The sequence below is a fragment of the Bradyrhizobium sp. NP1 genome, assembly GCF_030378205.1.
Classification (GTDB): domain Bacteria; phylum Pseudomonadota; class Alphaproteobacteria; order Rhizobiales; family Xanthobacteraceae; genus Bradyrhizobium.
Map to the genome: position 1 here is coordinate 1446869 of NZ_CP127385.1, position 56246 is coordinate 1503114.

Sequence of the window (56246 nt, forward strand, 5' to 3'; positions counted from 1 at the left end):
TACGCCTGAAGCCGCGGTGCTACGTTTGCGCGCCAACAAAAACATCCTGGCGGGAGGAATAAACTGATGAAGCATGTGTCGATACTCGCGGCGGGCCTTCTGGTCGGCGTTGCCGCATTCCAATATGCGACCACGGCGTCCGGCCAGAGCGACGGCTGGATCACGCTGCTCGACGCCAGCAACAAGGGCGACTGGAGCGAGGTCGGCAAGGCCAATTGGCAGATGAAGGACGGCGCGCTGGTGGCCGACAAGCTCGACGGCAAGGACCTCGCCTATCTTGTCACCAAAAATTCATACAAGGATTTCCAGATCAGGGCGGAGTTCTGGGTCGACGAGGAGGCCAACAGCGGCGTCTTCATCCGTTGCGACCAGTCCGACAAGATCGACGCCAAGATCTGCTATGAGGTGAACATCTTCGACAAGCGCCCGGATCCGACCTATGGCACCGGCGCGATCGTCGATGTCGCCAAGGTCGATCCGATGCCCAAGGCGGCCGGCAAGTGGAACACCTATGAGATCACGGCCAAGGGTCCGCATCTGACCATCGTGCTCAACGGGCAGAAGACCGCCGAGGTGGATGATTCAAAGCATCTCAGCGGGCCGTTCGCGCTGCAATACGGCTCCGGCGTGGTCAAATTCCGCAAGGTGCAGATCAAGCCGCTCTAGGCGCGCCTGCGGCTGCGGGCGCCGCTTGCGGCGTCCGCGTTCGGCGGGCAGCGGTCGATGCCCGGGCCCGCGCGGTGGAGATCGCCGCCCGCAAAAGAAGAGTCAGCTCTGCCTGGTCGGATCGGTGACCGAGGGAGGGCTCTCGTTGAACAGCAGATAGAGCGCGCGCGGATTGGTGGTCAGATAGCGCCAGAACAGCCGGCGCGGCTCCAGCCAGATGCGCCAGGCCCATTCGAGGCCGGCGTCCTGCAGCAATCGCGGCGCCCGGGCGCGGCTGCCCGAGAGGAAGTTGAACAGCCCGCCCGAGGTCTTGATCACCCCGACATTGCCGAGCTTCGAGGCGAACTCCTCGACGAAGGCCTGCTCGTAGGGAACGCCAAGCGCGACCCACAGGCAATCCGGCGCCAGGGCGTTGATCTCGTCGACCTTGGCGCGCAGTGCATCGCCGCGCAGATAGCCATGGGAATGTCCGACGATCCGCAAGGTCGGATGCCGCTTCTGCACGTTGGCAACGGCGACGGCGTTTTCCGCCTCAGAAGCGCCGAACATGTAGAAGGTGAGCCCCGCCGCCGCGGCCTTGCGGGCGACGATATCGAACAGGTCGGTGGTGGCGACGCGCTCCGGCAACGGCGTCGGCGACTTGAAGCGCGAGACGGTGACGAGCGGCTGGCCGTCGGCATTGATGAGGTCGGCCGAGCGGAACAGCCGCTCGGTCATCGGCTCGGTCGAGCAGCGCGCCAGCACCTCGCCATTGGCCGAGGTCAAATAGAGCGGCCGGCCGATCCGGCGATGCGGAAACGCCATCTCGATCATGAAATTCGCGGTCTGCTCGATATCGAGCACGGCAAGGCGCAGGCCGCCGAGCGTGATCCGGCGGATGTCGGCGGTTGCGGCTCTTCCGAGCGGGTTGATGCGGCGCTCAAGCATATCGTCGATCCCGTTGCGGCGCCGCAGCCGGCGCGCTGAGTTCGTTGAGGATGACGCCGGCGAGCTTGTGCTGGGCGTCACCCAGTGCTGTGATGATGTCTTCCATGCTGTCGTTGATGTCGAGATCGACCGGCAACACGGCAATGATGCCGTCGGCCGCCTCGATCAAGTGCCGGTCGGAGGCGCTCCAGGGCAGCGCCGGACCGTCAAGCACCACGAGATCGTAACCGTCGGCGGAGCGCGCCTGCGCCAGCGCCTTGTCGATCGGTTCGGCGGCGCGGCTGCTCTTGGCCAAGGGCAGGATGGAGATGCCGTTCTCGGTCCTGATCGCGGCCGCCGCCCTGTTGCCGATCGAGAGCCAGCCGAGCCGGCTCGGCTCGGGCTTGCCGAGACGGGCGGCCTTGTTCGAGAGCTGGCGCGCTTGCGGGTCGGCATCGATGATCAGCACCCGCGCCTTGTCGCGCGCGGCGGCGAGCGCGAAGTTGAGCGCGGCGATGCTGCGTGCCTCGCCGCTGCCGGCGCCGATCACGGCGATCACGGGCATGGCGTTGCCGGGCGCGCGGCGCGCCACCGCGGCGCGGATGTCGCGCAAGGCATTGAGCAGCGTCGTCAGCGGAAAGCCCGGACGCAGCGTCGGCCAGCCCAGGCGCGAGACGTCGGCGCTGCCGCCGATCATCAGAATGCTGCCAAGCGTGCGGATCACGTCGGATTCCTGCAAACGGGCAATCAGCGGCTTTTCCACCGCAGCCACCGGCGGCCGCGATGCCCGGTCGGCCGGTTGCTTCGCCGCTGAAGCGGGGGATGTCGTTTCGCTCTGCCTGGGCTGCGGCCGTTCCGTCTCCGGCGACAGCCGATCGGCGGCGACGAACCAGGCCGCGCTGGCAAGTCCGCCGAGCAGGAAGCCGATCATGGCGATCAGGCTCATCGCCGGCGGGAATGAGCGCCGCTGCGGCACATTGGCTTCGCTGGTGATGCGCGCGGCGGACGTATTCAGGCTCTCTTGTTCCTCGGTCTCGCGGGAGCGCTTGAGAAACGCCTGGTAGACGTCGCGATTGGCTTCGACGTCGCGTTCGAGCTCGCGCAGGCGGACCGAGGCCTGGCCGAGCTGAAGGCTCTGCCGCTTCTGCGCGTCCAGCGCCCGGCCGAGCGATGCCTCGAAGTCGCGGGCGCGCGTGAGGTCGTTCTTCGCCGACTGCGCGACGCGGTCGAGCTCCTCGTTGATGGTCCGGCGCAGGTCCTCGACCTGCTTCTCGGTCTGGCGCAGCGCAGGATGCAGCGGCCCGAGCTCGGCGGCCAGCTCCGCATAGCGCTTGCGCGTCTCAGCATATTGCGCCCGCAGGTTGGCGATGGTCGGCGATTGCAGGGCCTCGGGGATGGCGCCGACGTCGGTCGCGGCGCGGCGGCTCGCCTCGATCTGGTCGTAGCGCGCCTGGGCGTCGAGTGTCTGCGCCCGCGCCGCGGCGAGCCGCTGGTTGGAGGCGGAAAGCTGCTGGTCGCTGATCAGCGTATCCTGGGTGCCGACGAAATTGTTCTGCGCCTTGTAGGTGGCAAGCGCAGTCTCGGCGTTGCGCAGCCGTTCCTTCAGTTCCTTCAGCCGCGAAGAGAGATCGGTCGTGGCGCGCCGCGCGGCAGTCGCCTGGGTGTTCTTGGATTCCGCGAGGTAGGCGCTGGCGATGGCGTTGGCGAGCCGCGCCGCCTTTTCCGGCTCGCGTGCCCACACCTCGACGTCGACCACGAAGCTGCGGTCGGTCTTGCGGATGGTGATGTGACGGTTCAGCAGCTCGAGCGCGGTCATCTGCGCGAGCTTGGCGCTACCGGCCGAGTGCAGCTCGATGCCGAACAGACCGAGCAGCGACGCCAGGGGGCCCTTCGACTCCCCGCCAAACTCCGGGTCCTTGTCGAGGCCGTTCTGCTCGATCACCTGGAGCAGCACCACGTTCGAGGTGATCAGCCGCGACTGGCTTTCCACCACCATGGCGAGGCCCGACACGTCCTGCGTGCGCGGGGTGAGCTCGCGCTCGACGAGCTGCAGTTCGCGCGGATCGACATAGAGCTGCGCGGACGCGGTATAGCGCGGCGTCAGGCTCTTGCCGATGGCAACCGCAGCACAAGTGCAGATCACCGCGGCGAGGAGGATGGCTTTCCTGCGTTGCCACAGCAATCCGCTGAGCTCGAACACGCTGAAGGCGGCGGGGGACCGCCCAGCTATCCGCCCCTCGGGCCTGGCCTGATCCGCGCCCTGATCCCTGAGCTGATCCTTCGCCTGATCCTTCGCCTGATCCTTCGCCTGATCCTTGGGCTGATCGTTCGCCTGATCCTTGGTCTGATCCTTGGCCGGATCCTTGGCCTGATTTATCGGCTGGTCATAGACAAGCATGGTCCCCAGCTTCCGTTCGAACTGCCCGCATCGGCTGAGGGGGTACGCTTCGGGCAACGCCCCGCGCACGAATGGTCCGCGCAACACCAACGCAACAGGAAAAATTAACCATACGCATTGAGGGACTATTCACCCAAATGGCAAAGAAAGCGTTTAAGCGGCGTCCACTCGCGGCGCTGTGCAAAAACGGGATCGGCGAGGCAGCATCTGTCTCGCGGCAGGACCCCGCGATTGCGGCCCGTCGCCCGTCGGCACCGAGCGCCGCGCCCGATCGCCGGCAAATGGCCGGCGATTGCGCCCGTGCGGTACCCGGAAGAACTGCTCTGCTACTCACGCGTCTCATTGCGCACCTCACGCAGCAAGTTCGGTGCCGAAGCGCAACTGGCGAACGCGCGGCGTTTACGTTTGATTCACGCTTGGTTAATGCGCGGTGTATTAGAGTTAACTCGATGAGCGATCGCGTCGGCGTTGCCGAGAGCCAGCCAGTTCTCTAGATCGTCCATCGAAACCGGCGCGCTTGGCCGCGCTTCTCGCGGAGCCGATCAGGATTCGCCGGGCTGGCGCGGCGGTCGGATAGCCGGCAAAGAACATCGCGAATGCGAGCCTCGATGGACAGTTCTGACTTCAGCGTGAAACCGCCGCGTGTCGCAGTCGCGATGACGCGGTCACTTGGCCGATCGATCGAGGCGGTGGTCTGCGTGCCGACGTTTCGGCGGCCGCAACATCTTGAGCTCACATTGCAGTCGCTCGCGCAGCAGCGGACCACGCGGCGCTTCGCCGTCGTCGTCGTCGAGAACGACGCGGTGGCACGGGAAGGAGCGGGGGTCGCTGCGGCTTTTCTTGACCAGAGCGGGCTCGCCGGGCTCTGCCTGATCGAGCCGCGCCAGGGCAACTGCCACGCGATCAACGCCGCCTTCGAAGCGGCGCGCGAGGCATTCCCCGAAGCTTCGCATTTTCTCATGATCGACGACGACGAGATCGCTTCCGCCGATTGGCTGGAGCGAATGGTGCGCGCCGCCGAAGCCACGGGGGCCGAGGTCGTCGGCGGACCCGTTGTGCCGCGCTTTACCGACGACGCGCGGCCGGAACTGCAAGGTCATCCTGCGTTTCATCCGGCCTACGCGGTGAGCGGGCCGGTGCCGCTGATCTATGGATCCGGCAACTGCCTTATCGCGCGGCGGGTATTCGAGCGGCTGGATGAGCCGGCATTCGACTTGCGCTTCAATTTCCTCGGCGGCGGCGATCTTGATTTCTTCACGCGGTGCCGCAGGAGCGGCATTCGCTTCTATTGGGAAGCGGCTGCGACGATAACCGAAACCGTGCCGGCGAGCCGTGTCCGGTCGGACTGGCTGGCGCTGCGCGGATTGCGGATAGGCGCCATCAACTATCTGGTCGAGTTCAAGGCGGCGCGGACCGTCTGGTTGCGCGCGAGATTGCTGGCCAAGATGCTGGCGCTGTTCCCGCTCTCGCTGTTTCGCGCCGTCAGGCTCTATTTCAAGCAGCGCCAGCCGCTCATCGCCCTGCATCCGATCATCATCGCCGTCGGCGGCGCGCTGGCGTCGGTCGGAATCGAGCCGCAACCCTACAAAGCCGCCAAGGGCAGCTCTTGAGTCAGTTGTTCGATGCGCCGGGGGTTCAAGCCGTTGTCGGTGGATTGCGCCGGCAGCAGGTGATGGATGTGACGCGGGGTGCGGCGTTCGTCGGCGCTTTCCTGCTGGCCTGGGTCTCGCTCCATCCGTTCCCCGATCTCAGCGACAAGCACTGGGGCGATGTAACCCTGGGCAGCGAGACGCTGACCTACGCGGCATTCGGCTGCCTCGCCGTGCTGATGGCCGCACTGGTGATCCGCGACAACATGCCGGGGCTGAAGACGCTGGCCTCGCCCGGCTATTTGCTGTTCGGCGGCTGGATTGTCGTGACAGTGCTGACCTCGCTCGATCCGGGCACCTCGCTGCGGCGATTTGTGCTGACGGCCTGTGCGCTCGTGGTGGCTGCGGCCATGCCGTTACTGCCGAAGGACGAAGGCGAGCTGGCGCGCTGGATCGCCGTTGCCACGCTCGGGCTGCTGGCGATCTGCTATCTCGGCCTCCTGCTGGTTCCGAATTTGTCGATTCATCTGGCAACCGACGGCCAGGAGCCGGCGCTGGCCGGAGACTGGCGCGGGTCGTTCGGCCACAAGAACTCCGCCTCGGCGGTCATGGCGATGGTGCTGTTCCTTGGCATCTATGTTCTGCGTTCCGGCGCGTGGCTGTCCGGCATCACGATCGTCGCGCTTACGGCGCTGTTTCTTTGCGGAGCCGGCGGCAAGAGCTCGCTGGTGCTGTCCTTTGCCGTGCTGGTGGTGACGTCGGTGACGATGGTGGTGCGGGCGTTCTGGCTTCGCGCCCTGGCGATGCTGACGCCGTTGCTGCTGCTCAACCTGCTGAGCATAGGCACCGTGATCGATGACAGTCTCGCCGGCCTCACCAGGATGCTGCCGCTGGACACGAGCTTCACGGGTCGCACGGAGATCTGGAGCTTTGCACTAAGCGCGGCGCAGCTGCGGCCGTGGACGGGGTATGGCTTCGCCGCGTTCTGGGGAGGTCCGTGGATCAGGAGCCAGCCTGACGGCGCGGAGTGGTTCGCGACCGCCTCCGACAGCCATAATGGCTATCTGGACATCGCGCTGGCGATGGGGCTGCCAGGGCTCGTGCTGCTGGTCGTGGTGCTCGTCATTGCGCCGCTGCGGGATTTTCACGCCGCCGATAACAATGGCAACCGCGGACCGCTGGCGATGGCTTTTCAGCAGATCTGGCTGTTCGGAATCTACGCGGCGTCGATGGGGGGCTTCTTCCTCGATCGCCATGATCCGGTTTGGTTTACTTTCATGGTTGCGGTATTCGGCCTGCATTATCTGGCGCGATTTCGCCTGCGGTCCTGAGCCGCACGTTAGCCATAGCTGGCAAACGAAGGGGCCCGATGGGCGGTTTCGCCCTTTTTGGCACCTCTTTTGCCAGAACTGCACGGAGGAGCCGGATCGTCATCTCATATCGGGATGGCGTCGGGGAAATTGCGGTCCCGCCTCGGGCGGGCATTGAGCATTAAAGTCTATCGAGCGACGAACATCGTGTCTTGAGCCAGCTTTCAACCATATCGCAGGCCGGCGTCATCGTCGACGGATTGCGCCGTCAGCAGGTGATGAACGTGGTGCGTGGCGCCACCTTTGTCGGCGCCCTGCTGCTCGCCTGGATATCGCTGCATCCGTTCACGGATCTCAGCAATGTGCTGCTCAGCGAACTGACCAATGGCAACGAGACGCTGACCTACGCCGCGTTCGGCGCGCTCGCTTTCCTGATGGTGGCGCTGGTGGCGCGCCAAAGCGTGCCGGCGTTCGCAAGCCTGCTTTCGCCTGCCTATCTGCTGTTCGGCGGCTGGATCGTGGCGACCGTGGCGCTGTCGCTCGAGCCGGACACCTCGTTCCGCCGTTTCGCGCTGACGGCATGCGTCGTCACGGTGGCTGCGACGCTGCTGCTGCTGCCGAAATCGAAGAGCCAGTTGATTCGATGGTTCAGCATCGCGACATTGATGCTGCTTGCCGTCTGCTATCTCGGCGTTCTGCTCGTGCCACATCTGTCGATGCACCTGGCGACCGACGCCCAGGAGCCGGCGCTCGCGGGCAGCTGGCGCGGTTCGTTCGGCCACAAGAACATGGCGGCGGCCGTGATCGCCATGGTGCTGTTCCTCGGCATCTATGTCCTCCGCTCCGGCGCGCTTCTGTCGGGCGGCGCCATCGTCGCGCTGTCATCGGTGTTCCTGCTGTTTTCCGCGGGCAAGAGCTCGCTGATGCTGAGCATGGGCGTGATCTTGCTGAGCTCGCTTGCGGCGGTCGTCGGTTCGTTCTGGCTGCGCGCGATCATGTTGCTGTCGCCGATGGTGCTGCTCAATCTGCTCACGCTCGGCACTGTCGTCAGCGAGCACCTCGCCGCCATCGCGCGGCTGCTGCCGCTGGACACGAGCTTCACCGGCCGCACCGACATCTGGACCTTTGGCCTGCAGGCGGCGCAGCTCCGGCTTTTCACCGGCTACGGTTTTGCCGCCTTCTGGGGCAGCAGCTCGGTCAAGAACCTGCCCGAAGGCATGGAGTGGGCGGCAACGGCCGCGCACAGTCACAACGGCTATCTCGATACCACGCTTGCCATGGGCCTGCCCGGGCTGGCGCTGCTCGTGGCCGTGCTGGTGTTCGCGCCGCTGCGAAATTTTCACGAAGCCGAGCGCCGCGGCAATGGCGGCCCGCTCGCAATGGCGTTCCTGCAGATCTGGCTGTTCGGAATCTACCTGTCGTCGCTGGAGAGCTTCTTCTTCGATCGCGACGATCCGATCTGGATCACCTTCCTGGTCGCGGTGTTCGGCCTGCACTATCTGGCGCGCTTCCGCGTCAGGGAGTGAGCAGTGCCCGGATCGCTTCCGCGGTGTCACGCCACCAGCCGGCGAAGTCGAAGGGAATCCGCGCGGGCGTCGATTTCACCGCGGCGAGTATGGCATCCGCATAGGCCTCGTCGCCGGCGCCGCGCGCCACCAGCACGATCGCGCCGCGCGCGATCAGCTCGCGAAAGCGCGGATGGTGAGCAAGCTCGCCGGCATCGGCCGGCGCGGTGACGACGACCGGCCGGCCGGACTGTGCCCCGGTGAGGACGCTCGATCGGCGCGCGGTGAGGCCCTCGTCAAGCGGATAGCAGAACGCGTCGATCTCGCCGAACAGGCCGAACAGCTCGGCGTCGGACGCGACGAAGCCCGTGACCATGACGTCATCGGCGACCCCGAGCTCCGCGGCGCGCGCATGAAACTCTTCCTCGACACGGTCCATGCCGCGGATGAAGGACCCGACATAGACCATCAGGGGATTGGCGCCGCGCTGCTTCAATTGCGCGCAGATGCGAAGCAGTGCGTTGGGCTGCTTCGCGGGATAGATCGAACCGAAATGACCGACCAGCAGCCGGCCTTCCTTCCTTGCTGCAGCGAGGCGGCGGCGCAGGTCGGAGTCGGCGGTCGTGGCGGGCGCATCGATGTTCGGCGGCAGCGGTGCCATCACGCACCTTTCGGCGGTCCAGCCGATCACGGAATCACACGCGAGTTCCTGGCGCACCAGCGGCGAGAACATCACGATGTGGTTTGCCAGCAGCAGCGCCGGGACGTAGGTGATGCGCCGCAGCCAGTGCAGCGAAGCCCATTCGTGCAGGACCAGGATGGCGCGTCGCCGCCGCAGCCGCGCAAATGCGAGCGCGACCAGAGGACGCAGGATCACGCGCTTCCAGGCGACGATCGGGAAATTGCAGACCACGTTGTCCGCCGAATTTGTCGCGCGCCATATTGCCGCGATCGAGCCCTCGGTCCGTGTCAAGGTTAACGACGTGGTCTCGCCGGGCGCGAGCTTCTCGAGCGCCTCGCCGAGCCGCAGCGTGAACTGGCCGACCCCGCACTGCATCTGCGGCCCGGCGCCGAGCAGCAGCGTCCGAAAGGCGGGATGTTTTGGCATTTCGCGAGCGGCCGGCATGTTCTCTGGGAATTCCCGACCAGCCATACATCGCGGACATTAGCTTCCGGTAAGCGGCGCATGCGTGCCGGGCATTGATCTTGCCAGACAGAAGACATCGGGCCGCTCGCCGTCTCATATCGAGACAGGATCGGGCACGCACGATCGCGTTCGTAACAAGCAAGGAACCTGCACCGATAAGGAAGTGTTCAAACCGGGACGCTACGACCGCTAGGCCCGGATGGACGGCTTTTCGCAAGCAGGCGGGTGGAAGTTGGTCGAGATGGCGGTATTGGAAGTCGGGCGGCCGAGCGGGCATGCAGTGTCAGGTGCCTCCCGGTTGCGTGTCGAGTTCATGCGCGACTGGAAGCAGGCAGCCGCGCGCTGGAGCGCGGTGGACCAAGGTACCGTATTCCAGAGCAGGCTCTGGCTCGATGCCTGGTACGGGGCGTTCGACGATGTCTCGCCGCTGATTGCGATCGTCTCGGAGCAGATCACCGGCCGTGATGTCGCGCTGGTGCCGCTGGTTCGTCGCGTGCAGGGCGGCATCCGGGTCGTGGAGTTCGCCGACCTCGACCTCACGGATTACAACGCACCGCTTCTCGGCCCCGGCGCCTCCGATGATCCGGCGGAGGCGGAGGCGGTGAACCGGGCGCTGCTCGCGGCGCTGCGCCAGCTGCCCGAGGGCGCGGACCTGCTGCGCATGAGGAAGATGCCGGCCACGCTTGGCGGCCGTCCAAATCCGCTGGTGTCGCTCGGGCGGACCGGCTCATGCTCGTTGAACGGCAACCTCATCGAGGTCGACGATTTCGATGCCTACCGCGCCTCGATCAAGCGGATGCAGCTTCCGCGAAGCTGGCGCGTCTTCAGCCGGTATCCCGGCGCACAATTCCGCCTGCTGACCGATGCTGATGAGGCGCTGGGGCTGCTCGATACCATGGATCATCAGCAGCAGTCGCGCATGCAATGTCTCGGGCTGCACTTCAACCTGAACCAGGGCGCGCGCGCCAGATTCTATCGCGATCTCGTCAGGTCCGGCATCGGGCAGGGCTATGCCGTCGTCTCGGAGCTGCGCTGCGACGAGGCGATCGTGGCGACGGTGTTCGGCATCAGGCGGGCCAAGACGTTCGTCTTCCTGCGGATCAGCAATGCCGGCCGGCGCTGGTCGCACTGCTCGCCGAGCCGTCTCATCATCGAGCGGACGATGGCCGCCCTGCACGGCCAGGGCGTGCGCGAATTCGATCTCAGTGTCGGCAATTATGCGTTCAAGCGGCGCTTCGGGGCGACGCCGCTCCCCCTGACGGACGTCAGCATCGCGCTCGGCTGGCGGGGCCTGCCCCTTGTGCTCCGCGATCGCTCCGCACAGCGGCTGCGGCGTCATCCCTGGCTTGCCGAAAAGGTCGGGCGTGCACTCGGAAGGCTGTCCCATGATCAGGAGTAACATCGCTGCGCCATCGGGCGCCGAGGGCAAAGCGCATTTCCGCGTGCTGGACGGCTGGCGCGGGATCGCCGCATTGCTGGTCGCGCTGTTTCATCTCAATCTGCTCAGCCCGCTTTATTCGCTGGATTTTGTCCGCAATGCTTTCCTGTTCGTCGATTTCTTTTTTGTGCTGAGCGGATTTGTCATCACCCACAGCTATGTCGACCGGCTCGGCACCGCTGATGGCGTTCGCTCCTTTGCCATCCGGCGCTTCGGCCGCCTGTGGCCGCTGCATGTGGTCGTGCTGACCGCTTTCGTGCTGGCCGAAAGCGCCAAGGCCGTGCTCGCCGCCCGCGGCGCGTCGTTCTATGCCCAGCCTTTTGCCGGCGCCAACCTGCCGTCCACGATCCCGCTCAACCTCGCGTTCTTGCAGCCGTTCGGGTTTACCCACGAACTGACCTGGAATCCGCCGAGCTGGAGCATCGGCGCCGAGTTCTGGACGTACCTTGTCTTCGCAGCCGTGATCTTCATCTCGCGGAGCTGGCTGGCGCGGTATCGCTTCGCGGCCGAAGGCCTTGCGGCGTTGCTGTTGGTCCTGAGCTTCATGACACTGATCCTGTTCTCGGCGCATGGCATCGATGCAACCTTCGATCTCGGATTTGTCCGCTGCCTGTACGGCTTCCTGGTCGGGCATTTCTGCTACCGGCTCTGGCAAGTCTGTCCGCGCGACATCTTCGCAAGCCCCTTGATCGAGGTCGCGGCCGTGATCCTCGCGTTTGGCTATGTCGCCACGGCCGGCCGCGGCGTCCATTCGTTCGTCGCACCGCTCGTCTTTGCCATGGTGGTGCTGGTCTTCGCGTTCGAGGCAGGGCCGGTTTCGAAGCTGATGTCGAACCGCGTCAACGACTGGCTCGGCCGGATTTCCTATTCGATCTATATGTGGCAGGCCTTCATCATCTTCAATTTCGTCGACCGCCCGGTTTCGATCATCGAAAAGCTGACCGGTCGCGCGCTCACCACGACGGACGGTGCGGTTTCAGCGCTTGGCGGCGAGGCCGGCAAGCTGATCGTGCTCGGCGGCCATTGGCTGCCGCTGCTGGCGACGATGGCCTTCGTCTGTGTGCTGGTCGCCGTGGCAAGCGTCAGCTATGTCGTGATCGAAAAGCCCGGCCAGGCGCTGTTCGCGCGCTCTGCGGCGTCGCGCGGCGGTCCGGCCAAGGCCGTCGTCATCGCGCCCAAGCTACCCGCGTAAGGGTTTCGGTCAGCAGCGCGTCGGTGCGGTGGATCGACGGGTCGAACGGCACGCGGCTGGTGCGCTGATATTTCCAGTTGCTGCCGATCTCGCGGAAATGCCGGAAGGAGAACTCGCGGCTCGTGGGCAGCCGGGACGGCAGCCACGACGCGATCGAATGCACATGCCATTGCACGTGGGCCGGGCATTTGCTCGGCACGACGGTCCATTTCGGCTGACAGCGGTTCATGTCGCGCCAGCCACGGCGCCATGAGAACCGCTGATCCGGCGGCATCAGAACCGAGAAATCGCGGTGCCGCGGCAGACGGTCCGCGACGTCGGGTCCGGCGGGCTCGTTCACGCCGATGATCCAGCGGCCATGATAGCGCACGAAACCGAATGCCGACTGCTCGGCCGCCTCGAACACCGAGCGGCCGGCCTTCGAGATCACGAACTCATCGACGTCGGAATTCATCGCAGCTCTCGCGTCCTGCAGGAAGCACCAGCGCGCATGCTCCCAGGCGCCGAGCTGGCAGAAGTCGGAATCCCAATGCTCCCAGCTGTTGGCGCCCTGCGGGCCGTATTTGAACGGCCATTCCACGACCGCCGATCGTTCGATGCCGGAGACGGTCTGTAGCGCCGCGCTCAACGTAGCGCCGTCATAGGCGGTCGATCCGTTATCATAGATCAGCACGGCATCGGCGCCATGGATGTCGCGGTTGAAGCGAACCCAGTCCAGGATCCATTCGATCGGGTTGTCCTTGGACATCGTGAAGATGACACGGCGGTCGCGGAAGATCGCGCGATCATCAGGCGCGGCGCGAATCGTGAAATCACCGAGCGGGCCGGTGGCGCGAATATCCATGCCTTCGGCGCTGCCGCGGAGCCAGATCTGGGCGTGGCGGTCGAACGGCCTGATCTCGGCGTTCAGCCGTCGCGAGCCCTGATGGAATTCCGTCCGCGCGATCTCGTCGGCAAGATTGAAGAACGGCGGCGCGAACAGGACGGTCTGCGCGACACCGATGTCGACGGCCTCGTAGACCAGCGTGGTATCGTCGAACTGGCGATCGAAATCGGGACCGCGGAAGGCGAGGGGACGCGTGGCTTCGCGCCGCGCCGCGCTGAAATCAGCAAGCGAGACGGCGCTGGCCCGGCGGACGATATGGTGCCGGCCGACGGCGAGATTATTCTTCGGGACGAACAACATCTGCTCGCTCAATACGCTCGGTCCTGATCATCCATCGCTACACTGCAGGCTTGGACAGAGCGAGGCGGCGCGCGAGGCGCGGACCGAGCACCGCTTTCCGGATGCCGACGATATCAAGTGCAAACGCGGCGAGGAGATAGGTGGCCGAGCCGCAGGCAACGAGAATGCAGAACGTCAGGAGGCTCTCGGGCAGCAGCTTCTTCAGGATGGCCAGCACCAGCGCCATCGCGGCGGTGGCAAGGCCGATACGCAGCGCATGCATCAGATTGAAGGGAAGCGGGAATGCCCGGCGCGCCAGCAGCCAGCCGAAGCCGACCCCGAACAGTTCGGTGATCACCAGCGCGCAAGCCGCGCCGTCGAGGCCATAGCGATCGATCAGGAGCGGCATCGTGGCGAGGTTCACCAGCAGCATGCCGGTGCCCTGCAACGCGATCATGAACGGCCGCTTGGCGAGGTGAAAGCTGACATGGACATAGGACTGCGTGATCGACTGGAACAGCCAGGCGAACACGAGAATGGGCAGGATCTGGGCGGCGGTCTCGCGGAATTCGCTGCCAAGCACGATATCGGCGACGAAATTGGCGGTCAGCGCGAAGCCGACCACGGCCGGCAGGATCGCAGCCAGCAGGATCTCGAAGCTCGTTTCCAGATGGCGGCGGGTGTCCTCGATGCCGCCGCGGGCAAAGGCGCGCACGGCGAGCGGAATGGTGGCCGAGGCGATGCTGGTCGAGGGGATCAGGATGATCTGCCGGACCAGGTCGGCGGACGCGCCATAGTGGCCGGCCGCGGCGTCGCCCATCAGGTGAAACACCAGCATGCGGTCGAGCGCGGCGTGGATCGCGAAGATGAAGCCGGAAATCGTGAGCGGCACGCCGAATTGCGCGAACCGCAGCAGCTCCGTGAAATCGATCGGCGCGCGCGGCTTGCGCCAGATCACCAGCGCGAAGACGGTCGCGGTGACGAAATAGGCCACCGCCGCCATGGCGAGCTGGCCGAGCCCGCCGCCGCCGAGCAAGGCCGAGATCAGACACAGCGCGAAGGCAAGGCAGGCCCGCACGATCGAGGCCGCCATGAAGGAGAGGCTCTGCAGCCGTGCCTTCTGCAGCTCCTGCCCGATCTCGAACAGGCCGAGGCCGAGTGCGAAGCCGATCGCGGCGAGCGTACGCTCCGATGGCACCGCGGTCGTCATTGTCGCAACGACAAAGGCGATCGGCGCGGCCAGCACCGAGATCAGATAGGCGAGCAGCACCGTCTTCCTGACGTCGACGGTGCCGCCTTCCGACTGAAAGCGCAGCGCGGACACCCGCACCCAGGTGAACAGCACGGCTGACACCACGCCGGCGGTGCTGAGACCGACGACGTAGACGCCGTACTCCTCCGGCGAAAGCAGCCGCGTGAAGCAGATCGCGCTCAACAGGCCGATGGCCGCCGACACGATGCTGGCAATGGAATATTGGAGGGTCTGTTGCAGCACGTTCGTCAGATTCCGGGCACGGTGCAGAACTGCGCGATCGTCTGCATCAGCGGTTTTGGCGCATAGTTTTCGTCGAGCGGCAGCGGCCGGTTCTTCAGGCCGTCGGCGCGCTTAAAATAGGTCGGAACCCAGGTGTATTTGTCGGTGATGCCCCAGGTGAGCACGCTGTCCAGCGAAGCGCCGTCGCTCAGCGCGGCCAATAGCGTCTGCGCGCGCTGCGCGGCCTGCCGGTCGCGTTCGGCGCTGTCGGCGGGCAGCTTGTTGTCGATGACGTCGAGCTCGGTGATCGCGATCTTCAGACCCAGCGCCTTCATCTCGGCGGCGAATTGCTGCAGGCCCTCGACGTCGATGGTGAGGTTGCCGCGCAGATGGGCCTGCAGGCCGACGCCGTGGACGGGAACGTTGCGGTCGAGCAGGAAGCGAATGAGCGCGGTCAGGGCCTTGCGGCGGCTGCGGAAGCGCGCGCCTGTATACTCGACGTCATATTCGTTGATGAACAGCTTGGCGGCGGGATCGGCCGCGTGCGCCGCTTCGAAGGCCATCGCGAGGTGATCGATGCCGATCGCGCGCTGCCAGATCGTCGGCCTGAGATCGTCGAAGGCGGCGGCATCGTCTGCCAGCGGCTCGTTGACCACGATCCAGGAATCGATGCGCGATCGATAGCGCGAAACCACGGTGTCGATGTGTTTCAGAAGCTCGTCCTGCGCCAGCGAAAGGCTGGTCAGGCTCTCTGTCCATGACGGCATGACGCCGTACCAGACCAGCGTGTGGCCGCGCAGCCGCAGACCGCTGTTCATGGCGAAGGCCGCGACGCGGTCGGCGGCCGCAAAATCGAAAGTCGCGCGGTCGGGCCGCAGATCGTTCCAGATCAGCCCGCCCTCGGGCACGACGATGCTGCAATATTTGCGGATCGCGTTCGCATAATCGGCGTCGGACTCGAGCAAGGGCGGCCTGACCGCCGCGCCGAAGCCGACCGGGTCGTTAACGCGCGCAACAAGGGGCGCGGGCGCAAACAGGCCCGATAGCGCGGCGAGACCGCAAGCTCCGCCCTTCAATGTGTCGCGTCGAGACAGCATGGTGAACCTCTCCGCCGGTTCAGCAACGATCGTGCCACCCGGCTGCACGCGCCCGCAGCGATGAAACGCGTGTCGAGATACGGTTTTAGGCCGCAATCACCAATGATGCGCTAATCGGATCGATCATGATCGGAGGGAGGAGGAATCCGTGCGGATTCGAGACAGGGCGCCGGCAGGTCGGGGCGGGAATCCAATTAGGGTTAATGAGACCTTGGCGCGTATCGCCCGCGAATGCGACCGGCGCGTCCGCGAGAAATGGGAGGGGGCTTCAGGAAAGTTACGGCAGGCGAGCAAAATGGAGATAGCCGCGATCCGCGGCCGATCACGCTTCGTCACGCCGGCTTCACGAAGCCGTGCATTCGGGGCAGCGCATCGCGCCGCGCGAGGCGCGATAGAGGCTGCGGCAGTACCAGCGCCGTGCCATCGCCTGCAGCGGGCGACGGACCAACTGGGCCATAAAGAGCATTTCGACCATGGCGACGTCCTTGCGAGGGGTGTGGATATCCTTGCGGGATACCCGATAGATGGGGCGGCATCGCGCCAGGAGAATGCCGCCCGCATCGCATCAGCCATGCAGTTTCTTGGCGGTTTCCGCGACTGTGCGGCCCTGATAGCGCGCGCCGGCAAGCTCGTTGGCGCTGGGCTGGCGGCTGCCGTCGCCGCCGGTGATCGTGGTTGCACCATAGGGCGCGCCGCCGGTCACTTCGTCGAGCTTCATCTGGCCGGCAAAGCCGTAGTTCAGCCCGACGACAACCATGCCGAAATGCAGGAGATTGGTGATGATGGAGAACAGCGTGGTCTCCTGGCCGCCGTGCTGGGTTGCGGTCGAGGTGAAGGCGCCGCCGACCTTGCCGTGCAGCGCGCCCTTCATCCAAAGGCCGCCGGCCTGGTCGAGGAAGTTCGCCATCTGCGAGGACATGCGGCCGAAGCGCGTGCCGGTGCCGATGATGATTGCATCGTAATTGGTGAGATCATCGATCTTGGCGACGGGCGCTGCCTGATCCAGCTTGTAGTACGACGCCTTGGCGACCTCGGGCGGAACGAGCTCGGGCACGCGCTTGATGTCGACCGTGGCGCCGGCTTCGCGGGCGCCCTCGGCGACGGCATTGGCCATCGCCTCGATATGGCCATAGGCGGAATAGTAGAGCACGAGCACTTTTGTCATGATGTTTCTCCGTGAGGTTTCGATGACGGCTGGGGTGAGAGGGCCAGTCGTGACCGGATATTCCCGGCCACGCTTGGTTTGGCGTTGGATTGAAGATAGGAGGCGCTAGGCCGCGTCGACCAGCACCAGCTCGGAATCCTCCAGCGCGGTGATGGTGAGGTTTTGCTCGTTCTGGATCGCAGCGCCGTCGCGGGCATTGACCTTGACGCCGTTGACCTCGATCGATCCCGTTGCCGGCACCAGATAGAGGTGACGCGACCTTGTCGGTGCATATTGCGCGCTCTCGCCGGCCTTCAGCGTGGTGGCGAGCACCCGCGCATCGGCGCGGATCGGCAGCGCTTCCTCGTCTTCAGCAAAGCCGCTCGCGAGCGTCACCAGCTTGCCCGAACGATCGGATTTCGGGAACGGCTTGGCACCCCAGGTCGGCTGTCCGCCTTTCGTGGTTGGCTCGATCCAGATCTGGAAGATCCGGGTCTTGATCGGCTCCAGATTGTATTCGGCGTGGCGGATGCCGCTGCCTGCGCTCATCACCTGCACGTCGCCGGCTTCGGTCCGCCCCTTGTTGCCGAGACTGTCCTGATGCGTGATGGCGCCTTCGCGCACATAGGTGATGATTTCCATGTTGGCGTGCGGATGCGCCGGAAAGCCCGTGTTCGGCGCGATCTCGTCGTCGTTCCACACGCGCAGCGAGCCATGGCCCGTGTTGTCGGGGTCATGGTAGCTTGCGAAGGAGAAATGGTGCTTGGCCTTGAGCCAGCCGTGGTCGGCGCTGCCGAGCTTCGCGAAAGGTCTGAGTTCGATCACTGGATTATTCCTCTTATTGAATGATTGATTGCGTCAGGCGCCGAAACCGCCATCGACATTGAGCACCGTGCCGGTCACGAAGGAGGCCTCGGGGCTTGCCAGGAACAAGACGCCGGCCGCGACTTCCTCCGGCCTGCCGAAGCGCTGCAACGCGTGCTGCTTGCGCTGGGTTTCGGCGAAATCGCCGCCGTCCTTTGGATTCATGTCGGTATCGATCGAGCCCGGCTGCACTACGTTGACGGTGATGCCGCGCGGACCGAGGTCGCGCGCCGCGCCCTTGCTGTAGCCGACGATCGCGGCCTTGGTGGCGGCGTAGTCGGCAAGGCCCGGGAATGACGCGCGTGTCGCGATGCCGGAGCCGACGGTGACGATGCGGCCGCCTTCACCCATCAGCTTTGATGCGGCGCGGATCGCCGTGACGACGCCGTGAACATTGATCGCCTCCTGACGCGCGAAGGCCGCGATGTCGGACTTGGGATCGTCGATCGGGCCGCCGATGGCCACGCCCGCGTTGTTGACGAGGATGTCGAGCCGTCCAAAATCCTTGGCGACCTTGTTGACGAGCTGCTCGACGTCCTCCGGCGAAGCCTGGTCGGTCTTGTAGGCGCGGGCGTCGACGCCCTTGGCTTTCAACTCCGCAACCACCGCGTTTGCCTTGTCGGGGGAGGCGACATAGCTGATCGCGACACTGGCGCCTTCCTGGGCGAGCGCCCGGGCGCTGGCTGCACCGATGCCGCGCGAACCGCCGGTGACGAGCGCAACCCTGCCTGCGAGTTTCTTGGTCATTGGATTCCTCCATTGCCTTGGTTGTTGCCTTGGCTGTCGATCAGCTTGTGAATAAGACCGCCGGTCTGGTATATAAATAGAAACTATTGAAACTCATTGTTTCTGAAAGAGAGTTCAGGATGGCCAAGCTTCCGGACTTCGAAGCGCTCGCGATTTTTGCAAAAGTCGTGGAATTACGGTCGTTTGCGGCGGCAGCCAGCGAGCTTGCGCTGTCCAAGGCCACCGTCTCCAAGGCGGTGAGCCGGCTGGAGGAACGGCTCGGGACGCGGCTGTTCAACCGCACCTCGCGGCGGCTCGCGCTGACCGATGCCGGGCAGAAACTGTCCGAGCGTGCAGGCCGCCTGCTGGCCGACGGAGAGGCGGCGGAGAACGAGGCGCTGGCGCAGTCGGTGGTGCCGCGCGGGCTGGTGCGGCTGGCGGTGCCGATGACGTTCGGGGTGCGCGAGCTGGCGCCGCTCTTGCCGGAATTTCTGCAAGCCTATCCGGAAGTCTCCGTCGACCTGCATTTGAGCGATGCGATCGTCGACCTGATCGGGGAAGGTTTTGATGCGGGCCTGCGGATAGCGCGGCTGCCGGATTCCTCGCTGATCGCGCGCAGGCTCTGTCCGATGCCGCGCTACACAGTGGCCGCACCGTCCTATCTGAAGAAGTACGGGCGGCCGACGCATCCGATGCACCTCGCCGAGCACCGCTGCTTCGGCTACGCCTATCTGTCGGGCGGCGGCGTCTGGCACTACACCAATGCGAGCGGCGAGCAGGTCAGCGTGCGGCCGGACGGGCAACTGCGCGTCAACAATGGCGAGGCGGTGATGCCGGCGCTGCTCGCCGGCCTCGGGATCGCCGACCTGCCGGAATTCATCGTCGGCGACGCGATCGCTTCCGGAGAGGTCGAGGTGATCCTCAAGGGCTGGACGCAGCCGGAGGCTGCGGTGCATCTCGTCACCCCGCCCGGCGGCCCGCGGCCCGCACGCGTCGAGGTGCTGGCGGATTTTCTCGCCAGCCACTTCGCCAGGGGGCAGAAGAAGTAGGGTGGGCAAAGCGCAGCGTGCCCACCGATCACTCTCCAAACGATCCCGCAATATCCTTCATGTCTCCGCCCCAATCGGACTCCAGCAAGCCGCGTTCAACAAAACGATGAAAGCTGCTGTGAGGCCAATCCGCAACGCGCGTCACATGTCCGTGCTTCACGGGATTAAAGTGGATGTAGCCGACGTGACGCTCGAGATCGGCTTGATCGCGAATTGCGTGCGCCCAATAGCGACGCTGCCAGATTCCCTTTTCGCGTTTGGAAACCTTGCTTTGTGATCTCGGCTTCGCGTCGACTCCGCGGGAAAACCCGCTCTTGATGAGGTTCCAACGGGTGGCGAAGTCCCGGTCATCTTCAGGCAATGCCCACAGAGCGTGAATGTGATCAGGCAAAATACAGACGGCAATCGTCTCAAAAGGACGTCGTTCTTGAACGGTCCGGTAAGCCTGTCTTAGGCGATCGATTTCCTCGATTAGCAAATTGCTCGAACGATCGGCAAGCGCAACGGTGAAAAAGAACAACCCGCCTTTCACATTGGCACGTCGATAGTTCGGCATGATTTCTTGATAGTATGCCAAGCCCATGGTGGGCACGCTTCGCTTTGCCCACCCTACGATACGGATTTGTTTGTCAAACAGCCAAAAGACACGCGGCTACGTTCCCGCGGCGCGAAACGCCCGAGCGTTGCAAGGACCACCCTCGATATGAGGGCGCAGGGAATGCCGGGTGCGAGCCGCACCCGCAGCCTCGCGTGCAGTAAAGAAAAGCACACGAGTTAGTCACCACAGGTACAGCCGGACATCCCGGCATTCCCCGCGCGATTGGTTTTAACGGTTTCCTTCGTGCTCTCCCCGGTGACCGGGCTTTCTTGCCACCGTCGTCCGCGAGAGCTTGCCTCTCGCGAACTTGGCATCAGCGTCGGGATGCCAGGACCACACGACTTCGCCGTCCGCGAGCCTGCGCATTCGTCTCGTGCGCCGATCGCGTCCATCGCATCCCGCACCCAACGTTCGTGACGATGCGCAACGCCCCTCGGATCGAGGCGGGACGCGCGGATTGAAGCCACTGATTTGCCCGACAAACCAAGCGGAATATTTTTCGCTTAAGGACTGGACGACCCAAATCAGCTTGAGTCCACTCGCGAATTTCGATTTTGCGCGCAGGCGATTTGACCCGGATCACGCCGGCGAGCTGGTGTCATTTGGGATGGAACCGACCGCCCGGACGACAATTCGCATGGGTCAGGATCGTTGACCTCAGCGTGTCCGTGCGGCAACAACGAGCAGAGAAAGTCGCGCCGCGCCAATTTTCGCCACATCTACGGCGCTTCGCCCGACAAACGTGGCTGCAAGTGGTGCGCGCCAGGCCTCATCCGTTTGAGAGCCTCGCGCGGTGGGAGTGGTGACTGCGACGAGAGACAGCAATGGGACGCAGGGGGCGAGCGTGGTGAACCGGGGACGTCGCGCTTCGCGGATCGGACCGGCAGGGCCGCGTCCGATTCCAGGTTCTTCCAGAAAGGTTGTCAAAATGCGTTTCGCCAGCCGGTTTGCCGTTGCGGCAACAGCCGCGTTCATTTTCGCAACGATGGGCGCGCCCGCCGAAGCGGCGTCGGGGAGTTGCGGGAAGGCAGCCGAGCTCTCGGTGCTGCCCTCGCCGTTCGCGCCCTGGAAGGGGGTGCCGCTGCGCGTCATGATCGTCACCGAGAAGCCGCTCGAGGGCGTGATGTCGCTGGTCGCACCCGATGGAAGCGTCGCCGTCAAATCATCCGACCGGCACGGCGGTGGGCCATATTCCTGGTTCGCCGAGGTCGCCGAGCCGACCGCGGGCACGTGGCACGCTACTCTGGCGCTCGACCACCCGACGGCCGATTGCAGCACGATCACCCGCGATATCTCGGTAAGCGCGCGCAAGCCCGACCCTGTGTCTATTCCGCCCGGTCGATTCTGGCAGGTGCGCAATAGCTGGGATCGCGAGACGGAATCGCTGTTTGCCGCGTGGATCGAAAAGCTGTTCGACGCACCGCCTGACCAGGATCTGTCCTGGAAGGCCTGGCATGAAGTCCTGCGCGATCAATCGCGCAATTTCCTGTTCAACTATCTCGGTCGCGGCGAAGACAATGCGAAGACCGGCCTTCGCCCTGACTGCGCCGATTTCGCGTACTTCCTGCGCGCCTATTTTGCCTACAAGATCGGGCTGCCATTCGGCTACTCGAATTGCTCGCGCGGCATCGGCGGCAAGGCTCCGAAGTGCTACCAGTGGTTCGACATGGAGCATCCCGAGGCCACGCGTCCGCCGCCGCCACCCGAGCAGGAAGTCGCCCCCGTTGCGGTCGCCGACGCCATGCCGCCTGCGCAGACGCCGGGGCTTCTGCACCTGTTTGGCCGGCCACAGTCGGCCGAGACGCCGCCGGTCATGCCGCCTGCGGCTCCGGCGAAACCGAAGCCAAAGCCGCCGACAAATTTCAGCGAATATCTCCGGGACGTTGGCGACGTCGTGCACACCGGCGCCGTGCGGGTCGCCGCCAGCGACGAGAACACCGATTTCTACACTGTCCCGCTGACGCAGGATGCGCTGCGCCCGGGCACGGTGTACGCCGACCCCTACGGCCATGTGCTGATGCTCGTGCACCGCGTGCCGGAGCTGAACGGCAAGCCGGGCGTCTTCCTCGCGGTCGATGCCGAGCCCGACGGGTCGATCACACGAAAGCGTTTCTGGCGCGGCAATTTCCTGTTCGTGCACGATCCTGCGCTCGGCAGCCCGGGCTTCAAGCACTTCCGGCCGATCGTGCGCGACAAGGGCGCTTCGCTGCGGCGGCTGGCCAATGCCGAAATCGCCGGCAATCCGCAGTACGCCGATTTTTCGCTCGATCAGTCACAGATGAGTGCCGAGGACTTTTACGATCGCATGGATGACGTGATGTCGCCAGAGCCTCTTGATCCCGTCAAAGCGATGACGGACGCGATCGCCAGTCTGAACGAACAGGTGAAGACGCGGGTCACCTCGATCGAAAACGGGCGGAAATATCAGGAAAAGCAGGCCGGCGAAGTGGCTATGCCCAACGGCCCCTCGATCTTCGAGACGACGGGAGCCTGGGAGGATTACTCCACACCGGCGCGTGATTTCCGTCTGTTGATCGCGATCGACGTCGTGCGGGGATTTCCCGATCGCGTCGCACGGCGGGCAGCGCGCTATGCGATGCCGAGCGGCAAGAGCATCGAGGACGTGAAAGGCGAGTTGCAGGGGGTGCTTGCCTCCGAGCTCGGCTCGCGAAAAATATCCTACACGCGCAGCGATGGCTCGCAGTGGACGCTTTCGCTCAAGGAGGTCATCGACCGGGCAACGTCGTTCGAGATGGCCTATAACCCGAACGACTGCGTCGAGATCAGGTGGGGCGCGGCGGAAGGTAGCGAAGAGGCATCGACGTGCAAGCGGCATGCGTCGCAGGCGCAGCGCGCGAAGATGTCGTCGGAGTACCGCGGCTGGTTCCGTGAGCGGCACTGGCCGACACACACCTGAAATCGCGACGGCGCTGAACTGCGGACGATGCAGGGCACATCAAGGCCAGCTTCTTTCGCAGCGCGCGCAGCCAAAAAAAGCCCCGCAGACATGCGGGGCTTTTTTCGTTAGTTGTAGCCACTGGTACCGGCCGACGAGCCGCCGAATTCGGATGAGCCGGTCCCGCTCAATGTGGTCGGACCATCCGGATCGCCGTTCGGATTGCCGTAGTTCGGACGCAAAGCACCTGAGCTGGTCAGCGGCACACCCCTGTGCAGCATGACATGGGTCCTGACGCCGGGCTCATGACGAACCGTATTTGCAAGCGCGAGCGTGCCAGGGAGCATGAGCGCAGAGGCCAGTGCTATTGTCGCGAGTTTCATTTGAGTCCTTCTTGTCATGAAGATGGTTGTGTCGTCCTTGTTCTGTAGATAAGGGACAACCGCATCGTATGCTCGCGCTTAAAGAAGTTTTTAGTGGAGCGGTCGCCGCGTTCACAGCTCGCAGAGCTTCAACCAGCGGGCGCTGCGCGAAGCCACTGCAGTCATCGGCGATTGCCGGCCGCGCTCACGCCGGTCGGGGCAAATCGGCCCTAACGCTCGGGCAGTCCGAGTTCGACCTCGATCTTGATCAGCCGTTCGCTCGCGGCGAGAAAAACCGGACTGGCATTGCGGGTCGGCAGCGAGACGTTTTGCGCCGTCGAGCCGGGCCGCAGCTCCAGCGCCTTTGCCATCACCGCCCTGGCTTCCTCGTGACGGCCGAGGAGCTGATAGGCCACCGCCAGCAGCATGTGGGTGCGTCCGGTCCCCGGCGTGATCGCGAGCGACCGTTCGAGCCACGGCACGGCCTCTTCGTTACGCTCCATCAGCATGCAGGCCAGTCCCGCCCCGAGCAGCCAGGTCCAGCGTGAGAATTGCGGCGTTCCGAATTCATCGGCCTGCTTGAATGTCGCCAGCGCTTCCTCGAAGCGTCCCTGCAGGATCTGCGTCAGGCCGAGGTTGAACAGCGCGGTCCCGTCCCACGGGTCGAAGCTCAGCGTCCGCGCGCAGGCCACGAGGCTTTCGGCAAGCTGGTTGGTCGCGGTGAGCAGGCGGCAATAGGCGCCGAGTGCCGGAACATAAGTCGGTTTCGCCCGCAGCGCCCGCTCGAGCATCGCACGGGCGTCGCGCTCGGTCGTGGCGGCATTGGCGGGATCGTACCAGACTGTCTGGATGCCGCGCATGAGATGCGCCGCAAGCGCGATCTCGAGGTCGACATTGTCGGGGTCGGCCGCGAGCGCCGTTTCCAGCATGGTCTGCGCGGCGCGATACCGCTCCGGCGTGGTCTGGTTGATCACGGCCATGGCCTGCTCGATCACCACCCTGGCGTTGCCGGCAGGCAGGGCGTCATCGCCTCCGCTTCGCATCAGCGCATTCGCATTGAGCAGCGCGTTGACCCGAAGCGCCAGCGAATGGCCGATGCCTGCGGCGAGCCGGGACTGCTGAAGCGCCGGATCGCCGTCCTCCGTGCCGACGGAGACGGACGTGGTCCAGCGCACCTCGCCTGTCGCGGCCGAGGTCATGCGCGCCTGCGCTTCCCATGATTTTGCGCCTTTCACCAATTCGGCGCTGACCACGAAGTCGGCAGGTGCGTTGCGCATCCCTCGCGGCGACGTCGACGTCGCGACGGCGGGGGGCGCCACGACGCGGATGCCGTCGATCCCGGCGAGCCCATTGGTGAGGCGCAGCGTGACGCTCGCCGCCATCTCGGCCGATTCCGGGTCGCCGCCGCTGGCGGCGATCGGAACCACCATGATGGCGGGCGGCTTTCGCGCGAAGATCGGATCGGGCCCGAAGACGGGTGTGGCGACCGCAAGACCGATGAGCGCACCAACGCCTGCGATGCCGAGCCCGGCGATAGCTGCGAAAATCGTCCGCCGGCCGGTGCTGAATGGAGACAGTCTCCCGACAGGCGCGGCCTTCGTCTCCGCTGCCGCACCCGCAGCGGCTTCGCCGGCCGATGCAACGGCGGCAGGCTCGCGCGTCACGTCCGCGTCGAACAGATAGCCGCGGCCCGATACCGCGCGGATCAATTCGCGCCGATCATCGCCTAGCGCTGCGCGAATCTCGCGGATGCACTGAAACAGGCTGTCTTCGCTGACGTGGACATTCGGCCAGATTGCCTCGATCAGCTCCTGCTTGCTGACGATGCGCCGGGCGTTGCCCGCGAGCATGAGCAGCATGTCGAAGGATTTCGGCCGCAGCCTGATCGGTTGGCCATGGCGGCCGCGCAGCTCGGCGCGCTGCGAATCGATCTCATGGCCGGCAAAACGAAGCACGCTGCCCCCGGGTCTTTGGCGCTCGGTGCGGACCGCGGGAGGGATAGCAGCAACCGGTCCGATTGCAAGACGCGGCGCGCATTGCGGGCCGATCGAATCGCCCACCCCGCGGCGGGTCCGACATGCTTTTTTGCGGATGCGAAGGCGCCGTGCGCGCGATTTGGCGTCTCTTCAGGCATTTGGAGGCATTCTGAGGGCGGATTTCAGAAAAACTTCAGAATCCTTGGGCCGGCCCGTCAGGACTCCGGCCGCCGCTCCATGAGAGATTCAGCGTGAGAGATTCAGTCGCAGGGGCGGCGCCGCTTCCCGAGGAGGCGGCCTCGGCCTGGCGGTAGCGGATTGCGGAGATCGGACGTGAACCTTCTGGGAACGCGGCGGGCTGTGCTGCTGACGGTATTCGGCCTCACGGTGATCCCGTGAACAGGCTTGCTCCCCGGCTGGTGTGGCCCTCCGAAATCGGCCGTTCGGCGACCGACGACAGCCCGCGCATCGCCGCCTCGCTGCCGCTGATCGGCCTCGCCGATGGCAACCAGCTTCGCCTGAGAGGATTGTTCGGGCTGACCCGGGCCCAGGCGCGGCTGGCGCTGCTGCTGTTCGACGGCAAGAGCGTGAAGGAGGCTGCGGCCGATCTCGGCATCACCGAGGGCAGCGCGCGGCAATATCTGAAGCAGGTGTTTCGCAAGACCGGCGCCAGGCGTCAGGCCGATCTGGTCCGCATCATGATCCGGGCGCTGCCTGAGCTGAACTGACGCAAGCGCTCCAATCATGCCAGCGTGACGCCGCGTGCGCCTTTGCCCAGCCGGCAAAATTCGTCATGATCTCTCCAAACAAGCGCTGGGGAGAGAAACTGCCGATGCATCGCCGTCAATTCCTGCAAGCCGCCGCCAGCCTGCCATTCGCGCCGGCGGTCCTTTCCAGCGCCGCGCTCGCGCAGGCCGCCTATCCCAACCGCAACATCACCATGATCGTGCCGTTTCCGGCCGGAGGCCAGGCGGACCTTGCGGCGCGGCCGGTGGCGCTCGCGCTCGAACGCGTCCTCGGCAAGCCGGTGATCGTGGACAACCGCGCTGGCGGCGCCGGCGGCTCGATCGGCAATGCACAGGCCGCGCGCGCGGAAGCGGACGGCTACACGCTCCTGATGACGCTGTCCTCGCTGGCGGTGCTGCCCGAGGCCGACCGCCTGTTCGATCGCCCCGTGGCCTACGAGGTCTCGCAATTCTCTCCGATTGCCCGCGTGCTGGCCGACCCGACGCTGCTCGCCGTGCCGGCTTCCGCGCCATGGAAGACGCTGAAGGACTTCGTCGAGGATGCCAAGGCGCGGCCCGGACAGATTCCCTACGGCTCCTCCGGTCCCTACGGCACGCTGCACATCGCGATGGAGATGTTTGCCGCCAGCGCCGGCATCAAGCTCCTGCACGTGCCGTTCCGCGGCGCCGGCCCCGCGCTCACTGCGCTGTTGTCAGGCACCGTGCAGGCGCTGGCCTCGGCACCCGGCACGCTGAAGCAGCAGGTCGACGACGGCAAGATGCGCGTGCTCGCCAATTGGGGCGCCGAGCGCATCGCGAGCTTCCCCGACCTGCCGACCTTCCGGGAGCTCGGCTACAAGGATGTCGAGTTCTACATCTGGGCCGGGCTGTTCGGGCAGAGCGCGCTGCCTGCGCCGGTGATGACGCGGCTGCGCGAGGCGATGGCGCAGGCGGTGAAGGCGCCGGAGGTGACGAAGACGTTCGAGACCGCGGGCAGCCCCGTCGCCTATCTCGACGCGCCGGAATTCTCGGCCTTCGTCACTGAGGACAGCGCGCGCCTGATCGCGGCGGTGAAGAAGATCGGCAAGGTCGAATAGGGGAACTTCACGTTTTCTTGTCCGGTGCGAACCTTCCGGCGTCGCATTCATTTGCGAGCGTGAACCGGCAGCGCGGGGGAACTCAATCGAACGAAGGAAAGGAACCGCCATGCGAGCGCGCCGGATTGCATTTTGTCTTGTCGTCGCAACAAGCGCGGTCGGCGCGACAGGGAGTGCAGCGTCAGCGGAAGAATATCGCGGCACATGGGAACAGCAGATGGCCTGCACGCCCGATGTGTGGCGGTTTTGCGCATCGCAGATTCCCAATGTCGACGGCATTGTCGCCTGCCTCAGGCAGAACACGCCGCAGCTCTCGAGCAGCTGCCGCGCGGTGTTCGAGTCCAATGCCAGCGCGCAGGCCCAGCAGCAGCCTCAGCCTCAGCCGCCAGGGCAGCCGCGCGGCCGGGTCGCGTCACCGCAGCCGATGGCGCCGCCGGCGCCACCGCCGCAATCGCGAACCTACTAGGCGCGATGATGCCGGCCGCTTACACCGCGGTCGGCATCTTCCAGCCGCCGAAGCTCTTCTCCAGATGCGCTGTCAGCGCCAGCGCGACGTCCTCGCGCCACGGGCGCGCCGCGACCTGCACGTTGAGCGGCAGCCCCTCGGGCGAGGTGCCGATGCGCACCGTTGCCGACGGCCATCCCGTGAGGTTGTACATCGCGGCGTAGCCGAGCCCCTTGCGGTAGGTTTCCTCGAAGCTCGTGCCGTGGGCCATCGCCGGATAGGGCGCAACCGGCGACAGCACCGCGTCGTAGTTTTCCAGAAAGCGCAGCATCGCGTTGCGATAGAGGTCCCAGCGCACGAAGGCGGCGAGCGCCTCGGTGGTGCTGGCCATCGCGGGCGCGACGAAATAGGTCAGCGCCTGCTCGAACAAGGGCGAGATCTGATCGCTGCCGATGCTCTTGAGGAACGCGCGGGTGCCGACGCCGCCATCGCCGCGGCTCATGTCGTAATAGACGGTGAAGGCCTTCTCCGCATCCGGCGGCCGCTTCTCCTCGACCTTGACGCCGGCGTCGGCGAACGCCCTGGCGGAATCGCGGACCGCGGCCGCGATCTCCCTGGTCGGGCTCGCGGCACCGTCGTCGTCGAACCAGGCGACGCGCAAGCCGTTCAGCGTCACGGTTTTCGGATCGAGCAGCGGCATGCCGACGATGGAATTGTCGCGGAAGTCGGGCCCGGAGATGATCGGCAGCGCCAGCGCGAGGTCCTCGACGCGGCGCGCGATCAGGCTGACGTGAAACACCGAGGCGCGGGCGCCCAATGGCAGCGGAAACTGCCCGGTGCGCGGCACCCGGCCGGAGGTCGGCTTGATCGCGGCAAGCCCGCAGAAATGCGCGGGGATGCGGATGCTGCCGCCGGCGTCGGTGCCGAGCCCGAGCGGCGAGCCGCAGGCGGCGACGATCGCGGCCTCGCCGCCGCTCGAGCCGCCCGGCGTGCGTGCAAGATCGTAAGGGTTGTTGGTGCGGCCATAGACGAGGTTGTCGCTCTCGATCGCACCCGCAAGCTCCGGCACGTTGGTCTTGCCGAGGAAGATCGCGCCCGCCGCGCGCAGCCGCGCCACCGCGGTGGCGTCGGCCTTCGGCACGTAATTGGCGCGGCCCTTGGTGCCGCCGGTGCAGATCACGCCTGATGTTTCCAGCGTGTCCTTGATCGTCATCGGCACGCCGTGGAGCGGGCCCTTGATCTCGCCGCGGGCGAGCGCTGCATCGGCTTCGTCGGCTTCCTTGCGCGCGATCTCCGCCGTCAGCTGCACGATCGCGTTGAGCTTGGGGTTGACCTGGGCGATGCGGTCGAGATGCGCCTCGACCACGGCCTTCGAGGTGAGCTGTTTGGTGCGGATCGCGGTGGCGAGCTCGCTTGCGGAGGCGAGGATGATCGGAGGCGGCTTTCCTTCCGCGGCCCGCGCGGAGGTCGTGAGGAAATTCGGCCCGGTCGCGGCCGCGGCGCCGGCCAGCGCGACCGAGCCCAGGAAGTCGCGGCGTGCAATCTTGTCGCTCATTGGAAATCCAATCGTGATGCTGAGGGGGAAGGAGGGGACCCCGATGATCGCGATTTCCGTCAGGCAGGCAAATGTTACCTCTTGCCGCGCGGCGCCGGTCACTCAGATGTGAAGCTCTTGCGGATCGGCGGGCGCAACCGCGGCCTGGCAGACGTCGACCCATTCGGCCGCGGTCAATTCAGCCAGGCGCTGCGGCGCAATTCGGACTGCGCTGTGCGTCGAGCCTGCGGCCGGCAGCACCACGTCGAAGGCTTTCAACGAGACATCGCAATAAATCGGCAGCGGCGTCTTCAGCCCGAACGGGCAGACGCCGCCCACCTCATGGCCGGTGATATCGGCGACCTCGTCGAGGCCGAGCATCTTCGGCTTTCCCCCGAAGGCCGCCTTCACCTTCTTGTTGTCCATGCGCGCGGTGCCGCTCGCGACGATCAGGACCACGCGCTCGCCGACCCGCAAGGAGAGTGTTTTCGCGATGCGCGCAGGCTCGACGCCGAAGGATTCGGCGGCAAGCGCCACCGTTGCCGAGCTCGTCGGCGATTCCATCACTGTGATGTCGGGGGCTTTCTCGGCGAAGAACTTCTTGACGGATTCAAGGCTCATAGGTGGCAACGACTTCCGGTAATTCCGACAGCGAACGGATGCGATGGTCGGGCGCGACGCCGAGCTCGTCCATCTGCGTCCTGATCGCCTTGAACATGGTCAGCGGCGCAATTGCAACCGTTTCCACGCAGGCGAGCGCCATCGCCTGCGGCGTCACCCGCTCGATCCAGGCGACGTTGAACCCGAATGCCTTGGCGCCGCAGGCGTCCCACGGGTTGGAGGACACGAACAGCACCTCGGAGGGGCGGATGCCGAGCTTCTCCTCGACCAGCAGATAGGCTTCCGGCGCGGGCTTGAAGACCTTGTTGGCATCGACGCTGATCGTCGCATCGAGCACGGCGTCGAGGCCCGAGTTCTTCACCAGCGCGTCGAGCATGTCCGGGCTGCCGTTGGAGAGAATCGCGAGCTTGTGGCCCTTCAGCGCGGCAAGCGCCGCCGTCGCGTCCGGATAGAGATCGAGATGAAGGTATTTGTCCATGATGCGCGCGAAGGCGGCACCGTCATGGTCAAGCGCGAGGATGCGCAAGGTGTAGGCGAGCGAATCCCGCGTCACGGCGGAAAAATCCTCATAGCGGCGCATCAGCGAACGCAGCCAGGAATATTCGAGCTGCTTGATGCGCCAGGCCTGCGTGATCATCTCGCCGTAGCCTGGAAAGGTCTCCTCGGTGATTTCGGCGACCGACTGCACATCGTAGAGCGTGCCATAGGCATCGAAGACAACGGCTTTGATGGTCATTTGTCCGGCCCCTTGACGAGTGCGCTGGCGCCGATGGTCGAATACAGGAATTCGCGCAGCGCGTCGACCGACCGCGCCGACGCGGCGGGGTTGAATTCGAGGTGATGGCCGAAATAGTCGAGGCCACCGGCGAAAGCGGGCACGTCGAATTCATGATGCGCGCCGGAATAGACGACGAGGCTGATCGGCACGCCTTCGCCGGGCGATCGCGCGATGCCCCAATCGTCCCTGCCTTCGACCAGGTTGCGGCATTCGGCGGCGAGCGTCCAGTCGTCGCGTGCGCCGATCAGGATCAGCGTGCGCACGGTCATGTCGTCCTTGAAGCCGAGGCAGGGCGGGTAGAAGGCGATAGCCGCGCGGAACTTGTGGCGCGCGGTCGCCTCGAGGATGCCGCGCTCGACCGAGGTCAGCGCGAGCCAGCCGCCTTGCGCGAAGCCGAGCACCGCGACGCGGTTCGGATCGACGGAGGGGTCCCGCACCAGGAAATCAAGCGCGCGGTAGGCGTCGAAGGCAAGCGCGGTCGGCGCGCCGCTGGTGCAGGTGTTGTCGAGGCCGCGCGGCGTGAAGCTGTCGACGGTGAGCGTCACATAGCCCCACGACGCGATGCGGCTGCCCCAGCGCGCGTCGAGCCGCGCGCCGTTGCCGTCGCAGCCATGCAGCAGCACCACCGCAGGTGCCGGGCCGCCGCCCTGGCTCCGGCGCATATAGCCCTGCAGCGGCGGCCGGCCCGCGAGCGGGCTTTCGAATGCGACCAGCGAAGGCGCAAGCGCAGGGGGCGCCGCGCCAGCGGGAAGCGCGGCGACGGCAGCAAGCAGCAACGCGAGCGACCTTGCGGCTGACATGGCGGACACCGTTTTGGGTCCAGGCTCGGCTCGAAGCCTACATCCGCCAGATGCCCTCGCGCCACCTCAGATGCCGAGCAATCTCCTTGCGTTCGCCTTCAGCACCTTGGGGCGGATCTCGTCGCGGATCTCGAGCCTGGCGAAGTCGGCCAGCCAGCGGTCCGGCGTGATCACGGGCCAGTCCGAGCCGAACAGCATCTTGTCCTGCAGGATCGAGTTGACGTAGCGCACCAGGATCGGCGGGAAATATTTCGGCGACCAGCCGGACAGGTCGATGTAGACGTTCGGCTTATGGGTCGCGACCGACAGCGCCTCCTCCTGCCAGGGGAAGGAGGGGTGCGCGAGGATGATCTTGAGGTCCGGGAAATCCGCCGCGACGTCGTCCATGTACATCGGGTTGGAATATTTCAGGCGCATTCCCATGCCGCCGGGCATGCCCGAGCCGACGCCGGTCTGTCCGGTGTGGAACAGCGCGATCGCGCCGCCGTCATTGATCGCTTCGTAAAGCGGGTAGGCCATGCGGTCGTTCGGATAGAAGCCCTGCATGGTCGGATGGAACTTGAACCCCCTGACGCCGAACTCCGCGATCAGCCTTTTCGCCTCGCGTACGCCGAGCTTGCCTTTGTGCGGATCGATCGAGACGAAGGGGATCAGCACGTCGAGATGGTCGGAGGCCGCTTCCAGCATCTCGTCATTGTTGTAGCGGCGAAACCCGGTCTCGCGCTCGGCGTCGACAGGGAAGATCACGGCGGCGATGTTCTTGGCGCGATAATAGGCCGCGGTCTCCGGCACCGTCGGAGGGTGCTTGTTCGGCGACTTGAAATAGTCCGCCATCCTGGCCTGGAAGTCGTCATAGCCGTCGTCGGCATGAAGGCCGCAGGGTTCCTCGGCATGGGTGTGGATGTCGATCGCGACGACCGCGTCGATGTCGGGCAGCTTCAGTCTGGCCATGGTTCGCCTCCCGGCGCGATTTCTGGGGTTTGGCAAATTGATTATATCATATAACAAATTTCGCAAGCGTGCGGCCGCCTTGCGCGTCGATGCCGGCGCTCAGGCGATGCGGGCGAGCAGCGTGAACTCGCGCTGGCCGTAGTCCGCCAGCGTGTCGGCGGCGCAGCCCAATTCGCTCGCCAAAAAGCCGGTCCACGGCTCCGGCAGGGTCCGGTAGAGCGCCTGCTCGGCCGACGGCTCATCATCCAGCGGCAGCATGAAGTTGACGGCGAAGCCGCGCCGGCTCTTGGCGCGCAGGTCGGCCAGGATCGACCGGACATAGGCCTCCCATGGCGCGACCGGCCAATCCAGCTTGACGTTGAACACGCCGCTTGCAACCGAATAGTCGGCGATATCAGGGCATTGCGAGCCCACGGAAAACGTCGCCGCAGGCTTGTGCGCCCATTTGGCGCGCGCGGCCTCGATCATCTCGGGCGAGATGTCGATGCCGTGATAGCGCACGGTGAGGTCCGGGTGGCGGAAGTCGAAATATTCCAGCAGGGCGCCATAGCCGCAGCCGAAATCATTGAGGCTGAAAGGCCTGCGGAGATCGCAGACCTTCACGAGCTGCGCGAAGCGGAGATATTGCGAGGCGGCGCTCGACCAGTCGACGCCTCGCGCTGTGGCTCCGTGCCGCCTCAGCTTGCCGGTGTAATAGGCCCGCGCGGTGTCGGCCGGCTGCATATTGTGTTAGACATGGCCGATCGGCGCGGAAATCAGCAGATATTCGTCCTTGGAAAAGATGAAGGGGCGGTCGCCGACCTTGACCTCGAGCTTGGTGCCCGGGTGCCAGGCAAATTTCACCGGAAGCGGACTCTTCGATTCCAGGTTTTCCTTCAGCGCCGTGATGATCCGGTCGTGCGCCGTCACGTCCTTCCGGTCGGAGGGGATGCTTCTCAGGTGATCGCAGTACTTGAACCAGCCGCGGCGATTTTTCGGGTCGGGCAGCGCGAGGTTGAGCAGCTTGCAGATGCTCTTGAGCGAATGCTCCTTCACGTTGAAAACGTCGAATTCCTTCTGAACCGCGATCATTTCCTTGATCGGATCGCCGGGCGCGAAGCGGTTGTCCAGCACGTTGATGATGGTCCCGACCGACGGGTCTTCGACAAGTGCTCCCATGATTTTTCTCCTACCTATGATTGTAAACGCGCTGGTTTTGAAAAATTCACCCTAGCGTAGAGGACCGGCCTTTGCCAGCGGGCGGGCCTGGCTTCCGGAAATGTCGTCAAAGGGTCGCATTATTGCGACTCGCTATGATGCGCTAGGATGATTCCCGGCCGCGTGCCATGTTGCCTGCCGACCGAGCACGCACGTAAGTTATTGTGACAATTTGCCTTAGATTTTATTGAGCCATGACGTTCTGCGACACGTGCCAGCACCAGAACGACCCCGAGGCGAAGTTTTGCGCGAATTGCGGCGCCATGCTGGCGCGCGCCTGTCCGGCCTGCGGGCGACGCAATCTGTCGCAGGCCGACAAATGCGTTGATTGCGGTGCTGTCCTTCAGGCGGCCGGCCAGCGCGGCGCGCGGGCGCCGGCGCCGAAACTCGGGGCGCGTGCCCGCGAAGGCGAGCGCAAGCGACTGACTGTGCTGATCGCCGACATTTCCGGATCGACCGCGCTCATCGACAAGCTCAATGCGGAGGAAGCCGATCAACGGCTCGGCATCATCACCGCGGCGATGCGCGAGGCGGTGGCGCGGTTCGAGGGGACGGTCAACAAGCTGCAGGGCGACGGGCTGATGGCGCTGTTCGGGGCGCCGATCTCGCAGGAGGACCACGCGGTCCGCGCCTGCTGCGCCGCACTGGCGATGATCGAGAACGTGCGCAAGATCGAGAACGCGCCGCCGGTGCGGATCGGCATCAACACCGGCGAGGTCGTGGTGCGCTCACTCCTGACCGACATGTCGGAGCAGTACGACGCGATGGGCCGCACCGTCCATATCGCGGCGCGCCTGGAGCATGAGGCGCCCGACAACGGGATCGCCATCAGCACCGAGACGCTGAAGGCGACGGCCGGCCAGGTCGAGGTCGAGCCTCTGGGCGAGCGCAGGCTGCGCGGGATTTCCGATCCCCTCCAGGTCCATGCGCTCATGCGTATCCGGCCGCCGGTCGCCACCCAGCAGTTCCGCGGCGGCCAGAAGCTCAGCCCCTTCGTCGGCCGCGACGCGGAGATGCAGGTGCTGCATCAGGCGCTGGAGGAGGCGCGTGCCGGGCGCTCACCCGTGGTCGGCATCATGGGCGAGGCGGGAAGCGGCAAGAGCCGGCTGATCTTCGAATTCCTCGAGACGTGTCGCGCCGCGGGGCTGCCCGTCCTGGAAGCGCGCGCGACCGGCTATGGCCGGGCGACGCCGCTGCGGCCGATCCTCGATCTGTACCGGACCTTCTTCGGCATCGACGACGACATGTCGAAGCAGGTGGCGGCGGAGCGGGTCGGCGCCACGCTGTCTTACTACGACCTGGTTCAGGATCTGCCGCTGGTTCTGGACTTCCTCGGACTGCCGCTTGCCGATCGAAGCGCGGTGCCCACCGATGTCGGGCTGCGCCGCATCAAGCTGCTCGATGCGGCCAAGCGGCTCGCGCATGCGGTGGCGCTGGCGCAGCCGTCCGTCTTCGTCGTCGAGGACCTGCACTGGCTCGATCCGGCCAGCGAGGCCTTCCTGGTGGCGCTGGCTGACAGCATCGCCGGCACGACGACGCTGATGGTCGTCAACTTCCGGCAGGATTTTCGCAGCGAATGGACCGAGCGATCCTACTTCAGGCGGATCGCGGTACGGCCGCTCGACGAGGCTGCGATCGCGACCATCCTGGACCATGCGCTCGGCGCCGATCCCTCGCTCGCCAATCTGCGCCGGCGCATCGTCGAACGCTCCGCCGGAAATCCTTTCTTCGCCGAGGAACTGATCCGCGCCGCGGTCGAGCAGGGGGGGCTTGCCGGTTCGGCCGGCCACTTCAAGCTCGTCGACGCCGCGCGCGAGGCGCCGATGCCGCCGACGGTCGAGGCGGTGCTGGGCTCGCGCATCGATCGCCTGCCCGAGCAGGACAAGCTGTTGCTGCAGGCGGCCTCCGTGGTCGGCAGGGAATTTTCGCTGTCGGTTGCGGCCAAGGTCGCGCAGGTAACCTTTCAACTGGCGCGAGCCTCGCTGCAATTGCTGCTGGGCGCGGAGATGCTCTACGAGCGCGCCGACGTTCAGCGCGACGATTTCGCCTTCCGTCATCCGCTGGTGCAGGAGGCCGCCTACGGATCGCTGTTGACGGAGCAGCGCAAGCATCTGCATCGCGGCACGGCCGCTGCGCTCGCGGTGAAATTTCGCGACCGGCTCGACGAATATTCCTCGCTCGTCGCCTACCACTGGGAGAAGGGCGGCGAAAACCTGCTGGCGGCGCAGAGCCACCTCCGTTTCGCGCTGTGGATGGGCGCGCGCGACCCGCGTCACGCGCTCGACAGCTGGCGCAGCGTGCGGCGCCTGATCCAGGACAATGCGTCCTCTCCCGAGGTCGAGTACATGCTGATGATGGCCTGCGGGCAGATCGTCAATCTGGCCTGGTGGGAAGGCATCGATGCCAGCGAGATCGAGCCGGTGTTCGCGCAGGCCATCGCGCTCGCCCACAAGCACAAGGACATCCGCGCCGCAGCCCTCATCACCATGGCGTTCGGCCGCATTCTTCTCATCACCGGCTCGTCCGACGCGTATGTCGCGAAGGCGGAGGAGGCGCAAAAGCTGATCGGCGGTCCCGGCCATGAGAGCGCAAGCGCCCTGCTCAAGGTGGTCTACAGCCACGCGCTGCTGTCGGCGGGCCTCTTGGAGCGGGCGCTCCAGGCCAATACGGAAGCATTGGAAAGCATCCACCAGATCGAGCAGCGCGACCGGCAAACCCTGGGTTTCGATCCGGCGCCGTGGCTCAAGACGCAGCGTGCCCGAATCCTGATGGGGCTCGACCGTTTCGCCGAAGCCGACGGCATCCTGGATGCGCTCTTGGCCGGTCCGCCGCTGGAGACGATCCATCAGGTCAATGCGCACGGCACCAAGATCGAGGGCCATCGGAAAATCCGGCCCGATCTCTCCGTGCAGGAAGTCGAGAACCTTCGTGCCGCCCTGCGGGAGAATGTGACGCCTTATCTGCGGGTACTTGGGCACCGCTATCAAGCACTGGCATTGCTGGCGGAAAACCGGCCCGATGAGGCGGTGGGGCTGCTCAACGAGACGATCGATTATGCGCGGGCGCAAAGGGCCGGGCTCGAAATCGAGCCTTTCCTGCTCACGATCCTGGCGGAGGCGCTGACCGCGACCGGCTCCGACCAGGCCAGGGCCACGGCGCTCGAGGCGAGGAATCTGGCGCGAAGGCGCGCCATGCGAGTTGCCGAGCGCGAAGCCGAGGAAATCCTGGCCCGCCATGCGTGAGCGCGGTTCCGGCGCGGGGCGAGGCGTCGAAAGCGGGTGGTAACGGTCCGACCAGCCCTGTTCGGTGGCCCATTTGCATTGACATTCGGCCGTCGGATGGTAGAACCCGCCCCGTTCCGGGCGGCCTGGCCGCCAGCCGGATAAATCCCATTTTGCCAGTTTCGGCCTGTCGAAAACGGCCTTTCGAAGCAACCAGGATTCTCCCATGAAGGTCCGTAACTCGCTGAAATCGCTGCGCGGCCGCAACCGCAACAACCGCCTGGTCCGTCGCAAGGGCCGGGTCTATGTGATCAACAAGGTCCAGCGCCGCTTCAAGGCGCGCCAAGGTTGATACGCCGGGCTAAGCGGGCCCACCTCACAGGTCTTTGACGGTCTCCGTAATCGCGCTGCTTTGCGGCGCGATTTTCTGCGTCTAGACTTGCGTCATGGTTCCAGGATTCCCGCGTGTTTTAGCCGTGATGCCCGCGCTGGCGATCGTCGCAGCGATCGCCGTGGCGATGCCCGTTCGCGCGTTTGCCCAGGATGATCCCAAGCTCGATCCCAAGGCCGACCCGAGAGCCGCGCCCAAAAAGAAGCTGCCGGAAGCGCCCGGCAAGCTGCCGCGGGTTGGCGCCGACCGCAGCAAGGGACTGGATTTCCTGTTCGGTGCCCTCAAGGCCGCGCCGGACGAGTTGAGCGCCAAGCACGTCGAGGCCCGCATCTGGGCGATCTGGATGCAGACTCCGAGCGACACCGCGGCACTTCTGATGGTCCGCGCCAAGGCGGCGATGGATGCGCAGAAGATGGATGTCGCGCTCAAGCTGCTGGATGCCATCGTCAAGCTGCGCCCCGACTACACCGAGGCCTGGAACCGGCGGGCGACGCTCTATTACCTGCAAAACGACTACGCCCGCTCGCTCGCCGACATTCAGCAGGTGCTGATCCGCGAGCCACGCCATTTCGGCGCGCTGGCAGGACTTGGCATGATCATGCAGGACATTGGCGACGAGAAACGCGCGCTCGATGCGTTCCGCAAGGCGCTCGCGGTCAATCCGCACCTCGAGAAGGTGCCGGAACTGGTCAAGACGCTCAGCGAAAAGGTCGAAGGCCGCGACATCTGATTGTGGCGCGCCGGTCGACGTCCCCTTCGAGACGGCGCGGAAGATCAGTCCGAAGACATGGCTGAAAAGACTTGGCCGAGAAAGACTTGGCCGAGAAAGACTTGGCCGAACCGAGAGCCGCCCCGGCCGCCGGCGGGTGGTGCGGTGATTAGTGCAGCACGTTGTTGTTGCGTTCGGCGAGCCCGTTATAGGCCGCGGTCGCATAGAGCTGGACCAATTCCGCTTCCAGGTGCTCGTTGATCAGCAGCAGCGCCTTGACGGCGCCGCGGAGATCGCCATTGCAACTGGCCACGATCTCGTCGATGGCGTTTTCACTCGTCCTGACAGTCATCGAAAATCCTCCCATTCCCCGATCGGGACCCCAACTTTGCCACCCGATCCGGGTTCCTGTGGATTGCGTGGATCGTCCGAGTTGCAACAGCCTGTGCAGCACATGCACCGCCATGCACAGGAGATAGGGATCATGGTTATAAAATGACCGGCGACATCCGTATGACAGGACTCTGAATAGTGTGGAAAACCCTGTCGTGACCCGCCGAAACCGCTTGTGGCCCGGCGCCGTAGCTGTGGCGTGGCAAAAACCTTCCGGACCGGCGCAATGCTGACGATCCTCGTCGTGACGGCGCTGGCCGTGCTCGCCCTCGTCACCCAGCTCGGAATCCTGATCTTGCAGCGGAGCTACCCGGCGCAGGGCCGGATGGTCGCCGTCGGGGGCGCGACGCTGCACGTCGTCGATATCGGCCCGCGCGAGGCGCCAGGGCCGCCGATCGTGATGCTGCATGGCGCAAGCTCCAACCTCGAAGTGATGCGCCGCCCGCTCGGCGACCAGCTCGCTGCGCAGCACCGCGTGATCCTGATCGACCGGCCGGGCCACGGCTGGAGCACGCGCGCGAGCCGTGCGGATTCCACGCCCGCGGTCCAGGCACGGATGATCGACGAGGCGCTGACGAAGCTCGGCGTCGACAGCGCGATCTTCGTGGTCCACTCCTGGAGCGGCGCGCTCGGGGCGCGGCTTGCGCTCGACTATGGGGCGCGCGTCGCCGGGCTCGTGATGCTGGCGCCGGTCACCCATCCCTGGCGTGGCGGCGTCGGCTGGTACAACAAGGCCGTTGCCAGACCCGTGATCGGCCCGCTGCTTGCCTACACGATCACGCTGCCGCTCGGCTATTTCCTCGCCGCACCCGGCGCGCGCGGGGTGTTCCTGCCGCAGGCGATGCCTGATGGTTTCGTCGCTGACAGCGCCACGCCGCTCCTGCTGCGGCCGCGCGAATTCCTCGCCAATGCGCACGACCTCGTCACGCTGAAAGCCGACGTCGCCGGGCAGGCGCCGCGCTATGGCGAGATCAGGGTGCCGGTCACGGTGATTTCAGGCGACGCCGACAAGACGGTGTCGACCGCGATCCATTCGCGCCCGTTTGTCGCGGCCGTACCGGGTGCCAGGCTGATCGTGCTTCCCGGCGTCGGCCACATGATCCAGCATGCGGCGCCCGACGTCGTGGCCGCCGAGATCGAGGCGATGATCGGACGAATGTCGACGCATGCGGCGGCGGCTGCGCGCTGAACCATGGACCTCCGAGGCGGCTTCAGTTTGGCCTCGTCTCATCACGCCTTTGATGGCCTCTCCGACCGCGATGCGTTAGGATTTCGTCCGGGGGCAGGATTCCGCAGGGAGAGCTCCATGTACGCCGCCATCCGTCAAGGCAAGGCAAAGGCCGGTCAGGTCGAAGAGCTGGCACGCAGGATCAAGGAAGGCGCCATTCCTGTCATCAGCGAGGTCGAAGGCTTTATGGGATACTACGTCGTCTATGCGCCGGACGACACCGTCGTCGCCATCAGCCTGTTCAACAACTACGACGGCGCCGCGGAATCCAACAAGCGCGCGCTGGCGTGGATCGAGCGCGAGCTCGCGCCGCTGCTCACGGGGCCCGCGACGGCGATTGCCGGGCCGGTGATCGTGCACACGCTGCCTTGAACGATGCGCGCGCGACCACGCCGGCGCTGAAGCGTCGGTTCTGATGGAATCAGAACCGACGCTTCGGGTTGTTATTTTGACGCGTTTTCGTGACGAGAACCGGCGCTCGCGTCGCTCAAAACGCTGTAGCGATCCGAGACGCGCCTACTTCGGCTTGCCGTCCTTGTCGAAGGAGGAGACGTAGGCCCAGAGGTCGTTCGCTTCCTTCTCGTTCTTGATGCCGGCGAACACCATCTTGGTGCCGGGGATCTTGGCCTTGGGGTCCTTGATGTAGTCGAGGAACTGCTCCTTGCTCCAGGTGATGCCCGAATTCTTGTTGGCATCGGAATAGGAGTAGCCCGGCGCTGAGCCGGACTTGCGGCCGTCAAGGCCGTTGAGCTCCGGCCCGACCTTGTTCTTGGCGCCTTCGCCGATCGAATGGCAGGCGAGGCATTTGTTGAAGGACGACTTGCCGGCGGCGGCGTCCTGGGCCGCTGCGGCGGACGCCGCGGCCATCGCGGTCAAGACAACCAGTGCGCTCAAGGTCGGTTTGTTCATGGGATTGCTCTCCCTCTTGTGGACGTTGCGGAACCGTTTTGCCACGGCTCGCTTGTGTTGGACAAGCCGCGCGCCGCCGGTTTGAGAGCAATGCCGCCTGCGGTCACAATTCGACGAGGCGCCGCCGCGCTCTCGCCATTGACGGCCTGTCCAAGCCGCGTCAGACGTGCTTGATTGTCCAAGACAAAACCGTGATGACGAGACGGTGACGAGAGACCCGATCGGGAGGCGCTTGAGATGGCCATCATGATGCCCGCAGCCGATACGGCCGTGCTGGGCCGCCGCGCGGCCATCGTGGCGGCGCTGCGTGCCATCGTGCCGGGCGAGGGCGTGATCGACAGCGCGGCCGAGATGCGCGCCTATGAGAGCGACGCGCTGACCGCCTACCGCCAGCCGCCGATGGTCGTGGTGTTGCCCGACACCACCGAGCAGGTCTCGAAGGTCCTGAAATACTGCCACGAGCAGGGCATCAAGGTGGTGCCGCGCGGCTCCGGCACCTCGCTGTCCGGCGGCGCGCTGCCGCTTGCCGACGGCGTGCTGTTGGGGCTCGGCAAGTTCAAGCGCATCCGCGAGATCGATTTCGACAATCGCGTGGTGGTGACCGAGCCCGGCGTCACCAACCTCGCGATCAGCCAGGCGGTGGCGCATGCCGGCTTCTACTACGCGCCCGATCCGTCCTCGCAGATCGCCTGCTCGATCGGCGGCAACGTTGCGGAAAATTCCGGCGGCGTGCACTGCCTGAAATACGGCATGACCACCAACAACGTGCTCGGCTGCGAGATCGTGCTGATGAATGGCGAGATCCTGCGCATCGGCGGCAAGGCGGCTGAAAGCGCAGGCTACGACCTGATGGGCATCATCACCGGCTCGGAAGGGCTGCTCGGCGTGATCACCGAGATCACCGTGCGCATCCTGCAGAAGCCGGAGACGGCGCGCGCGCTGATGGTCGGCTTTGCGGAAGTCGAGGCCGCCGGCGAGTGCGTCGCGCGCATCATCGGCGCCGGCATCATCCCGGGCGGCATGGAGATGATGGACAAGCCCGCGATCCACGCCGCGGAAGCCTTCGTCCATGCCGGCTATCCGCTCGACGTCGAGGCGCTCCTGATCATCGAGCTCGACGGGCCGACCGTGGAAGTCGACGAACTGATCAAGCGCGTCGAGACGATCGCGCTCGGCTGCGGCTCGACGCTGTGCCAGATCTCGACCTCGGAGGCCGAGCGCAATCTGTTCTGGGCCGGCCGCAAGGCGGCCTTCCCGGCCGTGGGGCGGATCTCGCCCGACTACCTCTGCATGGACGGCACCATTCCGCGCGGCGCGCTGCCCAAGGCCCTGGCGCGCATCCGCGAGCTCTCGGAGAAATATGGCCTCGGCGTCGCCAATGTGTTTCACGCCGGCGACGGCAATCTGCACCCGCTCATCCTTTACGACGCCAACAAGGAAGGCGAGATGGAACGCGCCGAGGCGTTCGGCGCCGACATCCTGCGGGCTTGCGTCGAACTCGGCGGCGTGCTCACCGGCGAGCACGGGGTGGGCATCGAGAAGCGCGATCTCATGCCGGAGATGTTCTCCGAGATCGACCTCAACCAGCAGCAGCGGCTGAAATGCGCCTTCGACCCGCAGGGCCTGCTCAATCCGGGCAAGGTGTTTCCGACGCTGCACCGCTGCGCCGAGCTTGGCCGGGTGCATGTGCACAGCGGCAGGCTGGCGTTTCCGGATATTCCCAGGTTCTGAGGGGTCCGCGCGGTTGCGTCGCCTGAAAGCTCGACATGACCGACATTCCGATTGCGGCAGCGGGTAGCACGGCGATCGAAGCGCCGAGCACCGCGCGCCTGGCGTTCATCGACAATATCCGATGGTCGATGATCATTCTCGTGCTCAGCATGCACGCCTGCGACACCTACAGCCCGTTCGGAAACTGGTACTATGTCGACCGGCAGCCGTCCGACCTGCCGACAAAGCTCTTCTTCGGCGTGTACCAGAGCTTCCTGCAGGCCTTCTTCATGGCGCTGCTGTTCTTCATCGCCGGCTATTTTTCCGCGGCCTCCTACGATCGAAAGGGTTTTGCGCCATTCGTTCGCGACCGCGTGCTGCGGCTCGGCGTGCCGACCCTGCTCTACATGGCCGTGATTGGCCCGCTGACGCAGTATTTCCTGTCGCACACGTGGGGACGCGGCGGATTCGGACATCAATGGCTGACGCATCTGAAGGATGGCGAGTGGCTGTCGGAGACCGGGCCGATGTGGTTCTGCGCGGCGCTGCTCGCGCTTTCGGTCCTCTATGGCCTCTGTCGCCTTGCGGGCTTGAAGGAGCCGTCCTTCGAGCCGCGTGACGGCCGTGGCGGCGGCGCGATTGCCGGCTTCATTGCGGTGATGGCGGTCGCGACGTTTCTCGTTCGCATCGTCGTGACCGAGGACGCCTCCGTGCTCAACATGCATCCCGGCGACTTCCCGCAATATGTCCTGATGTATGCGGCCGGTGCGCTCGGCTATCGCGGCAATTGGCTCTTGAGGCTTTCCGATTCAAGCTGCTTGCGCTGGGCCGCGCTGGCGCTGTCGCTGTCTGCGATCCTGTTTGCGACCCTGATCGTGTTTGGCGGCGCCCTGCAAGGCGACACGTCCTCCTATGCGGGCGGTTTCAATCCGGTGAGCGGTGGAAAATGCCTGTGGGAGGCGCTGGTCTGCGTCGGCATGGGCCTGTTGCTGCTCGAGCGCTACCGACGACATTTCGACCGGCAGGGACCGTTCGCGCGGTGGCTGTCCGACAATGCGTTCGGCGTCTACCTGATCCACCCGCCGATCCTGGTCGGGGCCGCCATCCTCCTGCATGGCGTGGTGCTGCCCGCGATCGCGAAGGCCGCGCTGCTGACCGCCATCGCGGCGGTCGGCAGCTTTGCGGCCTCTGCTTTCATCCTGCGCAAGTCGCCGCTGCGCGCAATCCTGTAGCGGCGCCGCCTTTACAGCAGCACGTATTGCGCGCGTTCGCGTTTTGCGAGCAGCGGCAGCGCCTGGCCCGCGATATAGGTCTTGAAATGCGTGCTCTCCTGGTGCGCCTTGAAGGCGGCCTCGTCGCGGAACAGCTCGTAGAACAGGAACTGCTCCGGCTTTTCGGTCGCCCGCGCGATCAGGAACAGGTTCACGCCCGCCTCGCGCTGCGCCTCGGGCAGGAAGCGGTCGAGGATGGCGGCGACCTTGTCGGACTGGCCCTCCTTGGCTTCCCACTGCGCGACCACCAGCAGGCGGCCGCTTGCGACGGCGTCTCTCACCGTCTTCTCGTCGGTTGCGTAGTTCGTCATGTTCGTTGCTCCTTGCTCCATTTGAGGCTGGCAGAAGGCGGCTTGCGGAAAATTCGCCGCCGCCAGCGCCGCGCCGAATGCGGCGACGACGGACCGTCGGCTGATTGATCCGCCGTATGCTCGTTGCGCGACATCGATACGTTCCATGATCGGCTCCGTCGTTGTCTTGTTGGCGGTCAACGCCAAGGTGCGCCCGCAACCTGCATGTTTCAATTCGACCGCGATCGAAGTGTAGTCGTCGCATTCGCATTTCGATCGGGATCGAAGCATTGAAGTGGATGCCGTGCTGAAATGACTCGGATCGGAACAGGATCGGAGTCGCGCCATGCTTATCGCGCCGCAGATGGCCGAAATCGCCCAGATGGTCTCGGATCCCGGGCGTGCCAACATCCTCTCGACGCTGATGGACGGGCGCGCGCTCACGGCCGGCGAGCTCGCCAGGGTCGCGGGCGTCACGCCGCAGACCGCGAGCTCGCACCTGTCGAAGCTCGTCGAGCGCAGGCTGCTCGTGGTGGACAAGCGCGGGCCGCGCCGGTTCTACCGGCTGGCGACGGCGGAGATCGCGCAGATGCTGGAGGGCATGATGGTGGTTGCGGTCGCCGGCCCGCCGCGCTTTCGGCCGCCCTCGCGGATCGACGCCGAGATGCGCCGGGCGCGCACCTGCTACGACCATCTCGCCGGCGAGCTTGGCGTCGCGCTGACCGACAGCATGATCGCGCGCGGGCTGCTCATTCTCGACGCCGACGCGGGCGAGCTGACCGCCGATGGCGAGCGGTTGCTGGCCGCCCTGGGTGCGGATCTCGCCGCGCCGCCGCGCAGCCGCCGCGCGTTCTGCCGGCCCTGCCTCGACTGGAGCGAGCGGCGGCCGCATCTTGCGGGGCGGGTCGGGGCGGCGCTCGCCCACCTTGCCTTCGCGCGCGACTGGATCCGCCGGCGGCCGCACGACCGCTCCGTCGAGATCACCGAGGACGGCCTGAATGCGTTCAGGGACACATTCGGCGCGCGCATTTGATTTCGGGCGAAAATTTCGTTACCCGCTGGGGCTGTGGAAACGCTCAAAGTACGCGATGCAGGCGATGTCGAGCAGGCGGTGCGATCGGCGATCGCGTCCGATCAGCCGCTCGAGATCGTCGGACAGGGGTCCAAGCGGCTGATCGGACAGCCGATGGCGACCAATGCCGTGCTCGACCTGTCCGCGCTCAACGCGGTCGTGGCCTATGAGCCGAACGAGCTGATCATCACGGTTGCCGCCGGGGCGCCTTTTGCCGACGTGCAGTCGCTGATCGACTCCAAAAACCAGCAATTCGCCTTCGAGCCGGTCGATACCGCCGCCCTGCTCGGCACGCCGCCGCTTGCCACCATCGGCGGCATGATCGGCGCAGGCCTGGCCGGCCCGCGCCGGATCAAGGCGGGCGGCATCCGCGACCACCTGCTCGGCGCGCATGCGGTGTCCGGCTTCGGCGACAGCTTCAAGACCGGCGGCAAGGTGGTGAAGAACGTCACCGGCTACGACCTCTGCAAGCTGCTCGCGGGCTCCTGGGGCACGCTCGCGGTCATGACCGAGGTGACGCTGAAGGTGATGCCGCGGCCGGAAAGCCAGCGCACGCTGGTGCTGCGCGGGCTCGACGACCAGACCGCCAACCGCGCCATGACGGCAGCGCTCGGCTCGCCCTTCGACGTCACCGCGGCGGCCCATGTGCCGGCGTCAGTGTTCCGCCCCGATACCGGCGGGCTCGATGCCGACGGGCTGGGCGCGCTGGGCGCGGGCGGGCGGGCGCTGACCCTGCTGCGGCTCGAGGGCATCCTCGCCTCGGTGGTTCACCGCGCCACCGCGCTCGCCAAGAGCCTCGCCGCGTTCGGTCCGGTCGACCTTCTGGTGGATGAAGCCTCGGCAAGCGTCTGGAGTTCCATCCGCGACGTCAGGCCCTTTGCGGCGCAGGGCGCGCTCGGCGCCTGGCCGGTGTGGCGGATCGTCTGTCCGCCGGCGGCGGGCGGGGCGCTGGGCGAGCAGCTGGCGCGCGACAGCGGTGGTGACGTCATCTACGACTGGGGCGGCGGCCTGATCTGGGCGGCGCTGCCGCCCAAGGCGGACGCCCATGCCGCGCTGGTGCGTCAGCGCGCGGCGGCGGCGGGCGGCCACGCCATGCTGGTCCGCGCCGCGGACGAGGTCCGGCGCCAGGTCGACGTGTTCCAGCCGCAGCCGGCGGGATTGGCCGCGCTGAGCGAGCGCGTCCGTGCCAGCTTCGATCCGAAGCAGATCCTCAACCGCGGCCGAATGACGCGAGGGGCTGGTGTGGCGGTTCAGAAGTCCGCATCATTTTCGCCGCGAGGTCCCAATGCGGATTTCTGAACCAAAGCCACACCAGGTCAATAAGTTACTAGTGTCCTTCGATTCCGACGTTCGCAATCGAAGGCGCCGCGGTGTCGTGCGAACGTCGGAATCGGGACACTAGCCGATGAAGACCGAGTTCTCGCTCGCGCAACTGGCCGACCCCGATATCGCCGAGGCCGACAAGATCCTGCGCGCCTGCGTGCATTGCGGTTTCTGCACCGCGACCTGCCCGACCTATGTGCTGCTTGGCGACGAGCTCGATAGTCCGCGCGGCCGCATTTACCTGATCAAGGAGATGCTGGAGAAGGATCAGCAGCCGACGGCCGAGGTGGTCAAGCATATCGATCGCTGCCTGTCCTGCCTCGCCTGCATGACGACCTGCCCGTCGGGCGTGAACTACATGCACCTCGTCGACCAGGCGCGGGTCCGGATCGAACAGCAGTATGCGCGGCCCTGGCCTGAGCAGGCCTTGCGCGCCGTGCTGGCGCTCGTGCTGCCGCGGCCGGAGCTGTTTCGCGCCAGCATGATCCTGGCGCGGCTGGCGCGCCCGCTCGCGAGCCTCTTGCCGACCCCCAAGGCGCCGACGCCGGTGCCAAATTTCTTCAGGCGAATCAAGGCGATGCTGGCGCTCGCGCCGGACCGCCTGCCGCCGCGGGGAGCCGCTTCGGGGAGCGTTTTTCTGGCGCAGGGTACGCGCCGCGCGCGCGTTGCGCTGCTGCAGGGCTGCGCGCAGCAGGTACTGGCGCCGCGCATCAACCAGGCTGCCGTCAACGTGCTGACCCGCCACGGCGTCGAGGTCGTGCTGGTCAGGGACGAGCAATGCTGCGGCGCGCTGACCCACCATCTCGGTCGCGACGACGACGCGCTGATGCGCGCGCGTGCCAACATCCGCACCTGGACGGCGGAGGCCGACCGAGGCGGCCTCGACGCCATCCTGGTGACGACGTCGGGCTGCGGCACGGTGATCAAGGACTATGGATACATGCTGCGCGAGGACGCCGAATATGCCGCGCGCGCGGCACGGGTCGCGGCGCTGACCAAGGATATCACCGAGTATCTCGCCGGCATCGAGCTTGCGAAATCACAGCAGCGGGGCGACGTCGTCGTCGCCTATCATGCGGCTTGTTCGCTGCAGCACGGGCAGAAAATCACGCAGGCCCCGAAAGAATTGCTTTCCAAGAACGGATTCGTGGTGAAAGATATACCCGAGAGCCATTTGTGCTGCGGTTCGGCGGGGACTTATAACCTACTCCAGCCCGACATTGCGGACAGGTTGCGCGAGCGCAAGGTCGCCAACATCGCAAGCGTCGGGCCTGACATGATCGCTGCGGGCAACATCGGATGCATGGTGCAGATTGCCGGCGGCACGTCAGTTCCTGTTGTGCACACGATTGAGCTTCTCGATTGGGCGACGGGCGGTCCCCGGCCGGGATCGGATTGATCGACTGGCCGCGGACAGACAGGACAACGCGACTTGCCCGATTGGCATTGTTCGGCGGCAACAGGAGGACCACGATGGCTAAGGCAAAAAAGAAGAAAGCTAAAAAGGCTAAAAAGAAAAAAGTTGTAGCGGCGAAGAAGAGGTCCGCGAAAAAGTCTGCCAAGAAGTCGGTGAAGAAATCGGCGAAGAAATCCGCCAAGAAGGCGAAGAAGGCCGCGAAGAAATCCGCCAAGAAGGCCGCCAAGAAGGCCGCGCCAAAGAAGGCTGCACCAACGAAGGTTGCGAAGAAGAAGGCGGCAAAACGCAGCGCCCCGAAGAAGGCGGCCGCTCCGCCTGCTCCTGTGAGCTCAGCGCCGGAAGAAGCTCCTGCGCCGGCCGCCCCGAGCTGGGCGACGCCGAGCCCAGCCCCAAGCCCGGCGCCCTCCTGGGACGAGCATAACGCTTCGAGCTCGGGCGAGCACGAGAACTGAGCGAGAGCTGACAATGGCGTCCGGCGTCAGCCGGCGCTTTGATTCCGGGGCCGCAGCGCGACGGACGCTGCGGCCCCTTTTGCATCAGTGGGTCCGAATCACGCCGACCGTCCGCCGCCGACATCAGGTGATTCGCCGAGGCCGTACAGGCACGGGCCGCGACCGTCCGGCCATGAGGCGCGGCCGTCCTGACGGGCCACAACATCGGTCAATCTTGTTGTCGGAATGCAACACATTCCGACAACCTTTCGTGGACGGCGAATTCCGCTCAAAAAGGCGGCAGATGCTCGTCTTTTTTGCTTCCCGCTCGTGATGACGCGCCTCAGATTGCAGTCGGGCTTAAACGTTCGGTTGCAGCCAGGGCCCACGCCGCCTGTCGTTCGGCAGAGCGCATCCTGGCTGGTCTTGGAAAAGGGTGATGGGGATCGTCATGAAGAAAGTCGCTTTGTTGGCAACGGCGCTGACAATGATTTCGGGTTCGGTTCTGGCGGCAGACATGCCGGTGAAGGCTGTGAAGGCTCCGCCGCCCGCGCCATTCGATCCCTGGGATGTCGCCTTCGGCAGCGCCATCATGAACGATTACGTGTTCCGCGGCGTCACCCAGTCCAACCACAAGCCGTCGGTCGCCGCCTATTTCGAGCCGCGCTACAACGTCAACAAGGACCTGCAGCTCTACATCGGCACCTCGGCGGAAAGCATCTCCTTCCCGAACCGCGCCGCGGCGGAGGTCGACATCTACGGCGGTATCCGCCCGACCTTCGGCATGTTCGCCTTCGACTTCGGCGTGTGGGGCTATCTCTATCCCGGCGGCCAGTGCTTCGGCGGCGCCGGCCCGCTCACCAACAGCTGCGCGGCCTTCGGCCAGGGCACCGATTTCGGGCTCGGCAACGGCCTGCCGATCAACGGCAACTTCGCCAAGAGGAACGCCAGCTTCTACGAAGGCTACGCCAAGCTCAACGTCACCCTCAACGACCAGTGGCAGGTCGGCTTCAACGAGTTCTACTCGCCGAACTTCCTGAACCTCGGCGCCTGGGGCAACTACTCCTCGGTCACCGCGAAGTGGACCGCGCCGAGCACGACCTTCGGCTCGAGCGGCGTCGGCATGTACGTCTCCGGCGAGTTCGGCCGGCAGTGGCTCGGCACCTCCGACGCGTTCTACGGCACCACGACGGCCACGGCGTTCGGCGGGCCGTTCCCGCTCGGCATTCCCGAGCCGAGCTACAACACCTGGAATATCGGCGTCGGCTTCACCTACAAGGTCTTCACGCTCGATATCCGCTACTCGGACACGAACCTGTCGAAGGCGTCCTGTAACGCCTTCACCAGCGATTACTCGACCACCAGCTTCAGCCCGTCCAACATCACCGCGATCAACCCTGGCGGCTTCGGCTCCAACTGGTGCGGCGCGACCGGCATCGTCAAGCTCTCGGCCGACCTGACGGCAATGTCGAATCTGAAGTAACATCGTCACGCGATTTGTGCGAAGAGGGCGGCGGAGCAATCCGCCGCCCTTTTCTTTCCGAACCGGATATCGATGAAGTTTCTCTGGCATGAAGGCGCCGTTGCGGGTGCGGGGGTTGCCCTTGCGATCGGCGCCATGGAGTGGTTCTCGTTCACCTCCCACTATCCGCTCGCCGTGATCCCCTTCGCGACATCGATCGCGCTGGTGATCGGCTCGCCCGACGCCGAGCCGGCGCAGCCGCGTGCTCTGATCGGCGGACATCTGGTGTCGACCCTGGTCGGGCTTGCCGTCGTCCAGCTGACCGGGCCAAGCGCCTGGGCTGCGGCCATGGCCGTCGGGCTCGCCATCCTCGCGATGTACCTGACCGCGACGTTTCACCCGCCGGCAGGGATCGATCCGCTGCTCGTGGTCTCCAACGGTCTCCCCTGGTCGTTTCTGCTGAAGCCGGTGCTCGCCGGCGCCTTGCTGCTGACCTTCTTTGCCTGGTTCTGGCACCGTGGGGTGCGGCGAAGGCCGTGGCCGCAGCGCTGGCTGTAGCGCGCCGGCTCTGGTTGAGCGCGAGGCGCCGCCCCCTTGGAGCGGCTACTTGGCGGCCTCGCTCTGCGGCACCTGCAGCACGGCGCGTTCGCCCTGTCGCGCCAGCACCAGCCGGCGGCTGTGGAAAGCCACCAGCGTGGAGCGGTGGCCGATCGAGACGATTGCGGTGTCAGGCAGCCGTTCCTCGAGCAGCCGGTAGAGCGCGGCCTCCGAGGCTTCGTCGAGCGAGGCGGTGGCCTCGTCGAGAAACAGGTACTGCGGAGCATGCAGCAGTGCGCGTGCAAGTCCGAGCCGCTGCTGCTCGCCGAGCGACAGCATCCGGTTCCAATGGGTGTCCTCGTCGAGCCGTTGCGCGAGCTCGGGCAAGCCCACCGCGCTCACGGCTGCGGCGATCTGCTCCTGCCCGAAAGTCTCGCTTGGTGACGGATAGGCCACCGCATCCTTGAGCGCGCCAATCGGGAAATAGGGGCGCTGCGGCAGCATCATCAGCGTCGCCTTGGGCGGGATCACGATCTCGCCCGCGCCGAACGGCCAGACTCCGGCGATGGCGCGGAACAGTGTCGACTTGCCGGCGCCCGAGGGGCCGGTGACCAGCACATGGTCGCGGCTGCGGATCGCGATGCCGTCGGCTGAAACCAGTGGCGCCCCGTTCGGCAGGTTGACGAGGAGTTCGTCGAGCTCGATGGCGTCGCGGCCGCCTGATGACGCAAGCTTGATCGGTGCCGCCGAACCGGCAACCGCCGCGGCGCTGTCGATCGACATTTCAAAGCCGTCGAGACGCGCGACCACCGCGCGCCACTCCGCCAGCGTCCGGTAGATCGTGACGAAGAACGACAGCGCCTTCTGCACGCTGCCGAAGGCGCTGGCTGTCTGCATCAGGCCGCCGAGCTGGATCTTGCCGGCGAAATAGGCCGGCATCGCCAGGATGAAGGGGAAGATCACGGCGGCCTGCGCGTAGCTCTGGGTAAAGGCCGTCAGCCGCTTGGTGCGGCTCATGATGGCGTACCAGTTGTTGATCACCCGGCTGAAGCGCTGCGAAAGCCGCTCGCGCTCCGCGCTCTCGCCGCGCAACAGCGCGATCTGTTCGGAATTCTCGCGCGTGCGGACCAGGTTGAAACGGAAGTCGGCCTCGAAGCGCTGCTGCTCGAACGACAGGTTGACCAGCGGCGAGCCGATCCATTGCGTCAGCGCGGTGCCGAAGATCGCATAGATCAGCGCGCCCCACACCAGATAGCCGGGGATCGCGAATTCGCGGCCGAACATCGTCAGCGGCGCTTCCGCGGAAATGCCCCACAGGATCACCACGAACGACGCCAGCGACACGATCGAGGAGAGCAGGCCGACGCCGATGCCGAGCGTCTGCTCGACGAACAGCCTGACGTCGTCGGCGATGCGCTGGTCGGGGTTGTCGGCCGCATCGCCCCGAAGCTGCATGCGATAGTGGTTGGCGCCATGCAGCCACTCGCCGAGATAGCGGCTGGTCATCCAGCGGCGCCAGCGGATCTGCAGCCATTGATTGAGATAGAGCTGGTAGATCGAGAGCACGACGTTGATCGCCGCGAGGATCGTGAACAGGCCGAGGCCGGAGATGACCCCGTTCCAGTTCTTGTCCTGAAGGTCGTTGTAGAAGCGATTGTACCAAAAGTTCACCAGCACATCGATTCCGACCAGTGCGAGCTCGATCGCGATGACGGCCGCAAGCAGCGTGCGGCCGGCGAGCTTGTCCTCGGAACGGAAATAGGGAACGGCGATCCGCCATACGATCGCGAGCGTTGCGCGAATGTTGTTCACAGATCACGGTCTCCTGAAGAATCGGCCTAAAGGCCTGAGCGAATGCGGGAATCCGGCGAGATCAAGTCGTTGCTTAGACTAAAGTTCTAAACGTCGTGATCCGGGTTTGCTTGTATGCCCCGCGAGCTAGACCCTAGCATGAGCGCAACGGCGAGGGGTGGGGGCGCCTTCGATTTCGCGAGGTTTTGAGCGGATTTCGGCCAGCTTTGCCGAATTCGTGACGCCCGCCTCGCACACAGCAGGGGCACCTCCGCGATCGCGCCTGGCATGCCTGATTCCACCACGCGGGATCAGCTGCCGCAAAATGGCGTGGGGAGGAAGCCAGATGTGGAATCAAGTCTATAACCCGCTCGACAACGCCGCCTTGTCGACGGTCGCCGCCGCGATTCCGGTGGTGACGCTTTTGGTGCTGATCGCCAGCGGCAGGGTGAAGGCGCACATCGCGGCGATCATCGCCGTGATCCTGACCAACCTGATCGCGATCTACATCTTCACCATGCCGGCCGGCATGTCGATCCGCGCCTCGCTGCTCGGCATCGTGTCCGGCTTCTTCCCGATCGGCTGGATCGTGCTGAACGTCATCTTCCTGTATCAGCTTACGGTTTCAACCGGCCAATTCGAGCTGTTGAAGCGCGCCGTCGGCGGCGTCACCGAAGACCGAAGGCTGCAGCTGCTGCTGATCGCGTTTTCGTTCGGCGCCTTCTTCGAGGGCGCCTCGGGCTTCGGCACGCCGGTCGCGATCACGGGTTCGATCCTGATCGGGCTTGGCTTCTCCCCGCTCGCCGCTTCGGGCCTGTCGCTGATCGCCAATACCGCCCCCGTTGCCTATGGCGCGCTCGGCACGCCGATTGCGGGGCTGGCGCAGGTCACCGGGCTCGATCCCTATATCCTGGGCGCGATGGTCGGACGGCAATTGCCGGTGTTTTCGCTGATCGTGCCGTTCTGGGTGGTGTGGGCGTTCGCCGGCTGGCGCGGCATGAAGGACGTGTGGCCCGCGATCCTCGTCACCGGCGTATCGTTCGCCGTCCCGCAATTCGTGATCTCGAACTACATCAATCCGTGGATCGTCGACATCGGCGCCTCGCTGATCTCGATGGGCTGCCTGATCCTGTTTCTGCGGGTCTGGCAGCCGCGCCAGCTCTGGCTGTCGCCGGCGCTGCGCGGCAACGACGAGTCGGCTGCGACCATGGCGACGCCGAAGCCGCTCGACAAGACGACGCTTACGCGAGCCCAGCTCTGGACCGCATTGCTGCCGTGGATCATCGTCTGCATTGTGATGCTGATCTGGGGCAGCGGTTGGTTCAAGACCTGGGCGAACTCGATCTTCACCTGGAACTATCCCGTTCCCGACCTGCATAACATGATCAACAAGGTGCCGCCGGTGGCGGCGAAGCCGACGCCGGAAGGCGCGGTGTTCGGCTTCACTTACCTGTCGTTCACCGGAACGGGCATGTTGATCGCGGCGATCGTTTCCGGTTTCCTGGCGGGCTTTTCGCCGGCCAGGATGGTCGCGGAATACGGTCGCACCATCAGGCTGTGCGCGATCTCGCTGATCACGATCTCGGCGATGCTCGCGATCGGTACGCTGACGCGGCTGTCCGGCGTCGACGCGACGCTCGGTCTCGCCTTTGCCGCGACCGGCGTGCTCTATCCCTTCTTCGGCACGCTGCTCGGCTGGCTCGGCGTCGCGCTGACCGGATCGGATACCGCCTCCAACATCCTGTTCGGCAATCTGCAGAAGATCACCTCCGAGCAGCTCGGCCTGCCATCGGTGCTGATGGCCGCCGCCAACTCGTCGGGCGGCGTGATGGGCAAGATGATCGACGCGCAGTCGATCGTGGTCGCTTCCACCGCGACCAACTGGTACGGCCACGAGGGATCGATCCTGCGCTACGTCTTCGTGCATTCGATCGTGCTGGCGTGTCTTGTCGGCGTGCTGGTGACGCTGCAGGCCTATGTCTATCCGTTCACGGCGATGGTGCTGAAATAGCGGCAGGCCGAACTTCGTCAGAATGCAAGTCCCCGCGGGGTTCAACGCCCGCGGGGATTTTTTTCGCGCACGCTGTGTCAACAACAACTGGTCAAGGTTACGCCGCTCCACTACAAGGACGCGGCGCCGGCGCGTTTTCGATCCATGTTCTCGAGAGGCAGAATGAATTTGGCTGACAATGTCGCGATCAGGCTCGCCGTTGCCTGCGTCGCGTTCGCGATCGCGCTCAATACGGCCCCGGTCAAGGCCGACAGCGGATTTCCGTTCGGCATGCTGATGACGATGGAGGCTCAGCCACAGCCGGGATCGAAGCGGATTCCGAATATCGAGATCGGCGACAATGGCGAGGCTGTGCTCGAGCTCTGGTGCAAGGCGGCCAAGGGCCAGTTTTCGGTCGCCGGCAACACCGTGATCTTCGTCGCGGGTGCCATGGAAGACCGCGGCTGTCCGCAGCCGAAGGCGCAGGCCGATGACGACCTGCTTTCCGCGCTCGGCGAGGTGACCGCCTGGAAGCGGCAGGGTGATCTCGTCTCCTTCATCGGCAGCAAGACGCTGCGCTTCCGCATCAACACGAACTGAGCGGCGCGAGCAGGGCTCGCGCAAGCATCGTGGCGAGACGCTGGGCTGGCGCGTCGGGCGGCGCCTACTTCCACGCCGACTTGTCGGCGTCCCAGCGCTGGCCCTTCAGTTCCCTGGTCAGCGCATCGATTGCGCCGTTGTCGTCGCGCTGGTCGCCTTCCTCGTCCGGCGACGCATCGTCTGACAGGCTGAGCTTGGGGCCTGCGCCTTCATCCGTGGTCGTGACGACGGGGCTCGAGATCCAAAGCATCAGCCGGTCGGAGGCGCCGGGCTTGTCGGTCGAGACGAGGCCGCTCACCTCGATCGTGTCGGTGAGCTCGAGCGCGGGAAAGAGCTGGTTCGGCCGCTTCAAGGTCAGTTTCAGCTTGCCGGACGTGGCGCTCCAGGCCGCCGAGACGGGTTTCGCTCCGAGCGTCTTCGCCAGCACGCCCGAGATCGCGGTCGCAAGCTTGTCCCGGTTGACCTTGTCGCCATCGCGCCAGTCGGCGGCGGCGAAGCGGATCGCGCGGTCCATCTCGACGGCGCCCGTGGTCCAGCCCGCGGCAACCACGCCGGCCTGCGATTTGGCCTTGGCGATCAGCGCGGCGGCGCGCTCCGGGTCGACCGTCAGGTTCAGCGTCTGCTCGCCGGAGCGCAGCGCGTCGCAGGACACCGCAAGGCTCGTCAGCGACACTTCGACGCCTTCGCCTTTGAGGCTCTTCAGGAAATCCAGCGCCGCATCGAGCTTGATCCGCACGCCGACCGATTCCGGCGAGACCTCGGTGAAATCCTTTGGCGCCGGCGTGATGCCGTCGTCGGTGGTCTGATTGTCCAAAAATTCCTTTTCACTGAGATCGGAATTGTCCGATGAGGCGACCTCGGTGACGTTCGAGCCGATGGTGATCTGGCCGCGGAACTCGAAGGTGTCGCCGGTCGCCTTTCGCGCCAGCTTGACCGTGACCGGCTGCTTGCCGCCGATGGTCTGCGTGCTGCCGGTCATGGTTTGGCCGCTGACCGCAAGATTGGCGACGAAACGATCCTTGCGGTCGGAACCCTTCTCGGCGGGATAGCAGACGTCGAGCACGGCGGCGGTGACCGTCTTGCCCTGCCGGGTTTCCTTCAAAACGACGTCGGCATTGCCGTCCATCAGGCCGTCGATGGCCGTGAAGTAGCGGGTTTCGTTGGCCCCCGGTGCTGCCTTCGGCGAAAGTTTCATCTGTTGGGCGAAGCCGATATCCGGCGCCAGCATAACCACGCCGACCAGGCAAAACAGAAGCGCGCGCATTTTCAATTCCCCGATCCCTACCAGGCTCACTCTTGGCCGGGCGCTGTTCTAAAGCGTTTCCGCCCGATTTGGAACGCAGGGATCATCGACCCAAAAAGAAGGCCGCCCGGAGGCGGCCTTCGTGTCGGTTCGATGCGAACGGGGCGTTTAGAAGCCCATCCCGCCCATGCCGCCGCCGCCGGGCATCGCCGGCGCCGCCGGCTCCTTCGGCATCTCGGCCACCATCGCTTCCGTGGTCACCAGCAGGCCGGCGACGGAGGAGGCGTCCTGCAGCGCAGTGCGCACCACCTTGGCCGGATCGATGATGCCCTTGGCGACCATGTCGACATATTCCTCGGTCTGGGCGTCGAAGCCGAACGTCTCCGACTTGTCCTCGAGGATCTTGCCGACCACGATCGAGCCCTCGACCCCGGCATTCTCCGAGATCTGGCGGATCGGGGCTTCCAGCGCCTTCAGCACGATGTTGATGCCGGCCTGGACGTCCGCATTGTCGTTGTGGATGCGGCCGACCGCCTTCTTGGCGCGCAGCAGCGCGACGCCGCCGCCCGGCACGATGCCTTCCTGAACGGCCGCGCGGGTGGCGTTGA

The 56246-nt window shown here is 65.4% G+C and carries 52 protein-coding genes (1 of these 52 cut by a window edge); 26 read left to right on the forward strand and 26 right to left on the reverse strand.

Features of this window, described 5'->3' with window-relative positions; translation table 11 throughout:
* Nucleotides 1-66: 66 nt before the first annotated feature.
* Nucleotides 67-666 (forward strand): 3-keto-disaccharide hydrolase, encoded by a 600-nt coding sequence (locus tag QOU61_RS06880; protein WP_289657364.1) that lies wholly within the window; start codon nt 67-69, stop codon nt 664-666.
* 102 nt (nt 667-768) lie between these two features.
* On the opposite strand, the gene QOU61_RS06885 is transcribed toward QOU61_RS06880, so the two are convergent.
* Nucleotides 769-1593 (reverse strand): WecB/TagA/CpsF family glycosyltransferase, encoded by an 825-nt coding sequence (locus tag QOU61_RS06885; protein ID WP_289657365.1) that lies wholly within the window; start codon nt 1591-1593, stop codon nt 769-771.
* Nucleotides 1586-3970 (reverse strand): GumC family protein, encoded by a 2385-nt coding sequence (locus tag QOU61_RS06890; RefSeq protein WP_289657366.1) that lies wholly within the window; start codon nt 3968-3970, stop codon nt 1586-1588. Before QOU61_RS06890 ends, QOU61_RS06885 begins: the two co-directional genes overlap by 8 nt.
* Nucleotides 3971-4578: 608 nt before the next feature.
* Between QOU61_RS06890 and QOU61_RS06895 the strand changes: the two genes are divergently transcribed.
* The 3 genes from QOU61_RS06895 (at nt 4579) to QOU61_RS06905 (ending at nt 8395) form a co-directional block, all read left to right on the forward strand.
* Nucleotides 4579-5580 carry a glycosyltransferase family 2 protein gene (locus tag QOU61_RS06895; RefSeq protein ID WP_289657367.1) on the forward strand — a complete coding sequence of 334 codons (1002 nt, stop codon included), beginning with the start codon at nt 4579-4581 and terminating at the stop codon, nt 5578-5580.
* Nucleotides 5577-6890, forward strand: a complete 1314-nt coding sequence (locus QOU61_RS06900) for an O-antigen ligase family protein (protein WP_289657368.1) — start codon at nt 5577-5579, stop codon at nt 6888-6890. Before QOU61_RS06895 ends, QOU61_RS06900 begins: the two co-directional genes overlap by 4 nt.
* A gap of 191 nt (nt 6891-7081) precedes the next feature.
* Nucleotides 7082-8395 (forward strand): O-antigen ligase family protein, encoded by a 1314-nt coding sequence (locus QOU61_RS06905; RefSeq protein WP_289657369.1) that lies wholly within the window; start codon nt 7082-7084, stop codon nt 8393-8395.
* On the opposite strand, the gene QOU61_RS06910 is transcribed toward QOU61_RS06905, so the two are convergent.
* The gene (locus QOU61_RS06910) at nt 8385-9500 is read right to left on the reverse strand and encodes a glycosyltransferase (protein ID WP_289657370.1); all 1116 of its coding nucleotides are present in this window, start codon (nt 9498-9500) and stop codon (nt 8385-8387) included. The two genes, QOU61_RS06905 and QOU61_RS06910, sit on opposite strands and share 11 nt — an antisense overlap.
* A gap of 262 nt (nt 9501-9762) precedes the next feature.
* On the opposite strand from QOU61_RS06910, the gene QOU61_RS06915 reads away from it, so the two are divergent.
* Both QOU61_RS06915 and QOU61_RS06920 read left to right on the forward strand, forming a co-directional pair.
* Nucleotides 9763-10920 carry a GNAT family N-acetyltransferase gene (locus QOU61_RS06915; protein ID WP_289657371.1) on the forward strand — a complete coding sequence of 386 codons (1158 nt, stop codon included), beginning with the start codon at nt 9763-9765 and terminating at the stop codon, nt 10918-10920.
* Complete coding sequence (locus QOU61_RS06920; RefSeq protein ID WP_289657372.1) at nt 10907-12151, forward strand: acyltransferase family protein; 1245 nt, start codon at nt 10907-10909, stop codon at nt 12149-12151. The genes QOU61_RS06915 and QOU61_RS06920 overlap by 14 nt, the downstream gene beginning before the upstream one ends.
* Here the strand turns inward: QOU61_RS06920 and QOU61_RS06925 are convergent.
* The 7 genes from QOU61_RS06925 to QOU61_RS06955 all read right to left on the reverse strand — a co-directional run bounded on the left by QOU61_RS06925 (nt 12126) and on the right by QOU61_RS06955 (nt 18642).
* On the reverse strand, nt 12126-13337 hold the full coding sequence (locus tag QOU61_RS06925) for a hypothetical protein (protein WP_289657373.1): 1212 nt from the start codon (nt 13335-13337) through the stop codon (nt 12126-12128). The genes QOU61_RS06920 and QOU61_RS06925 overlap by 26 nt on opposite strands.
* Nucleotides 13338-13374: 37 nt before the next feature.
* On the reverse strand, nt 13375-14811 hold the full coding sequence (locus QOU61_RS06930; protein ID WP_289657374.1) for a lipopolysaccharide biosynthesis protein: 1437 nt from the start codon (nt 14809-14811) through the stop codon (nt 13375-13377).
* Between the two features lie 5 nt (nt 14812-14816).
* Nucleotides 14817-15887, reverse strand: a complete 1071-nt coding sequence (locus QOU61_RS06935; protein WP_289657375.1) for an endo-1,4-beta-xylanase — start codon at nt 15885-15887, stop codon at nt 14817-14819.
* 343 nt (nt 15888-16230) lie between these two features.
* Nucleotides 16231-16362, reverse strand: coding sequence for a hypothetical protein (locus QOU61_RS06940; RefSeq protein ID WP_289657376.1), 132 nt, complete (start codon nt 16360-16362; stop codon nt 16231-16233).
* A 90-nt stretch (nt 16363-16452) separates the two neighbouring features.
* Entirely contained in the window at nt 16453-17052 is a 600-nt protein-coding gene (gene wrbA / locus QOU61_RS06945) for an NAD(P)H:quinone oxidoreductase (protein WP_289657377.1), read from the reverse strand.
* 105 nt (nt 17053-17157) lie between these two features.
* Complete coding sequence (locus tag QOU61_RS06950) at nt 17158-17856, reverse strand: pirin family protein (protein WP_289657378.1); 699 nt, start codon at nt 17854-17856, stop codon at nt 17158-17160.
* Nucleotides 17857-17889: 33 nt separating this feature from the next.
* Nucleotides 17890-18642 (reverse strand): SDR family NAD(P)-dependent oxidoreductase, encoded by a 753-nt coding sequence (locus QOU61_RS06955; protein ID WP_289657379.1) that lies wholly within the window; start codon nt 18640-18642, stop codon nt 17890-17892.
* A 119-nt stretch (nt 18643-18761) separates the two neighbouring features.
* On the opposite strand from QOU61_RS06955, the gene QOU61_RS06960 reads away from it, so the two are divergent.
* Nucleotides 18762-19670 carry a LysR family transcriptional regulator gene (locus QOU61_RS06960; RefSeq protein ID WP_289657380.1) on the forward strand — a complete coding sequence of 303 codons (909 nt, stop codon included), beginning with the start codon at nt 18762-18764 and terminating at the stop codon, nt 19668-19670.
* 28 nt (nt 19671-19698) lie between these two features.
* Here QOU61_RS06960 and QOU61_RS06965 read toward each other — a convergent pair whose 3' ends face one another.
* Nucleotides 19699-20226 (reverse strand): REP-associated tyrosine transposase, encoded by a 528-nt coding sequence (locus QOU61_RS06965; protein WP_289661332.1) that lies wholly within the window; start codon nt 20224-20226, stop codon nt 19699-19701.
* A gap of 970 nt (nt 20227-21196) precedes the next feature.
* On the opposite strand from QOU61_RS06965, the gene QOU61_RS06970 reads away from it, so the two are divergent.
* Nucleotides 21197-23185: a hypothetical protein gene (locus tag QOU61_RS06970; RefSeq protein WP_289657381.1), complete on the forward strand. Its 1989-nt coding sequence runs from the start codon at nt 21197-21199 to the stop codon at nt 23183-23185.
* Nucleotides 23186-23292: 107 nt separating this feature from the next.
* On the opposite strand, the gene QOU61_RS06975 is transcribed toward QOU61_RS06970, so the two are convergent.
* On the reverse strand, nt 23293-23547 hold the full coding sequence (locus QOU61_RS06975; RefSeq protein ID WP_289657382.1) for a hypothetical protein: 255 nt from the start codon (nt 23545-23547) through the stop codon (nt 23293-23295).
* Between the two features lie 209 nt (nt 23548-23756).
* On the reverse strand, nt 23757-25481 hold the full coding sequence (locus QOU61_RS06980) for a tetratricopeptide repeat protein (protein WP_289657383.1): 1725 nt from the start codon (nt 25479-25481) through the stop codon (nt 23757-23759).
* A gap of 416 nt (nt 25482-25897) precedes the next feature.
* Between QOU61_RS06980 and QOU61_RS06985 the strand changes: the two genes are divergently transcribed.
* From QOU61_RS06985 to QOU61_RS06995, 3 genes are all read left to right on the forward strand, one after another.
* A complete protein-coding gene (locus tag QOU61_RS06985) occupies nt 25898-26230 on the forward strand; it encodes a helix-turn-helix domain-containing protein (protein WP_289657384.1) in 333 nt (110 codons plus the stop codon).
* A gap of 104 nt (nt 26231-26334) precedes the next feature.
* Nucleotides 26335-27324, forward strand: coding sequence for a tripartite tricarboxylate transporter substrate binding protein (locus QOU61_RS06990; protein ID WP_289657385.1), 990 nt, complete (start codon nt 26335-26337; stop codon nt 27322-27324).
* Nucleotides 27325-27541: 217 nt separating this feature from the next.
* Nucleotides 27542-27790 carry a hypothetical protein gene (locus tag QOU61_RS06995; RefSeq protein ID WP_502876893.1) on the forward strand — a complete coding sequence of 83 codons (249 nt, stop codon included), beginning with the start codon at nt 27542-27544 and terminating at the stop codon, nt 27788-27790.
* A gap of 19 nt (nt 27791-27809) precedes the next feature.
* On the opposite strand, the gene QOU61_RS07000 is transcribed toward QOU61_RS06995, so the two are convergent.
* The 7 genes from QOU61_RS07000 to QOU61_RS07030 all read right to left on the reverse strand — a co-directional run bounded on the left by QOU61_RS07000 (nt 27810) and on the right by QOU61_RS07030 (nt 33611).
* Nucleotides 27810-29324, reverse strand: coding sequence for an amidase (locus tag QOU61_RS07000; protein WP_289657387.1), 1515 nt, complete (start codon nt 29322-29324; stop codon nt 27810-27812).
* Nucleotides 29325-29426: 102 nt separating this feature from the next.
* Nucleotides 29427-29924: a YbaK/EbsC family protein gene (locus tag QOU61_RS07005; protein ID WP_289657388.1), complete on the reverse strand. Its 498-nt coding sequence runs from the start codon at nt 29922-29924 to the stop codon at nt 29427-29429.
* Nucleotides 29914-30660 carry a haloacid dehalogenase type II gene (locus tag QOU61_RS07010; RefSeq protein ID WP_289657389.1) on the reverse strand — a complete coding sequence of 249 codons (747 nt, stop codon included), beginning with the start codon at nt 30658-30660 and terminating at the stop codon, nt 29914-29916. The genes QOU61_RS07005 and QOU61_RS07010 overlap by 11 nt, the downstream gene beginning before the upstream one ends.
* On the reverse strand, nt 30657-31502 hold the full coding sequence (locus tag QOU61_RS07015; protein WP_289657390.1) for a dienelactone hydrolase family protein: 846 nt from the start codon (nt 31500-31502) through the stop codon (nt 30657-30659). Before QOU61_RS07015 ends, QOU61_RS07010 begins: the two co-directional genes overlap by 4 nt.
* A 66-nt stretch (nt 31503-31568) precedes the next feature.
* Nucleotides 31569-32453: an amidohydrolase family protein gene (locus QOU61_RS07020; RefSeq protein ID WP_289657391.1), complete on the reverse strand. Its 885-nt coding sequence runs from the start codon at nt 32451-32453 to the stop codon at nt 31569-31571.
* A 99-nt stretch (nt 32454-32552) separates the two neighbouring features.
* Nucleotides 32553-33176 carry a class I SAM-dependent methyltransferase gene (locus QOU61_RS07025; protein ID WP_289657392.1) on the reverse strand — a complete coding sequence of 208 codons (624 nt, stop codon included), beginning with the start codon at nt 33174-33176 and terminating at the stop codon, nt 32553-32555.
* Nucleotides 33177-33182: 6 nt separating this feature from the next.
* Nucleotides 33183-33611, reverse strand: a complete 429-nt coding sequence (locus QOU61_RS07030; protein WP_289657393.1) for a hypothetical protein — start codon at nt 33609-33611, stop codon at nt 33183-33185.
* A 233-nt stretch (nt 33612-33844) separates the two neighbouring features.
* On the opposite strand from QOU61_RS07030, the gene QOU61_RS07035 reads away from it, so the two are divergent.
* The 3 genes from QOU61_RS07035 (at nt 33845) to QOU61_RS07045 (ending at nt 37992) form a co-directional block, all read left to right on the forward strand.
* Nucleotides 33845-36892 (forward strand): AAA family ATPase, encoded by a 3048-nt coding sequence (locus QOU61_RS07035; protein WP_289657394.1) that lies wholly within the window; start codon nt 33845-33847, stop codon nt 36890-36892.
* A 205-nt stretch (nt 36893-37097) separates the two neighbouring features.
* Nucleotides 37098-37223 (forward strand): type B 50S ribosomal protein L36, encoded by a 126-nt coding sequence (gene ykgO / locus QOU61_RS07040; RefSeq protein ID WP_002713372.1) that lies wholly within the window; start codon nt 37098-37100, stop codon nt 37221-37223.
* A 94-nt stretch (nt 37224-37317) separates the two neighbouring features.
* Nucleotides 37318-37992: a tetratricopeptide repeat protein gene (locus tag QOU61_RS07045; protein ID WP_502876894.1), complete on the forward strand. Its 675-nt coding sequence runs from the start codon at nt 37318-37320 to the stop codon at nt 37990-37992.
* Nucleotides 37993-38140: 148 nt separating this feature from the next.
* Here QOU61_RS07045 and QOU61_RS07050 read toward each other — a convergent pair whose 3' ends face one another.
* Nucleotides 38141-38323, reverse strand: coding sequence for a hypothetical protein (locus QOU61_RS07050; RefSeq protein ID WP_289657395.1), 183 nt, complete (start codon nt 38321-38323; stop codon nt 38141-38143).
* A gap of 267 nt (nt 38324-38590) precedes the next feature.
* Between QOU61_RS07050 and QOU61_RS07055 the strand changes: the two genes are divergently transcribed.
* Complete coding sequence (locus tag QOU61_RS07055; protein ID WP_289657396.1) at nt 38591-39553, forward strand: alpha/beta fold hydrolase; 963 nt, start codon at nt 38591-38593, stop codon at nt 39551-39553.
* A gap of 117 nt (nt 39554-39670) precedes the next feature.
* Complete coding sequence (locus QOU61_RS07060) at nt 39671-39964, forward strand: antibiotic biosynthesis monooxygenase (protein ID WP_289657397.1); 294 nt, start codon at nt 39671-39673, stop codon at nt 39962-39964.
* A 144-nt stretch (nt 39965-40108) separates the two neighbouring features.
* Here QOU61_RS07060 and cycA read toward each other — a convergent pair whose 3' ends face one another.
* Nucleotides 40109-40501 carry a cytochrome c-550 CycA gene (cycA, locus tag QOU61_RS07065; RefSeq protein ID WP_289657398.1) on the reverse strand — a complete coding sequence of 131 codons (393 nt, stop codon included), beginning with the start codon at nt 40499-40501 and terminating at the stop codon, nt 40109-40111.
* Between the two features lie 237 nt (nt 40502-40738).
* Between cycA and QOU61_RS07070 the strand changes: the two genes are divergently transcribed.
* Together QOU61_RS07070 and QOU61_RS07075 are read left to right on the forward strand one after the other, a co-directional pair.
* Nucleotides 40739-42232: an FAD-linked oxidase C-terminal domain-containing protein gene (locus QOU61_RS07070; protein WP_289657399.1), complete on the forward strand. Its 1494-nt coding sequence runs from the start codon at nt 40739-40741 to the stop codon at nt 42230-42232.
* 35 nt (nt 42233-42267) lie between these two features.
* Complete coding sequence (locus tag QOU61_RS07075; RefSeq protein WP_289657400.1) at nt 42268-43443, forward strand: acyltransferase family protein; 1176 nt, start codon at nt 42268-42270, stop codon at nt 43441-43443.
* Nucleotides 43444-43454: 11 nt separating this feature from the next.
* Here the strand turns inward: QOU61_RS07075 and QOU61_RS07080 are convergent, their stop codons facing one another.
* Nucleotides 43455-43793 (reverse strand): putative quinol monooxygenase, encoded by a 339-nt coding sequence (locus QOU61_RS07080; RefSeq protein ID WP_289657401.1) that lies wholly within the window; start codon nt 43791-43793, stop codon nt 43455-43457.
* Nucleotides 43794-44118: 325 nt separating this feature from the next.
* Between QOU61_RS07080 and QOU61_RS07085 the strand changes: the two genes are divergently transcribed.
* The 6 genes from QOU61_RS07085 (at nt 44119) to QOU61_RS07110 (ending at nt 50035) form a co-directional block, all read left to right on the forward strand.
* On the forward strand, nt 44119-44805 hold the full coding sequence (locus QOU61_RS07085) for an ArsR/SmtB family transcription factor (protein ID WP_289657402.1): 687 nt from the start codon (nt 44119-44121) through the stop codon (nt 44803-44805).
* 33 nt (nt 44806-44838) lie between these two features.
* On the forward strand, nt 44839-46143 hold the full coding sequence (locus tag QOU61_RS07090; protein WP_289657403.1) for an FAD-binding protein: 1305 nt from the start codon (nt 44839-44841) through the stop codon (nt 46141-46143).
* 106 nt (nt 46144-46249) lie between these two features.
* Complete coding sequence (gene glcF, locus QOU61_RS07095; protein ID WP_289657404.1) at nt 46250-47566, forward strand: glycolate oxidase subunit GlcF; 1317 nt, start codon at nt 46250-46252, stop codon at nt 47564-47566.
* Between the two features lie 74 nt (nt 47567-47640).
* Nucleotides 47641-48036 carry a hypothetical protein gene (locus tag QOU61_RS07100; protein WP_289657405.1) on the forward strand — a complete coding sequence of 132 codons (396 nt, stop codon included), beginning with the start codon at nt 47641-47643 and terminating at the stop codon, nt 48034-48036.
* Between the two features lie 430 nt (nt 48037-48466).
* The gene (locus QOU61_RS07105; RefSeq protein ID WP_289657406.1) at nt 48467-49498 is read left to right on the forward strand and encodes a TorF family putative porin; all 1032 of its coding nucleotides are present in this window, start codon (nt 48467-48469) and stop codon (nt 49496-49498) included.
* A 72-nt stretch (nt 49499-49570) separates the two neighbouring features.
* Nucleotides 49571-50035: an HPP family protein gene (locus QOU61_RS07110; protein WP_289657407.1), complete on the forward strand. Its 465-nt coding sequence runs from the start codon at nt 49571-49573 to the stop codon at nt 50033-50035.
* 45 nt (nt 50036-50080) lie between these two features.
* Here the strand turns inward: QOU61_RS07110 and QOU61_RS07115 are convergent, their stop codons facing one another.
* Entirely contained in the window at nt 50081-51826 is a 1746-nt protein-coding gene (locus tag QOU61_RS07115) for an ABC transporter ATP-binding protein/permease (protein WP_289657408.1), read from the reverse strand.
* Between the two features lie 325 nt (nt 51827-52151).
* Between QOU61_RS07115 and QOU61_RS07120 the strand changes: the two genes are divergently transcribed.
* Nucleotides 52152-53816 carry an L-lactate permease gene (locus QOU61_RS07120; RefSeq protein ID WP_289657409.1) on the forward strand — a complete coding sequence of 555 codons (1665 nt, stop codon included), beginning with the start codon at nt 52152-52154 and terminating at the stop codon, nt 53814-53816.
* Nucleotides 53817-53978: 162 nt separating this feature from the next.
* A complete protein-coding gene (locus QOU61_RS07125; RefSeq protein WP_289657410.1) occupies nt 53979-54395 on the forward strand; it encodes an META domain-containing protein in 417 nt (138 codons plus the stop codon).
* Nucleotides 54396-54459: 64 nt separating this feature from the next.
* On the opposite strand, the gene QOU61_RS07130 is transcribed toward QOU61_RS07125, so the two are convergent.
* Nucleotides 54460-55659, reverse strand: a complete 1200-nt coding sequence (locus QOU61_RS07130) for a hypothetical protein (RefSeq protein ID WP_289657411.1) — start codon at nt 55657-55659, stop codon at nt 54460-54462.
* A 147-nt stretch (nt 55660-55806) separates the two neighbouring features.
* Nucleotides 55807-56246, reverse strand: the 3' portion of a protein-coding gene (gene groL, locus QOU61_RS07135) for a chaperonin GroEL (protein ID WP_289657412.1). 1198 nt of this gene lie beyond the right edge of the window; the window shows 440 of its 1638 coding nt (coding positions 1199-1638); its start codon lies beyond the right edge, outside the window; it ends in the stop codon at nt 55807-55809.

Excerpts from the sequence above, each read along its gene's own strand:
- QOU61_RS06880 (WP_289657364.1), top strand. The coding sequence starts at position 67 with ATGAAGCATGTGTCGATACTCGCGGCGGGCCTTCTGGTCGGCGTTGCC.
- QOU61_RS06885 (WP_289657365.1), bottom strand. The coding sequence starts at position 1,593 with ATGCTTGAGCGCCGCATCAACCCGCTCGGAAGAGCCGCAACCGCCGAC.
- QOU61_RS06890 (WP_289657366.1), bottom strand. The coding sequence starts at position 3,970 with ATGCTTGTCTATGACCAGCCGATAAATCAGGCCAAGGATCCGGCCAAG.
- QOU61_RS06895 (WP_289657367.1), top strand. The coding sequence starts at position 4,579 with ATGGACAGTTCTGACTTCAGCGTGAAACCGCCGCGTGTCGCAGTCGCG.
- QOU61_RS06910 (WP_289657370.1), bottom strand. The coding sequence starts at position 9,500 with ATGCCGGCCGCTCGCGAAATGCCAAAACATCCCGCCTTTCGGACGCTG.
- QOU61_RS06915 (WP_289657371.1), top strand. The coding sequence starts at position 9,763 with ATGGCGGTATTGGAAGTCGGGCGGCCGAGCGGGCATGCAGTGTCAGGT.
- QOU61_RS06920 (WP_289657372.1), top strand. The coding sequence starts at position 10,907 with ATGATCAGGAGTAACATCGCTGCGCCATCGGGCGCCGAGGGCAAAGCG.
- QOU61_RS06925 (WP_289657373.1), bottom strand. The coding sequence starts at position 13,337 with ATGTTGTTCGTCCCGAAGAATAATCTCGCCGTCGGCCGGCACCATATC.
- QOU61_RS06935 (WP_289657375.1), bottom strand. The coding sequence starts at position 15,887 with ATGCTGTCTCGACGCGACACATTGAAGGGCGGAGCTTGCGGTCTCGCC.
- QOU61_RS06940 (WP_289657376.1), bottom strand. The coding sequence starts at position 16,362 with ATGGTCGAAATGCTCTTTATGGCCCAGTTGGTCCGTCGCCCGCTGCAG.
- wrbA (WP_289657377.1), bottom strand. The coding sequence starts at position 17,052 with ATGACAAAAGTGCTCGTGCTCTACTATTCCGCCTATGGCCATATCGAG.
- QOU61_RS06955 (WP_289657379.1), bottom strand. The coding sequence starts at position 18,642 with ATGACCAAGAAACTCGCAGGCAGGGTTGCGCTCGTCACCGGCGGTTCG.
- QOU61_RS06960 (WP_289657380.1), top strand. The coding sequence starts at position 18,762 with ATGGCCAAGCTTCCGGACTTCGAAGCGCTCGCGATTTTTGCAAAAGTC.
- QOU61_RS06965 (WP_289661332.1), bottom strand. The coding sequence starts at position 20,226 with ATGCCGAACTATCGACGTGCCAATGTGAAAGGCGGGTTGTTCTTTTTC.
- QOU61_RS06970 (WP_289657381.1), top strand. The coding sequence starts at position 21,197 with ATGCGTTTCGCCAGCCGGTTTGCCGTTGCGGCAACAGCCGCGTTCATT.
- QOU61_RS06975 (WP_289657382.1), bottom strand. The coding sequence starts at position 23,547 with ATGAAACTCGCGACAATAGCACTGGCCTCTGCGCTCATGCTCCCTGGC.
- QOU61_RS06990 (WP_289657385.1), top strand. The coding sequence starts at position 26,335 with ATGCATCGCCGTCAATTCCTGCAAGCCGCCGCCAGCCTGCCATTCGCG.
- QOU61_RS06995 (WP_502876893.1), top strand. The coding sequence starts at position 27,542 with ATGGCCTGCACGCCCGATGTGTGGCGGTTTTGCGCATCGCAGATTCCC.
- QOU61_RS07000 (WP_289657387.1), bottom strand. The coding sequence starts at position 29,324 with ATGAGCGACAAGATTGCACGCCGCGACTTCCTGGGCTCGGTCGCGCTG.
- QOU61_RS07005 (WP_289657388.1), bottom strand. The coding sequence starts at position 29,924 with ATGAGCCTTGAATCCGTCAAGAAGTTCTTCGCCGAGAAAGCCCCCGAC.
- QOU61_RS07010 (WP_289657389.1), bottom strand. The coding sequence starts at position 30,660 with ATGACCATCAAAGCCGTTGTCTTCGATGCCTATGGCACGCTCTACGAT.
- QOU61_RS07015 (WP_289657390.1), bottom strand. The coding sequence starts at position 31,502 with ATGTCAGCCGCAAGGTCGCTCGCGTTGCTGCTTGCTGCCGTCGCCGCG.
- QOU61_RS07020 (WP_289657391.1), bottom strand. The coding sequence starts at position 32,453 with ATGGCCAGACTGAAGCTGCCCGACATCGACGCGGTCGTCGCGATCGAC.
- QOU61_RS07025 (WP_289657392.1), bottom strand. The coding sequence starts at position 33,176 with ATGCAGCCGGCCGACACCGCGCGGGCCTATTACACCGGCAAGCTGAGG.
- QOU61_RS07030 (WP_289657393.1), bottom strand. The coding sequence starts at position 33,611 with ATGGGAGCACTTGTCGAAGACCCGTCGGTCGGGACCATCATCAACGTG.
- QOU61_RS07035 (WP_289657394.1), top strand. The coding sequence starts at position 33,845 with ATGACGTTCTGCGACACGTGCCAGCACCAGAACGACCCCGAGGCGAAG.
- ykgO (WP_002713372.1), top strand. The coding sequence starts at position 37,098 with ATGAAGGTCCGTAACTCGCTGAAATCGCTGCGCGGCCGCAACCGCAAC.
- QOU61_RS07045 (WP_502876894.1), top strand. The coding sequence starts at position 37,318 with ATGGTTCCAGGATTCCCGCGTGTTTTAGCCGTGATGCCCGCGCTGGCG.
- QOU61_RS07050 (WP_289657395.1), bottom strand. The coding sequence starts at position 38,323 with ATGACTGTCAGGACGAGTGAAAACGCCATCGACGAGATCGTGGCCAGT.
- QOU61_RS07055 (WP_289657396.1), top strand. The coding sequence starts at position 38,591 with ATGCTGACGATCCTCGTCGTGACGGCGCTGGCCGTGCTCGCCCTCGTC.
- QOU61_RS07060 (WP_289657397.1), top strand. The coding sequence starts at position 39,671 with ATGTACGCCGCCATCCGTCAAGGCAAGGCAAAGGCCGGTCAGGTCGAA.
- cycA (WP_289657398.1), bottom strand. The coding sequence starts at position 40,501 with ATGAACAAACCGACCTTGAGCGCACTGGTTGTCTTGACCGCGATGGCC.
- QOU61_RS07070 (WP_289657399.1), top strand. The coding sequence starts at position 40,739 with ATGGCCATCATGATGCCCGCAGCCGATACGGCCGTGCTGGGCCGCCGC.
- QOU61_RS07075 (WP_289657400.1), top strand. The coding sequence starts at position 42,268 with ATGACCGACATTCCGATTGCGGCAGCGGGTAGCACGGCGATCGAAGCG.
- QOU61_RS07080 (WP_289657401.1), bottom strand. The coding sequence starts at position 43,793 with ATGACGAACTACGCAACCGACGAGAAGACGGTGAGAGACGCCGTCGCA.
- QOU61_RS07085 (WP_289657402.1), top strand. The coding sequence starts at position 44,119 with ATGCTTATCGCGCCGCAGATGGCCGAAATCGCCCAGATGGTCTCGGAT.
- glcF (WP_289657404.1), top strand. The coding sequence starts at position 46,250 with ATGAAGACCGAGTTCTCGCTCGCGCAACTGGCCGACCCCGATATCGCC.
- QOU61_RS07100 (WP_289657405.1), top strand. The coding sequence starts at position 47,641 with ATGGCTAAGGCAAAAAAGAAGAAAGCTAAAAAGGCTAAAAAGAAAAAA.
- QOU61_RS07105 (WP_289657406.1), top strand. The coding sequence starts at position 48,467 with ATGAAGAAAGTCGCTTTGTTGGCAACGGCGCTGACAATGATTTCGGGT.
- QOU61_RS07110 (WP_289657407.1), top strand. The coding sequence starts at position 49,571 with ATGAAGTTTCTCTGGCATGAAGGCGCCGTTGCGGGTGCGGGGGTTGCC.
- QOU61_RS07120 (WP_289657409.1), top strand. The coding sequence starts at position 52,152 with ATGTGGAATCAAGTCTATAACCCGCTCGACAACGCCGCCTTGTCGACG.
- QOU61_RS07125 (WP_289657410.1), top strand. The coding sequence starts at position 53,979 with ATGAATTTGGCTGACAATGTCGCGATCAGGCTCGCCGTTGCCTGCGTC.
- QOU61_RS07130 (WP_289657411.1), bottom strand. The coding sequence starts at position 55,659 with ATGCGCGCGCTTCTGTTTTGCCTGGTCGGCGTGGTTATGCTGGCGCCG.